Here is a 57,671-nt window from a genome sequence, read left to right as displayed (position 1 = left end):
CATCTGGTGATGAACGCCGTCGATGCCGGCACAGAGGGCGCATTGAAGGTCACCGCCAGCGGTGGCAACGGCGGCTTGTCCGCGCTGACCTGGGACGGCGCCGCCGGCGGCATGGCCCAGACCACCGCAGCCACCAACGCCAAGGTCAGCGTTGACGGCTTCGTGCGCGAATCCAGCAGCAACTCAATCACCGACATCATTCCTGGCGTCACCCTCAATCTATCCAAGGCCGAGGTTGGTACCACCCGTACCTTGACCGTGGCGCAGGACAATTCGCCGCTGAAGATCAACTTGCAGGCCTTCATCAGCGCCTACAACGCGACGACCAGCATGCTGAAGAGCGCGACCAGCTATGACGCCACCAATGACAAGGCATCCACCTTGACCGGCGACTCGATGATCCGCGGCCTGCAGCAGCAGATGCGCAGTCAGTTGAGCGCGAACGTCGTCGACCTGAAGGCGCTCGGCGTTGCCATCAACAAGGATGGCACCCTCAGCTTCAGCGCTACCACCTTCGACAAGACCGTTGCGGAGAACCCCGGCGCGGCCGAGGCATTGTTTGGCAGCAAGGGGGCCCTTTCCAGCGGCATGACCAGCATGCTGAAGAGCAACCTGGACAGCACCGGCACCCTGACCCAGCGCACCGACTCGCTGAACAAGCAGATCAAGAAGCTGGAGAAGGACCTGGACGCACTGGATGCGCGCATGGAAAAAGTCTCCGAGCGCTATACCAAGCAGTTCACCGCAATGGACACACTGGTCGCGGGCATGCAAAGCACCAGCAACTACCTCAGCCAGCAGCTGGCATCCAAGTCCTAGTAATCGCCGCACCGCAGCGTCCAGCGACCTAAACCCACCACCCACCGCAATGACGAACATCTCGCCACGCGGCTGATAACAAGGAGTCCCATCCACATGTACGGTGCCAACCGCCACTATGCCGAGCAGTACCGCAAGGTCGGCGTTTCCAGCCGTGTCGTCGATGCGGACCCCCATCGCCTTGTGGCCTTGCTGCTTGAAGGCGCCGGCGAGCGCATCCGCCGCGCAGAAGCCTGCCTGGCCAGTGGCGACCAAGCCCTGAAGGGCAAGGCCATCGGTGAAGCCTGTGCCATCATTGGCCATCTCAACGGTTCGCTGGACCATGAGGCCGGCGGCGACGTGGCGGCCAATCTGTCCTCGCTGTACGAGTACGTATTGCACCGCCTGACCGAGGGCAACCTCAACAATGACGTCAACGCTTTGCAGGAGTCCTTGTCGCTGATGACCGAGATCGAATCCGCCTGGAATGCCATCCCCTCCGAGCAGCGCGCCATGCCCGTTGCCAGCGGGGCACGCTGATGGCCGATACCGCCAACCAGGTGCTTGATGCCCTGCATGCAGATCTGGACGCGTTGAAGAACGCCATCGACGCTGATGACCATGACGGCGCCGAACAGATCGTCGCCACACATGATGCGCGCCTTCGCAGCTACATCGAGGCCAACGGCACCTCAGGCAGCGCAGACGCATTGCAGGCCTTGCTGGAACAGCAGCACGCACTGACCAGCCGCATGCGCGAACTGCGTGACGAAGCCGCCCTGTATCTGCGTGCCGAACGCCAGACCAGCCGCGCCGTCAACGCATACCAGCAGGCCGGAACCCTGGCATGAACCACACCGGCATCGACCATCCCGCTGAAACCGAGCTGTTCAACGACACGCTCAGTTGCGAGTTGTCGTTGCCGGCGGCGTTTGAAGCCAATGCCAAGGTGCGCCGGCCCGGCAGCGCCGAAATGCTTCTGCGCAGCATTGCGCTGGTCGAAGACGCCCGCAATGTGGATGACAGCAACGACGATCGCAACGACAACAGTCTGCAATTGCAGCGGCTGGAGGCACGGCTCGACCTGACCCTGGTGCTGCTTGGGCGCCTGCTGCAGCGTGAGTCCCCCGTTGCGGAACCAGTAACCCTGCGCTGGTCACGGCACGGCCTGCGCCTGCAGCGCGACCAATTTGCCGGCATTGCCCCTGGAACCCCCGGCATTGTCAGCCTGCAGCCGGCCGAATGGCTCCCGGACGCGATCGAGTTACCAGTAGTCGTGCTTGCCGAGGACGACACCGGCCAGGGGCCGCAGCTTTGGGTACGGCTGGAGACCCAGAATGAAGCGCTGCTGGCCGCGCTGGAGCGGCATTTGTTCCGCCTGCACCGCAAGCAGATCGCCGACAGTCGCCGCAACCGGTGAGCCTATTCCCAACTGCTGTGCTGGCGCCTACGCCCCTGCTCCGCTAAGGTGCAGCATTCCGATATGACCCGGTCCACTGTGCGCGTTCTTATTGTCGACGACCATACTCTGGTGCGCGCCGGGCTCACCCGGCTGCTACAGACATTCGACGGGATCCAGGTGGTGGCCGAAGCCAGCAATGCCGATCAGGCATTGGAGATGGCCCTGTTCCATGTGCCAGACCTGATCCTGCTGGATCTTTCCCTGCCGGGCCGTTCCGGGCTGGAGGCCTTGACCGATATCCGCCAGCGGCTGCCACATGCCCGCGCGGTAATGATGTCCATGCACGATGACGTCGCGCACGTCCGCAATGCACTTGATCGCGGCGCAGTGGGCTTCCTGGTCAAGGACGCAGCGCCCGCCGAGTTGGAACTGGCACTGCGTGCAGCCCACGCAGGTCAGGTTTTCCTGAGTCCACATATCTCGGCAAAGATGCTTGCGCCGCTGATGGGCAAGGAGCGGACAACCGGTATTGGTGCCCTCTCGCCCAGACAGAAGCAGATCCTGCGGCGTCTGGGCAGCGGCCAGACCACCAAGGAGATCGCCGCCGATCTGGGCATCAGCATCAAAACGGTGGAGACCCACCGGGCGAGGATGATGGAGTCGCTAGGTTGCCGGCGCGCCAATGACCTGCTTCTGCTGGCCCTGCGTCATGAAAATGACCTTAGCTGACGCCGACGCCTCGGCAAAAGACGTTCTACGTCACGAAAACGGAAATCCGGCACCAAAGCGGGTCTACTGTATTAAATCAATAACTTGCAATAAAACCCCAAGTTTTTCGCGCCAATTAATCGACGCAACGTAGGGGTTTCACCTACAAGACGTAAGGTTGTTTTTGACGGGTATCAGGTCAACACCTATTACCGCCCCGACATGAACCACGCAAGATGCGTTCCACAACGCAGCCATCGACTGGCCGCACGGGGAAACGCATGAAAGCCGCACTGTCCGCCCAGCTGGGCCAGCAACTCCATCTCACGCCCGCCTTGCTGCAATCGATCCGCTTGCTGCAGCTCAATGGCATGCAGCTGGAGCTGGAAGTCCGCCAGGCGCTTGAGAGCAACCCGCTGCTGGAACTGCAGGAGCAGGCCGAGGACGCCCCGGTTTCGACTGCTGCCGACAGCGCCCAGACCGACACCGCCGCCTTTGACGAACTCCCCGAGAGCAACCTTTGGGATGTACCGGGCGCCAGTTGGAATGCCGATGACGAGGACCGCATGGCGCGCATCGCGGCCGGCGAGTCCACCGATCCCCAGCTGCGCATTCTCAATGCGTTCGCCTACGAGCTGAGCGATGCCGATCTGGCTGTCATCAGCTTCTGGCTGGACCACTGCGACGAGGCCGGCTACCTGCAGGCGCCGCTGGCCCAGTTGACCCAGCTGGCCAGTGCCCGCCTGGACCGCACCAGCACCGATATCGAAGCCCTGCGCCAGCGCCTGCTGCATGGCGAGCCGGCCGGCATGGCCGCCGTCGACCTGCGCGAATGCCTGCTGGCCCAGCTCACTGCCCTGCCCGGTCTGGTGCCGGCCCGAAACCTCGCGCGTAGTCTGCTCGACGCTGACATGCAGCTGCTGGCCAATCACGACTACCCGGCCCTGGCTCGCGCCCTGGATGCCGAGGTGGAGGACGTGCAGGAAGCCTTCCGCCTGCTCCTGTCGCTGCAGCCACGCCCGGGCGAAAGCCTGCTGCCGCAGCAGGAAATGAGTGTGATCCCGGACGTGGTGGCCTGGCACGCCGACGGCCAATGGCGGGTTGCGCTGAATCCGGCCACCACGCCACGCCTGGCCATCAACAGCAGCTACGAGCGCGTCGTCGCCGACAGCAGCGGTGAATCAACGCAGCCGTTGCGTGAGATGCTGCAGGAAGCACGCTGGCTGACCCGTGGCCTGTCAATGCGCTACGACACCCTGCTGCGCACCGCACGCGTCATCATCGAACGCCAGGCCGCCTTCCTGGTCAATGGCGACGAATCGATGGCGCCGCTGACCCTGAAGGAAGTGGCCGACCTGATCGGCATGCACGAATCCACCGTCTCGCGCATTACCTCCGGCAAGTACCTGCAGACACCGCGCGGCACCTTTGAACTGAAGCACTTCTTCGCCGTCCGTCTGGAAGGTGCAAGCGTCTCCGGGCAGGCGGTCAAGGCCATGGTCAAGCGCCTGATCGATGCCGAACCGGTCGCCCGCCCGCTGGCCGACGAGGCCATTGCCGGCCTGCTGTCGCGGCAAGGAGTGAACATTGCACGCCGGACAGTCGCAAAATACCGCGAACAGCTTGATATCGCCCCGGCCCGCGAGCGTCGCCGCCAGAGCAGCAAGCCCCAGCTGGCCCGTGTGGGCTGAGACCAAGGATTCCCATGAACAAGCTCACCGTAGTACTGGTTGACGACCACGAAGGCTTCATCAACGCCGCCATGCGTCACTTCCGCAAGATCGAGTGGCTGGAAGTGGTCGGCAGCGCCGCCAATGGGCTCGAAGCGATTGAACGCTCGGAGACATTGCGCCCGCAGGTGGTATTGATGGACCTGGCCATGCCGGAAATGGGCGGGCTGCAGGCCACGCGCCTGATCAAGACCCAGGACCAACCGCCCTACATCGTGATCGCCAGTCATTTCGATGATGCCGAACACCGCGAACATGCACTGCGCGCCGGTGCCGATAATTTCGTCAGCAAGCTGTCCTATATCCAGGAAGTGATGCCGATCCTGGAAGGGCTCAAGGTACAAGAAGATGAGTGAGTCCCGCATTCTGGTGATCGACGCCGACGGCATGCGCGCCGAGCGCACGCTGGCCCTGTTGGAGTTCATGGACTTCAACCCGCGCTGGGTCAGCGAAGCACAGGACATCGACGTCAGCCGTCACCGCAGCAACGACTGGATGGCCGTGGTGGTCGGCACGCTTGAAGACGCCGACCGTGCTGCAGGCTTCTTTACCTGGCTGGCCGGCACCTCGTTGCCGCCGCCGATTCTGCTGGCCGAAGGCGATCCGCTGGCGTTCTCGCGCCATTACGGCCTGCACGAGGCCAATGTCTGGCCGCTGGAACAGCCGATGCGCCATGCGCAGATGGAAGCGCTGCTGCGCCGTGCCAGCCTGAAGCGGCTGGATGCCGAGCACCAGGCCGACAACGCTGGCGACAACGGTCCGACCGGGCACAGCCCGGCAGTCACCGAGCTGCGCCAGCTGATCGAGCAGGTCTCCAATTTCGATACCACCGTGTTGGTGTTGGGCGAATCCGGCACCGGCAAGGAAGTAGTCTCGCGCGCCATTCACCAGCGTTCGCCGCGCCGCGATGGACCGTTCATCGCCATCAACTGCGGCGCGATTCCGCCGGATTTGCTGGAAAGCGAACTGTTCGGCCACGAAAAAGGCGCCTTCACCGGTGCGCTGAGCGCACGCAAGGGCCGCTTTGAAATGGCCGAAGGCGGCACCCTGCTGCTGGACGAGATCGGCGACATGAGCCTGCCGATGCAGGTCAAGCTGCTGCGCGTGCTGCAGGAGCGCAGCTTCGAGCGCGTTGGCGGCAACCAGACGATTCGTTGCAATGTGCGGGTGATCGCCGCAACCCACCGCGACCTGGAATCGCGCATCACCGATGGCAAGTTCCGCGAGGATCTGTTTTACCGCCTCAACGTGTTCCCGATCGAGGTGCCGGCGCTGCGCGAGCGTGCCAGCGATCTCCCAGTATTGGTGGAAACCATCGCCACCCAGCTTGCACGCACCGGCCGCGGCGAAGTCCGCTTCGCACCGGAGGCCCTACAGGCACTGGGCAGCTATGCATGGCCGGGCAATGTGCGCGAGTTGACCAACCTGGTCGAACGCCTGGCCGTGCTGCATCCAGGTGGCACCGTGCGCGTGCAGGACCTGCCCAGCCGCTACCGAGGTGACCAGGCAAGCGGTGCCGCCGCCGCGAACAGCAACGACGAACGCCCGATGCTGGTGGGCAGACTGGCCGCAGCACCGGCACAGCCCAGCAGCCCGCCTGCTGGCCTGATCAACAAGATCAGCGCGCCGGACAATGGCGCCCAGCTGCCGAGCGAAGGCATGGACCTGCGTGACCACATGGCCGGCATCGAGCTGACCCTGATCAACGAAGCATTGGAGCGTACCCAGGGCGTGGTCGCCCACGCTGCACAGCTGCTCGGCCTGCGCCGTACCACCCTGGTGGAAAAGCTGCGCAAGTACGGCATTGAGCGCGATCCTGTTACGGAATAAACGCAGTGGATAGCAACGAAGCAACAGCAACACCGGTCACCGAGCGCAGCGAGCTGCGCGACGAGCGCGGCAACAGAGTGATCGCACCTGTTGCCTTGAGCAATCTCACTACCTTGTTCAAAGGCAGCAACTGCACACTTGAGATCCACCCGCAAGCGCGGCTGGGGCCATTGGCCATCGAGTTCCACGGCTCCAACGCGCAGTGCCGGATAGGCCCCGCCGGTCCGGCGGGCAGCTTCTCAGCGACCATCCGTCTGGGTGAGGACTGCGTGGTCGAGATCGGTGCCGGCGTAACCACGACCGCACGAGCCTTCATCGCCACCAGCGAAGGAGCGCGACTGATAGTAGGCGATGACTGCATGTTCGCCTCGGACGTGCAGTTGCGCGGTGATGACGCACATCCCATCTTCGACATTCATACCGGCATTCGCATCAATCCGGCCGAAGACATCGTGATCGGCGCCCATGTCTGGCTTGCCTATGCTGTGCGCTGCCTCGGCGGTGCGCACATTGGCGATGGCAGCGTGATTGGCATGGACAGCGTTGTAACCGGCCCGATACCGAACAACTGCGTGGCCGTTGGCACCCCAGCTCGCGTGATCCGCCGCGATGTCGCCTGGGAGCGCCCGCATCTGTCGATAGCGCAGCCGCCGTACAAGCCCAACGGCGACTGTATCGCTCGCTCCAGTTACTGGAATCCCACCCGCGAGTGAATCGCCCGTGATCCGTGGCATGGAACTTGCCTGAGGCAGTTGGACCATGCCTGCACGAACTCCCCACTCATGACGATCGTTCTTACCTACGGGACCTTTGACCTTCTGCATGTCGGTCACGTCAACCTGCTGCGCCGTGCCCGAGCGCTGGGCGACCGCTTGATCGTGGGCCTGTCCTCGGACAGGTTCAACGCGATAAAAAGCAAAACGTCCACCCAGTGCTACGCAGACCGCGAAGCCGTTGTGCGCGCGATCCGCTACGTGGACGACGTCTTCCCTGAAGACAACTGGGAACAGAAGGCCGAGGACATCCGCCACCACGGTGCCGACATCCTGGTGATGGGCTCGGACTGGGCGGGGCAGTTCGACTCCCTCAGCTCCCAATGCCAGGTGCGTTACCTACCCCGGACAGAGGACATCTCCAGCTCCTCGATCAAGGCGCGCATCCGCCTGGATGGAATCGAACTGACACCCGCCGGCGCTGCTTCGCTGTCCATTGCTTTCCCTGGCAGAGGTCGCTGATGCTGCCTGTCTTCCAGATCCACACCCCTACCGGAAAAAATGCCCCTAGTGCCCCGTGGCTGCAGCTGCAGCCTGCACCTCGTGGCATCAGCGGCCTGCGTCTGCGTAGCCGTGACGGCAAGCGCTTCCTGGCCCTGACATTCCATGTGGATGGCGACGCCGTACGCGCCCAGTTGCCTGCCCCGGCGCTGCTGGAAGACACTCCGCAACGCTGGGATGTACAGATCGAGTTGGGCAGCACTGGCGTCTTCGAGCAACTGGTAGGAACGACCACCGATGGCAGCGACCGCCACTTCTTTCGCGAGACCGTGCATGGTCACGGATTGTCGGCGTACCTGAGCGACAGCGCCAGTTCACTGGCGCTGTTCACTGCGCCACTGGAGCAGCACGCGATGACGGTGGAGTCCGAGAATCTGCGCGCGGCATTCCCGTCGTTGCTCGAGGAGCTGCCGTTGCAGGAGGACCTCGTAATATTCGAGAGCTTCTTCGGCAAAGCTTACGGCGGCAACCCCCGCTACGTGTACGCGGCGTTGCGCAGGAAGCGCCCCGACCTGCACTGCGTATGGGCCTACAGCGGTGACGAGCAGATTCCAGGCAATCCACAACAGGTAATCCGCGGCTCCTGCGAGTATCTCCGCCTGTTGGCGCAGGCAAAGTACCGAGTCAACAACATCCTGTTCGCTGCGCACGGCCGCAAGGCGGAGACGCGTTACCTGCAAACCTGGCATGGCACACCGCTCAAACGGCTGGGTTATGACATCACCGTGACCGGCCCGGAAGTCGACGCGCGAGACAATCTTTACCGTGAGTCTCGTGCATGGACACTGCTGCTGAGTGAGAACGGCTATTCCAGCGAGGTGCTGCCGCGCGCATTCCGCTATGAAGGCCCTGTGCTCGAAGCCGGCTACCCATTGACTGACCCACTGGCAAGGCAAAGCGCGGCGCGCGAGGCTACCCTTGCCCGCCTGGCGCTTCCGTCAGGTCATCGTTTCGTGCTGTATGCCCCCACCTGGCGCGACAGCCATCAAGTCGGCCACTGGCGGTTCGACTTCGACCTGCAGCTGGACCTGGTGAAGATCGCAGCGGCGCTGGCCCCGGATCAGATCCTTTTGTTGCGGGGCCACCACCTGATCAGCGTGGGTTTGCAGGATCTGGAGCTTCCCTCAAACGTCCGCGATGTCTCGCATGTGGATGATGCCAGTGAGCTGTGCGCGGTTGCCGATATCCTCATCACCGACTACTCCTCGATCTTCTTTGACTACGCCACCACCGGCCAACCGATCCTGTTCTTTTGTTACGACCTAGAGCACTACGCCAAGCAAGTGCGCGGCTTCTACCTGGACGTTGAGCAGGAGTTACCCGGTCCGATCGCGCGTACCACCGATGAACTGATAGCCCTTCTCGGCGACCTGCCTGCGGTGCAGGCGGCCCATGCCGATCAATATGCGACCTTCAGGGAGCGCTTCTGCCCACTCAACGACGGCAAGGCAGCCGAACGTGTTGTCGATGCATTTTTCGGTCCGTTTCCCGCCCAGAATCAATTCATGACCGATCTGGTAGCAGTGGCTGCCGGCGGCGCTGACGAAGACGACGCGCGCCTGCGCAGCCTCATCAAGCGCTACCTGCCCAGCTCCGACGAAATTTCCACCTTGCTGTATGAGCGTCTCAGCCGCGTAGAACAGCAGCGTTTCCTGGTGTGGTTCCTCAAGCGCTGGGCCGGCATCGACCGCATCCCTCCTGAGGACCTTGCCCACTACCTTGCCGAGGTTGCCCGTATTCGCGGTGAGCCGCGAGTACCGATCATGGTCGGTGGTGGCCAGTACGTGCTTCAGGATCTTCGCTCGCAAGGCCATGACTTCCGGCTGGCAAGCTATGCGTGGGCACTGAGTATTGATGACATCCTGTTCGACCAGTACCAGAGTGATGGATTCCGTGTCCGCCCTGGCGAGGTGATCATCGATGCTGGCGGATTCATCGGCGACACTACTGTCCTGTTCTGCGCAAAGACCGGCAACGATTGCCAGGTGCATGCTTTCGAGCTTCTGGACGAGAACATCGCATTGTTCGAGTACAACCTGCAGCTCAACGGCGTGGCTGACCGTGTCGTGCTCAACAAGCTGGCACTGTCGGACCACAGCAATGGTTCACTGCTGATCAAACCGGCCGAGCTGCAGGGTGCAACGTCGGTCAGTGCCGGGGATGGCCCCGGCGAGCGCATCGCCACCATCACCCTCGACGACTATGTCGCGCAGCACGGGCTGCAACGCGTCGACCTGATCAAAATGGACATCGAGGGATCGGAGATTCCAGCATTGCAGGGCGCCCTGCAGACCATCCGTCGCTTCCGTCCCAAACTGGCGCTATGCCTTTACCACAAGTGGGACGACGTGCTTACCATCCCCCGTTTCATCTCCGAACTTGGCATCCCCTACCGCTTCACCTTCAAGTGGGTGCAGCTGCCTCAGGGATGGGAAGCGGTGCTGCTGGCACAGCCCTGCGAGGACGCACAGCCATGACCGTGAACGTGCTCGTGTTCCCCTGCGGTTCGGAGATCGGCCTGGAGATCCATGCTGCCCTGCGCTATGCCAAGGATATACGCCTGCATGGCGCGTCTTCCGTATCGGACCATGGTGAGTTCGTCTACGCGCGCTACCGCCAGATCCCGGCGCAGGCTGGCTCTGCCGAACTGATCTCCCAGCTCAATGCGCTGATCGATGCATGGGACATCGATCTGGTGGTGCCAGCGCATGACAGCGTGATCCCCGTCCTCGCCGACAACGAAGACCGTTTGCATGCCCCGGCGATGGTGCCTGATCAGCATCTTGCCGCCATCTGCCGCAACAAGAACCTGACCTATGAACGCCTGCAGCGATTGGGCATCGTGCCAGGCAGCGTCGAACTGGGTACCACCGGGTACCCGGTCTTCGCCAAGCCCGCAATCGGCCAGGGCAGCCAGGGCGCCGAACGCGTCGATGACGATGCGCGGCACCGGCAATTGGCCAGCAGCGGCATCGAGTATGTTTTCAGTGAGTATCTGCCCGGCACTGAGTACACCGTGGACTGCATTTCCAACGGCAGCGGCGTCCTGCTGCACGCTGCGCCGCGCGTGCGTGGGCGCGTCAAGTCCGGAATCAGCGTGCGTACCGAGCCCGTGGAAACGGCTCCGGAACTGGAGGCGATGGCGCAGGCCATAGCTACCGAGCTACGCCTGAAGGGTGCCTGGTTCTTCCAGGCACGCCGCGACCGGGACGGTGTCCCCAAGCTGCTGGAGGTAGCACCGCGCATCGCCGGCTCCATGGCACTGAACCGTATGCGCGGCATCAACTACCCGTTGCTCAGCATCTACGCGTACATGGGCCACACCTTCAATGTCATGCCCCAGCACTACCCTCTGGTCATGGACCGTGCACTGGGTAACCGTTGGCGTGCGGAACTGCTCTACAAGCGCGTATATCTGGATCTGGATGACACGCTGCTGGTACGTGGCAGCCCGGAGCCGCAGCTGATGGCATTGCTGTACCAATGGAATGCGCGGAACGTGCCAGTCGTGCTGGTCACCCGCCATGCCTGCGCACCTGAGCAGACACTTGCCCAGCACCGCATCTGTGTGGATCTGTTCGAACGGATCGTACACCTGCGCGATGGCTCACCCAAGAGTGCAGCCATTCCGCCCGGAGAGGCGGCAATTTTCATCGATGACGCCTTCAGCGAACGCGCCGAGGTAGCTGCCGCTCGTGCCATCCCGGTATTCGACGTCGACGCATTGCAGCAGTTGATGGAGGTTCGCGCATGACCCCGGATGATTTCGCCAGCGATAGTGAAGCCACTCTGCTTTCCATCGTTGTGCTGGTCTACAACACCGCGCAATACCTGCCGGAGTGTTTTGATTCACTGCTTCAGCAGGACTATCGCAACATCGAGATAATCGCCATTGATGACGCCAGCACCGACGAAAGTCTGGCGATCTGCCGCGATTACGAGCGGCGCCATCCCAATTTCCGCTGTGTCAGCAAGCACAACGAGGGCGGCGCTGTCTCAGGCAACCTCGGCATATCACTGGCCCGTGGGCGCTATGTGGCCCTGGTCGACTCTGATGACAAAGTGCCCCCCGACGGCTACCGCCTGTTGATGGAGCAGGCAATGCAGGCTGATGCCGATATCGTCATCGGTCGCGCCGCGCGATTGCAGGATGACAAGGTTTCATCGGTGGCGTTTCTGTATGAGCCCTATGTATGGGCACGGCGGCGAAGCTTCGGTTCCGTGGACGAATTTCCTGATGTGATCCACGACTGCTTCTATTGGAACAAGGTCTTCCGCACCGAGTTTCTCAGGGAGAATGGACTGGGGATGGTTCCGGGCCTGTTGTATGCGGATCGCCCCTTCATCCATCGCGCCTATTGGTACAGCCGACGTACCGTGATCATTCCCAAGCTGGTCTACTACTGGCGTCGTCGCCCAGAAGGGGCCACTGCCTCCATTTCGCAGAACATCCGCCAGGCCGACAACTTCCTCGACCGCATCCGCTCGATGAAGCTTGAATGGCATGACTTCGACGACGTCGCGGGCGCCGCCGGCTATCGGCGTGCAATCGCCGTTGCCAACCTGCAGCGCGCCCTGCACGCTGCGTCCGGGATTGTCGCGTCCCCGGCCTTCCGTCGAGTATTCATCGAAGCAATGCAGGAACTGCTCGCGCTGTACGGAGATCTGGATTGCCGCGCGCTCGGCGCCAGACGCTGCCTGTACTTGGAGCTGATCAAGCGTGGCGAGGTGGGAGGTCTGTGCTTCCTGCTGGGTGTCACCAGCGAGCGCGGCTGGATCGCAGAGATCGACGGCGCCTGCTATTGGAAGCAGCCATTCCTGGATAACCAGGAGATCGTTCTGCCACGGGCCGCAATGCGCCTGGAATTCCCGAACATCGGCTTCTTCCGCCTCAGCGATATTTCCCTGGACGAGAACAGCCTGCGCCTCACCCTGGAACTGCACGACAGCATCATGGCCGGATGTGAAGTCTGGTTCGAACTGCATTCGATCTATGGCGAAGGCAGCTGGCAATTCCAGTCCGATGGCAGGACCGGCGCTCACCGCTGGCGCTACCGCCTGGATACCCAGGCAGCGGACTGGGAGGCCGGTGCCCTATACGGACTCGTGTTGCACTATCGCACCATGGACGGCATCCATGGCCGTTACCGCATCGGTCCGGGGATGGTTCCGCCGGGCTGGGCGACCTCACTTCCGCTGCGCGCATCGCTGGGCAGCCTGATGTTCTCGCCGGAGGCAGGCGGCATGGGCCTGGCCGTCAACTAAGCGACGACGCACTCGGGCACGGGAATTGCATGGCCCTGTAAGCCGGCGCCCCGCCGAAACCTTTCCTATTGGTCCGCTTGCGATGACTACCAAGAAGCCGATCCCGGTCACCAGCCCCTTGCTGCCTCCTCTGGAAGACTTCGTTCCCTACCTGGAACGGATCTGGGAGAGCCGCATCCTGACCAACGGCGGCAGCATGCACCAGGCGCTCGAGAAGGCGCTGTGCGCCTACCTCGGGGTCGAACATATCGCATTGTTCGCCAATGGCACGCTGGCGTTGCTGACCGCACTTCAATCATTGCGCATCACCGGTGAAGTGATTACTACACCGTATTCATTCGTGGCCACCGGCCATTCACTTCTGTGGAACGGCATCAAACCGGTGTTCGTCGATGTCGACCCGGTTACCTTCAACCTGGATCCTGCACGGATCGAAGCTGCCATCACCCCACAGACCACAGCCATCATGCCGGTGCATTGTTATGGCACGCCATGTGACGTGGATGCCATCGACCGTATCGCAGAAAACTACAATCTGCGCGTGATCTACGACGCGGCCCATGCCTTCGCTGTCAGTGACACCCGCGGCAGCATACTTCGGCACGGTGACCTGTCTGTCCTCAGCTTTCATGCAACCAAGGTGTTCAACACCTTTGAAGGCGGCGCCATCATCTGCCCGGATGCGCGTACCAAGCAACGTATTGACCATCTGAAGAACTTCGGGTTCGTCAACGAAACCACCGTGGTGGCGCCCGGCATCAATGGCAAGATGAACGAGGTCAGCGCAGCATTCGGCCTGCTCCAACTCAAGCACATCGACAACGCGCTGGCCCGCAGAGCATCCATTGATGCCCTCTACCGGCGACGCCTGACCGGTATCGCTGGCATCAAATGCCTGTCCCGCCCGCCGGAGGTACGCCACAACCACGCCTATTTCCCAATACTCGTCGGCGACGACTACCGATTGCAGCGCGACGAGTTGTACCACCTGCTGCGCGCCGAGAACATCCTGGTGCGGCGCTACTTCTACCCGCTGATCAGCGAGTTCCCGATGTACCGGGGCTTCCCGTCTGCGGCACCGGACAACCTGCCGGTAGCCCACGCCGCCGCCCGACAGGTATTGTGCCTGCCAATCCACCCGGACCTGCAGGATGCTGAGGTCGACCATATCTGCGATCTGCTGACCGCGCATGCGCAGGTCCGCGCTGCCTGATGGACGCATGGCCGTGATACCCGCGTGGTTTGGAACCCCGCTGCTACTCGTCTGGCGGCTTCTGGATCTGTTGATACCCAAACGGAGCGACCACTGGGCATTCTTCGACCACCCGCTCAAGCGCGGGCAGTTCATCGAAAATGCACGCGCGGTCTATGAACAGGTGAAGGACGACCCGCGTGTTCGTTGCCAGGTGTTCGTGCGTACCGATCAATGGCCTACTGGTGTCGAGGAAAACGAGCGAGTGCGCGTGGTCCGCCTCGATTCAGTGGCTGGCCTCTGGGCACTGGCCCGTTGCCGTGTATTGCTGCTGACAAACTCCACGTCGTTGGACATGTCACTGGCCTGGCGCAACAGTCGTTATGGTGCGCCGCGGCCATGGCTGCACCGGCGCATCACGATCAACCTGTGGCACGGCATCCCCCTCAAGCGGTTGTTTGCGCTGGCCAATCCCGAGCAACGTCAGCATGGTGACCGCGATCGCCATCGTCGCCGCGAGCGCCGCTTCTACACTGGATTGGTCGCCTCGTCGGAAACCGATGCCTACGCCATGGCAGCGATTTTTCATCCCTTGCCACCGCGCAATGTGTGGGTCACCGGCCTGCCTCGCAACGACTTCCTTCGCATCGCTGAAGACTCCCTGCCCGTGGGCCTGCGCGACGAGGTTGCCAGCGTGCGAGCGCTGTGCGGCGGCCGTCGACTGGTGCTCTACGCGCCGACTTACCGCGACGCCAGCGTCACCATGGAGCGCTCCTATTGCTTCAGCGATGGTGAAGTAGCCCAACTCAAGAACCTGCTACGCCGCCATGACGCAGTACTCGGCATCCGCGGCCACTACCTGGTCAACGGGCCGGCGCCGCTGGATCCGGTGCGCCATCTGGATGGCGATGTGCTGCTGGACCTTGGCCATGAGCACTTCCAGGAAATTGCACCATTGCTGCGCGAGAGCGCGCTGGTCATCACCGATTACTCGTCGGTCTACATCGACGCACTCTATCTTGACCTGCCAGTACTTTGCTTCGCCTACGACCTTGAGCACTACCGCACCCGTCAGAACGGGCTGCTGTACGACCTGGAACTGGCATTCCCTGGACCAATTACCAACACCTTCGATGCCCTGCTGACCGCTCTGGATGCCTTGCTGGCACAGCCAAAGCACCTCCCCGATGAGCGCTATCTCGTTGCCCGTCGCCTGTTCTTCCAGTACCTGGACACCAATAATTCGCAACGCGTGGTGCAACGCATCCACGCAGCGATCGCGGACCATAACACTGCCTGATGCCAATGAGCCTTACTCCTACATCTTCTCCACTGGTCAGCGTGGTTATTCCGGCATACAAGGCCCGCTGGCTGCTGCAGGCACTGGAAAGCGTAGGCCGACAGACGCATCGCCCACTGGAAATCGTCGTCTGCGACGATTCGGCTGCGGGATACGTACAGACGGCCGTGGATGCCTTTGCTGCACGGGTGGACTTCCCGGTGCGCTATTCGCGCAACCCCGGTCGGTTGTGGGAGGTACGCAGCACCGCGCGAGCGATAAGCCTGGCCGAAGGCGAGTACATCAAGTTTCTGCACGATGACGACGTACTGCATGAGGACTGCATCGCAACCCTACTGGAGTCGTTCGAACGCGTCCCAGGCCTGGCTTTGGCAACCGCCCGCCGCCAGCTCATCGACGAGGCAGGCATGCCCCTGCCCGATGAGCTGCCCACCGCATTCCCCGCCAATCATGACGTACTGGTGGACGGCAGGGACCTGATCGACTTCTTCGGCGACCACACCCTGAACTTTCTTGGCGAACCAAGCGTCGCACTGTGCCGGCGTGCCCCGTTGCTGGAAATGGGCGAACAACTGGCCGCACTCAACGGCACCCACATGTCCTGGCTGGCCGACGTGACAATGTACGTCAAACTGCTGCATCAAGGCCCGGTCGCCATTACTGCTCGCCCGCTGGTCGACTTCCGTATATCGCGCTTCCAGTTCAGTCAACGCGGGCGGGACCAGCCCGGCATTGCAGAGAGCTGGCACCAGGCATTCCGCGAGGCCCTGCGTACGCTTGGCTGGTATCGAGGCGGCAACACTCGCGAAGTGTCCATCGCGCCACTTGACGGACAACAACCCGCAGAGAAAGTGGACTTGATCGAAGCATTGGATCAAGCGCTGCTCATATCAACAGCCCGCTGGCCTCTGCGCGATTGGCAAGCACGACGCCAGCTCAATCAGGCACAGCGGCTGGCATTGCAGACCGCGTTGCGGCAGCTACCAGATAGCTGTGTGGAGATCGTGATTCGCGCCGGAGGCCATCCAGCCAGTGCGTTGCGCAGGACACTGGGCAGTTTGCCCTTGCAGGCACGATTTGCCGAGATCATCGGCATCTGCATTCAGGGTACCGCCAACGTGCCCGAACATCTCAACGGGTTCCATCGCCGACTCGCAACGGACACGACGCTGGATGATGCTCTGCGTACCAGTCCTGCTGACTGGGTACTGTTCGTGGATGCAGGTACCGAGTTTCACGCCTCCGGGCTGCGAAGGTTGCTTGCTGAGCTTGCCCACAATGACAGCCCCAGATGCGCCATGTACGCCGACGAGTGGCACGTGGATGCACAGCGCAACTTGGCGCCCGCACTGCGACCAGATATCAATCTCAGCCTGCTGCTGGAGAACCCGACGCTGCTAGCTGGGCACTGGCTGTTCCACCGGCCCACTGCGCTGGCGATCGGCGGCATGGATGATGATGCAGGAACAGCAGCCGAACTCGACCTGATCCTGCGCCTGATCCAGCACGGCGGATTGGAGGGCATCGCGCACATTCCGGAGCCCCTACTCAGCTGTGCCCCACCACATGCCGATCACCCAGCCCACCAGCGCGCAATCACGGCCCACCTGCACGCGCGCGGTTATCCCGATGCAACCGTTACGCTGCGTGACGAAGGTCTGTATCGGATCGCTCATGGCCATACCGGGCGGCCGCTGGTCTCGATGATCCTGGTGGTCTCGCAGGACGCCGTACTTGCATCCATCGAACGCTGCGTGATCTCCCTGCTGGAGAAAACCACCTACCCGCATTACGAACTACTGTTGATCGACAATGGTGCCAAGCCCGACGCCAGTAACTGGATGCGGAAAGTCGAACCATTGGCGGCGGGGAGAATCCGCGCCTTTGCTTTTGACCCGCCATTGCCGCATGCAGCCGCCTGCAATGTTGCTGCCGGGCAGGCAGCAGGTCAGTTCCTGCTTTTTCTCCGCGCGGACGTGGCCATATTGCAGTCGCACTGGCTGGACGCGCTCATGAACCATGCGCTTCGCAGCGAAGTCGGCATCGTCGGCGGCAAGACCATAGCCGCCGACGGCACGATCACCCATGCAGGCCTGGTACCTGGCCTGCTCGGCAGTGGTGGGCGAGCGTTCGCGGGCATGGCCATGAATGCATCCGGCTACATGAATCGCCTGCAGGTGGCGCAGGATTACTCAGCGGTGGCAGACAGCTGTCTGCTGATCGGTAGCGAACTATTCACCGCACTGGATGGCTTCGACCACGCCACCTTCGCTGACCTCGGCGCCGACGTGGACCTGTGCCTGCGCGCGCGCCAACGCGGCTACCTCACAGTGTGGACGCCAGATGCACTGCTCCTGCACTCCGTTCAGTTCGCGCCATTACCCGAGCCTGCAGAGTCGGTGTTGCTGGACCGCTGGCTGCCCGTCCTCGCCCATGATCCCGCCTACAACCCCAGCCTGCGCCTGGACGTTGCCGGCGGCTTTCGGCTGGGTGAATCCGAGTTCTCGTGGAAACCATTGCCATGGCGGCCGGTCCCGCGCGTATTGGCGCAGCCTGCTGATCCCTGGGGCAGCGGCCAATACCGGGTGATCCAGCCGTTCGAGGCCTTGAAGTCGGAAGGCCATGTCGAAGGTGTGGTCTATGCAACGCTGCTCGATCCGGTGGAGCAGGCACGCATCGATCCGGATGTGGTGATCCTTCAGCGTCGTGTCAGCGAGGACGACCTGCACAATATCCAGCGCATGGGCCGCTATTCGTCCGCACTGAAGATCTACGAGCTGGACGACTACCTGCCCAACCTGCCAGCAAAAAGCGCACACCGGGAACACATGCCGCGCGATGTGCTGCGCAGCCTGCGCAAGGCACTCGGGCTGGTCGACCGCTTTGTGGTGTCCACGCCAGCAATGGCCGAGGCATTTGCCGGCCTGCATCCGGATATCCGCATCGCCGCCAACCGGTTACCGGTGAACTGGTGGAAGCAGCTGCCGCTGGTCCGCCATGAAGACAGCCCGCGACCGCGGGTTGGTTGGGCTGGTGGGCTTGGCCATACCGGTGACCTGGAGATGATCGCCGACGTCGTCAGCGAATTGGCGAAGGAGGTGGATTGGGTGTTCTTCGGTATGTGCCCGGATCGCCTGCGCCCCCATGTCGCCGAGTTCCATCCGGGCGTGGAGATTGCGCTCTATCCACGCGCCTTGGCTGGTCTGCAACTTGATCTGGCAATCGCACCACTGGAAGACAACCGCTTCAACGCCTGCAAGAGCAACCTGCGCCTGCTCGAATACGGTGCCTGTGCGGTACCGGTGGTATGCAGCGATGTCGGCCCCTACCAGGACCCTGCCCTGCCCGTCACCCGCGTGCGCAACCGGCACCGCGAATGGGTGGGCGCCATCCGCGAGCACCTGGCTGACACAGCTGCCCGCCGCCAGGCCGGCGACGCATTGAAGCACGTCGTCCACCGCGACTGGATGCTGGAAGGTGCTGGTCTGGATGAATGGCGCGCAGCCTGGCTGCCCTGACCCACAAATCAATGTCCCGCCCGCTCGACGGCCGTCGGTTCTCCGGCGGCCGTTTCCATTTGGGCGTCAAAACCGGCGCCTGCCTTGATAGCCCGACCGGCAGCGTCGGAATTCCGACACGCACCGCACCTCCGTACGACGCATTCACGAACATCAAGGCCTTCGCGGTTCCGGCACGCAACTTGCAGCTGTCCCAGCAGCTCCCCCACACGTTGCCCGGAACCCCGCACGATGTCCCACTCCATCACCTCTGTTCTCTCCCAGATCCGCACGCTGCAGAACCAGGTCGGGCAAGCCGCGCCCATCGGAGATATGCCGCGCAGCAACGCGATCCAGGGGCTGGCCGAAGGCAATGCCGTTGCCGCGCCTTCGTTCAGCCAGGCCTTGCAGGGCGCCATCCAGGGCGTCAACGAAGCCCAGCAGAAGTCCGGGCAGCTGGCTGCCGCATTCGAGCGTGGCGATGCCAACGCCGATCTGGCCAAGGTCATGGTCGCCTCCCAACAGTCCTCGCTGGCGTTCCGCGCCACCGTGGAAGTCCGTAACCGTCTCGTCCAGGCTTACCAGGACGTGATGAACATGCCGCTGTAAGGATCCGCACGCATGGCACTCGCGCTGTCCAGAGAATCACTGAATCCGGAACGGGCTGGCGCCTGGTTCGACCGTCTGCAGAGCATGCAGATCACCCGTCGCCTGGGCTTGATGGCAATGATCGCGGTTGCGGTCGCGGCCGGCTTGTTCGTGTTCTTCTGGGCGCAGAAGCCACAGATGATGCCGCTGTACACCGGGCTGGACCAGAAGGCGACAGCCGAGGCCACCGATCTGCTGCGCTCGGCGCAGATTCCGTTTGAACTTGATGCCACCACCGGCGCGATCAGCGTGCCGGAAAAGAACGTGCACGACGCACGCTTGAAGCTGGCCGGTTCCGGCCTGACCGAAAGCGGCCGCCTCGGTTTTGAAATGATGGAGCGCGATCCCGGCTTCGGCGTCAGCCAGTTCGTCGAAACCGCGCGCTACCAGCACGCGCTGGAAACCGAGCTGGTCCGCACCATCAGCAGCCTGCGTCCGGTTCGCGACGCACGCGTGCACCTGGCTATTCCCAAGCCGAGCGCCTTCACCCGCCAGCGCGACGTCGCCAGCGCCTCGGTGGTACTGGAACTGCGTGGTGGCCAGCAGCTGGAACGCAACCAGGTCGATGCCATCGTGCACATGGTGGCTTCCAGCATTCCCGATCTGGCACCAGAGCGCGTCACCGTGGTCGACCAGAGCGGGCGCATGCTCACCATCGCCGATCCCAACAGCGACGCCGCGCTCAACGCCGCCCAGTTTGATCAGGTCCGGCGCTTGGAAGGCTCCTACAACCAGCGCATCCGCGAACTGCTGGAACCGATGACCGGTGCCGGGCGGGTGAACCCGGAAGTCAGCGTCGACATGGATTTCTCGGTCACCGAAGAAGCACGCGAGCTGTTCAACGGTGAGCCGCAGAAGGTGCGCAGCGAGCAGATCAGCGAGAACAGCAGCGCCACCGCGGGCCCGCAGGGCATTCCCGGCGCAACCAGCAACACGCCGCCGGGCGCTGCGGCTGCACCGCCGCCCACTGCCGCCGCCACGCCGACCGAAACCTCCAAGAATTCCACCCGCAACTACGAGCTGGACCGCACCCTGCAGCACACCCGTCAGCCGCCGGGCCGGGTCAATCGTGTCTCGGTTGCCGTGTTGGTTGACCACGTGCCGCGTGCCGGTGCCAACGGCAAGCAGACCGACCAGCCGCTCAGCGCCGCCGAACTGACCCGCGTCGAAGCACTGGTCAAGCAGGCCGTCGGCTTCAACGCCGAACGCGGCGATACCGTGTCGGTGATGAATGCGCCGTTCGTGCGAGAGTCCGTGCCAGTGGAAGCGCCGAAGTGGTGGGAAAACCCGCAGGTACGCGATGCACTGCGTCTGGTCCTTGGCGCGGTCGTGGTGCTGGCCCTGCTGTTCGGCGTGCTGCGCCCCGCCCTGCGTCAGATCACCGGCACGCCCAAGGCCTTGCCGGGCGCGGAAGATCCGCTGCGCGCCGACGTGCAGGTGCTGGACGATGGCACCGAAATGCCAGCCCTGGCCGCCGATCGCCTGCATCTGGATGGAACCCCTACCCTGGCCTTGCCGGTGGACGCATACGAAGAACGCCTGCGCATGGCCCGCGAAGCAGTGAAGACCGACTCCAAGCGGGTTGCCCAGGTAGTGAAGGGATGGGTGTCAAATGACTGATGCAATGCCGATGACCGGCGTGCAACGTGCCGCCGTACTGCTGCTGTCGCTCGGCGAAACCGACGCGGCCGAAGTGCTGCGTCACATGGAACCGAAGGAAGTGCAGAAGATCGGCATCGCCATGGCCACCCTCACCGACGTCACCCGCGAGCAGGTGCAGAAGGTGATGGACGACTTTGGTGCTGAGCTGGGCAACAAGACCTCGCTGAGCGTCGGCTCCGACGACTACATCCGCAACATGCTGGTACAGGCGCTGGGCAATGAGAAAGCCAGCAACCTGATCGACCGCATCCTGCTCGGCCGCAATACGACTGGCCTGGATGCCCTGAAGTGGATGGACCCGCGTGCAGTCGCCGATCTGGTCCGCAACGAGCACCCGCAGATCATCGCCATCGTCATGGCCCACCTGGAAACCGACCAGGCCGCCGAAGCGCTGAAGCTGCTGCCCGAGCGCACCCGCGTCGACGTGCTGCTGCGCATCGCCACCCTCGACGGCATTCCGCCGAATGCGCTGAATGAACTGAACGAGATCATGGAACGCCAGTTTGCCGGCAACCAGAACCTGAAGTCGTCGAACATCGGTGGCGTGCAGTGTGCCGCCAACATCCTCAACTTCATGGACGGTGGCCAGGACCAGGTCATCCTCACCGAGATCGCCCGCATCGATTCGCCGCTGGGCAGCCGCATCCAGGACCTGATGTTCGTGTTCGACGACCTGGTGGACCTGGACGACCGCGAAATGCAGCTGGTGCTGCGCGAAGTCAGCGGCGAACGCCTTGGCTTGGCCCTGCGCGGCGCCGACATCAAGGTGCGCGACAAGATCACCCGCAACATGTCCCAGCGTGCCGCCGAGATCCTGCTCGAAGACATGGAGGCACGCGGCCCGGTACGCCTGTCCGACGTGGAAGGCGCGCAGCGCGAGATTCTCGCCATCGTCAAGCGCATGGGCGATGAAGGCACCATCACCCTCGGTGGCGCTGCGGAGGCGATGCTGTGATCAACGCCGTGCGCTGGCACGCCCCGGACCTCAACGCACCGGCCGGCCAGTCGGTGACGGAGGATTTCGATCTTGCGTCGCTGGAAACCATCGTTGCCGAGCCGGCAGTTCCCGCCTTGCAGCCGCCGACCCTGGACGAGATCCAGGCGATCCGCGATGCCGCCCAGGAAGAAGGCTTCCAGCAAGGCCATGCCGAAGGCTATGCGCAGGGCCAGGCCGAAGTACGCCGTCTGACCGCGCAGATCGAAGGCATCCTCGACAACTTCAGCCGCCCGCTGGTGCGACTGGAGAACGAAGTGGTTGGCGCACTCGGCGAACTGTCGGTACGTATCGCCGGCGCCCTGATCAGCCGCGCCTATGAGGCCGATCCGTCGCTGCTGAAGGATCTGATCGATGAGGCGCTGGACACCGTCAGCGGCACCAACCGCGACGTTGAAGTCCGCCTGCATCCGGATGACATTGCTGCGATCAGCAATCTGCTGACCCTGCCCGCCGGCCAGCGTCTGGTGCCTGACCACAGCCTCAGCCGTGGCGACCTGCGCGTGCATGCCGAGGCCGTGCGCGTCGACGGCACCCTTGATGCGCGCCTGCGCGCGGCGCTGGCGACCGTGCTGCGGCGCGCCGGAGCCACGCAATGAACACATCACCCTCCCCAGCTCCCGCTGACTGGGCTGCCGCACGCAACCTGCGGCTGGCCGCGCGTCTGGATGGAATATCGCTCGATGCCGGTGGCGGCCACGGCTTGGTTCGCGAAGGCATTCTCCGTCGCGCCGTTGGCCTCACCCTTGAAGCCGTTGGCTGCGAAGCGCCGATGGGCGCCAGCTGCAAGGTCGAGATCATCGATGGCGGCTGGGTCGATGCCGAGGTTGTCGGTTTCTCCGGTGACCGCACGTATCTGATGCCAAGCGCCGAACTGCATGGCCTACTGCCCAACGCACGCGTTGTGCCCTCCTACCGCCGCGGCGGTGTCGAGGTCGGCGAAGGCCTGCTCGGCCGCGTCATCGACTCCGATGGCATTCCCCTCGACGGCAAGGGCCCGATCCGCGCCGAGGGCGTGGTCGGCATGGCCGGCGTCTCGATCAACCCGCTGGCACGCGAGCCCATCACCCAGCCATTGGATGTCGGCGTGCGCGCGATCAATTCGCTGTTGCCGATTGGCCGCGGTCAGCGTGTCGGCTTGTTCGCAGGCTCCGGTGTCGGCAAGTCGACGCTGCTCGGCATGATGACCCGCTTCACCGCCGCTGACGTGATCGTGGTCGGCCTGATCGGCGAACGCGGCCGCGAAGTACGTGACTTCGTCGAGTCCACGCTGGGCGAGGAAGGCCTGCGCCGCGCAGTGGTTGTCGCCAGCCCGGCCGACCGGCCCCCGCTCGCCCGTCTGCACGGCGCTTATCGCGCCACCGCCATCGCCGAGTGGTTCCGCGACCAGGGCCTGAACGTGCTGCTGCTGATGGATTCGCTGACCCGCTTCGCGCAGGCCCAGCGCGAGATCGGCTTGTCGGTTGGCGAGCCGCCAACCACCCGCGGCTACCCGCCGTCGGTGTTCGCCAAACTGCCGGCGCTGGTCGAGCGCGCAGGCAACGGTGCCAAAGGCCGCGGCTCGATCACCGCCTTCTACACCGTGCTCACCGAAGGCGACGATCCGCAGGACCCGATTGCCGACGCCGCCCGCGCCATCCTCGACGGTCACATCCTGTTGTCGCGCCGCGTTGCCGACAGCGGCCTGTACCCGGCCATCGATGTCGAATCCTCGGTCAGCCGCGTGGTCCAGGACATCGCCGACGACGTCTGGCGCGCGCGTATCCGCAAGCTCAAGCAGCTGGTATCGGCCTACACCGCCAACCGCGACCTGATTGCCATTGGCGCTTATCAGCGCGGCAACGACCCGCTCACCGACGAAGCACTGGACCGGTGGCCGGAGATCATGGAATTCCTTGGCCAGGACGTGCATAACGCCGCCGACCTGAGCCACAGCCTCAGTGCATTGCACCAACTGGTAGATAGTGAGACGCCCGCATGAGCCCTAGCCGTCGCCTGGACCCGCTGCTGCGCCACGCGCAGGACCGCGAAGATGAAGTCGCCAAAGCCCTGGCCGAACGCCAGCAAGCCCTGGACATGCATCAATCGCGGCTGTCCGAGTTACGCCAGTACGCCGAGGAGTACGCCAACGCGCAACTGGCCACCACCAGCGCCGCGCAGCTGCTCAACCGCCGCGCCTTTCTCGATCGGCTCGACAACGCGGTGGAAGCACAGAGCAAGACCGTGGACAGCAACCAGGAACGGGTGGACGCCGAACGCGCCCGCCTGCTGCTGGCCAGCCGCGACAAGGCCGTGCTGGAACAGCTGGCCGCCAGCTATCGCGCGCAGGAAAAGCAGGTCGCTGACCGTCGCGACCAGCGCGAAATGGACGATATCGGTGCCCGCCGTGCGCGCTTGAAGAAGACCGAAGGCGACGCCGAGGGAGAGAGCCAGTGAATGTTCTTTCCTCCGCACTCGGCGGTGCCAGCAGCATCGACAGCAGTAGCGGCGCGCGCAGCAACAGCACCGACAAGCCCAGCGACAACGGCTTCGACGCAATGCTCAACAGCAAGCCAGCCACGCAGAAACCTGCGGCCAGCAAGCCAGGCAGCACTGACGCCAAGCCCGCCAACGAAGCGCACGGCGAAGACAGCACCAGCGAAACCACCACGGAACAGAGCACCGCGACGGACAGCAGTAGCAGCAACGACGACAAGCCCGACACGCAGAGCACCGCGGAAGATGCGCCCTGGCCGCCGTTTGGGCTGTCTGCGATCGTTGCCCAGCCAACGGAACCTGCAGCGCAGGCGCCAGCGGCCCTGGCAGCCACCAACCAGGATGAGACCGCGCCAGCCAATCCGACGGCGGCGGCGCTCCCTGCCCTGCCAGCTGTTCCGGCTGCTGCCGCAGCCAAGCCAGCGACCATCAGCGCTGACGAGGCCAGCGCAGAGTTGAGCCTGCCCTTGGCCGCTGTGGCAGCGAACGACGATGCGAGCACCCTCAATCTCGATGTCGATACCTCGGCGCCGACCACGTTTGCGTCCTTGCTGCATAACCAGGCACTGCAGGAAGTCCGCGCAAGCGCCCCGGCCAGCAGCATCACCGCACCCACGCCAACCCCGGACCTGAATGCCGGCGACTTTGACGAAGCCATCGGCGCCCGCGTCGGTTGGCTGGCGGAGCAGAAGATCGGTCACGCCCACATCCGCATCAACCCGGAAAACATGGGCGAGATCGACGTCAAGCTGCAGCTGGACGGTGACCGCGTCCACGCCAGTTTCAGCAGCGCCCACGCCGATGTCCGCCACGCCCTGGAAAGCAGTCTGCCGCGCCTGCGCGACATGCTCGGCGAGCAGGGCCTGCAGCTGAGCCACGCCGATGTGGGCCAGCAATCCACGCCACAGCAGCAAGGCGACAAGGGCGAGGCTGGCGGCGGCCTGGCAACCGGCAAGCAACTGGAAGGCACCGACCTCCCCGCAGCTTCCAGCCACAACCTGCGCATGCGCGGCCTGCTGGATGCGTATGCCTGAGAGAAGTGACTTGTGGGAGCTGTGTAAACCGCGAAGCTGATGACCTGAAACACCTCCTGCTTCGCGGCTGACGCCGCTTCCACAAGGCTGACTACTTTTGTGGGAGCGGTGTAAACCGCGAAGCTGATGATCCATCCACCCATCTACAAACGATCACGGTGCTGACAGCACTTGGGAAGCCGCAGCGCCATCCTGCGTAGATGGCGCTTCCAGCAATCAACCCAAAGCCAGGATCCAAAACCCTCCGCACAGGCCGGATATCCCTACCCGGCCACGCATACCTGCTCACCTTCACTACGCTAGCTCGTCAGCCACTGTTTCTGGACTTCCAACTGGCCTCTCGCATCGCCCAAGCCCTGTACCACCCCCAGCTTTGGCGTGATGCACGACTACTGGCCTGGATACTGATGCCAGATCACTGGCATGGCCTGGTCCAGCTGGGCGATTGCACAAATCTCAGCTCATTGGTGCGGAGTATCAAATCCAATACGGCACGCAGCTTGCCAGAATCAATCAACCGCCCCATCTGGGCGCCTGGCTTTCATGATCGTGCCTTGCGCAAAGATCAGGACATAAGAGCAACAGCCCGCTACATCATCATGAACCCGGTCAGAGCCGGGCTGGTGAGTTCGCCGCGCTTCTATCCATATTGGAATGCGATATGGATATGACCCCTCAGCTTTTGTGGGAGCGGTGTAAACCGCGAAGCTGGTGATCTGTTAGATGGTCAGCTTCGCGGTTTACACCGCTCCCACAAAGCCGCACGACCGCGTCAAATTCCCGCCGCCAGCCCATTCACCTCCTCCGGCACAGCCCTTGCATCTGACTGGGCAGCAATCCTGAGGAGCTCCACGTGGCCGTTGCCGCTGATAAAAACCGCAAAGCTGAACCCACCAAGGAAGCGGCAAGCAAACCGAAGCGCTCGTTGTTGGTTCCCGCCCTGATCGCCGTGTTCGCTGCTGCCGCAGCCGGCGGCGGCGTCTGGTACTTCACCCAGGGCAAGGACCACGCCGAAGCTGGCAAGGAAGCCAAGCCCAAGACACCGGCCCCGGCCCAGTACTTCGCGCTGGACCCGGCCTTCGTGGTCAATCTCAGCGGCCCGATCGATGGCCCGCGCTACCTGCAGGTCGAGGTGCAGCTGATGACCCGTGATCCGTTGGCACTGGCTGCGCTGCAGACCCACGCCCCGGCCATCCGCGCCAAATTGTTGATGCTGTTCTCGCAGGTCGAGCCCACCCAGATCGCCGACCGCGCGGGCAAGGAAAAGCTGCAGGCTTCGGCGCTGTCCGAAGTGCAGAAGCTGATGAAGGCCGAGACCGGCCAGAACAGCGCCGACGAGCTGTTGTTCACCAGCTTTGTGACCCAGTAAGGCGCCACGATGAGCATCAACGACCTGCTGTCCCAAGACGAGATCGACGCCCTGCTGCACGGCGTCGATTCCGGCTCGGTCAATACCGCCGAGCCGGAGGCGGCACCTGGCGAAGCCCGTTCCTACGACTTCGCCAGCCAGGACCGCATCATCCGCGGACGCATGCCGACCCTGGAAATGGTCAATGAGCGGTTCGCGCGCCTGTGGCGCATCGGCCTGTTCAACCTGATCCGGCGTTCGGCCGAGTTGTCGGTGCGTGGCATCGAGCTGATCAAGTTCGGCGACTACCTGCATTCGCTGTACGTGCCGACCAACCTCAACCTGATCCGCTTCAAGCCGCTGCGCGGCACCGGCCTGATCGTGTTCGAGCCGACCCTGGTGTTCGCCATCGTCGACAACTTCTTCGGCGGTGATGGACGCTACCCGACCCGCATCGAAGGCCGCGAGTTCACCGCTACCGAAATGCGCGTGATCCAGCTGATGCTCAAGCAGACCTTCACCGATCTGCGCGAAGCCTGGGGCCCGGTGATGAACGTCGATTTCGACTACATCAACTCCGAGATCAACCCGCACTTCGCCAACATCGTCAGCCCGCGCGAATACGTAGTGGTCAGCCGCTTCCACGTCGAACTGGACAGTGGCGGTGGCGACATCCATATCACTTTGCCGTACTCGATGCTGGAACCGATCCGCGAGCTGCTCGATGCCGGCATCCAGAGCGATCGCAATGACCGCGACGAGAGCTGGGCCATCATGCTGCGCGAGCAGCTCGATACCGCCGAAGTCGAGCTGTCCAGCGTATTGGCCAAGCGCCGCATGAGCCTGCGCGAGCTGACCAGGTTGAAGATCGGCGATGTACTGCCGATCGAAATGCCCAAGCAGGTGCCGCTGTGCGTGGAAGGCATCCCGGTATTCACCGGCGAATTTGGTGTGTCCAACGAACGCAACGCCATCAAGATCACTGCTACCCATCCGCCGGGAAAGCGCCCCAACGTTCCCGCGATTCAGGAAAACACCGATGAATGACAACCAGTCCCCCGAAACTGAAAACGGCGTATCGCCGGCACAGTTCACCAATCTGCAGGCCGACAACAACATCAATACCGACCTGGACCTGGACGTCATCCTCGACGTACCGGTGACCTTGTCGCTGGAAGTCGGCCGCGCGCGCCTGCCGATCCGCAACCTGCTGCAGCTCAACCAGGGCTCGGTGGTGGAACTGGAGCGTGGTGCTGGCGAATCGCTGGACGTGTTCGTCAACGGCACCTTGATCGCGCACGGCGAAGTCGTGGTCATCAATGATCGCTTCGGCGTGCGTCTGACCGACGTGGTCAGCCCCAGCGAGCGCATCCGGAGACTGCGTTGATCGCATTGCTCGCCTATGCCGCGCCGGCCGCCAAGGCGGCAACGCCGGTCGGCCAGCACGCGGCCAGCGCACCCGGCCTGTTCGGCGCGTTCGTTACCTTGCTGCTGGTGCTGGGCCTGATCATTGGCCTGGGCTGGCTGCTCAAGCGCATGCCCGGCGGCGCGTTTCGCCCGGCCGAAGGCCTGAAGGTCGTCGCCAGCATCAATGTCGGCGCCAAGGAACGCGTGGTGGTAGTCGACGTCAATGGCCAGCAGCTGCTGCTGGGCATCACCGCCGGCGGCATCAGCACCTTGCACCAGCTACCTGAGCCGCTGCCGCAGACGCCCGCTCCGGCCCTGCCCAATCTCAAACAACTACCGAATTTCGCCCAGCTGCTGGCACAGAAGCTGCGCAAGGACTCCTGAACATGTCGGGCCAAGGTTTCAACTCTCGCGGTTTCAACTCACGTGCGCTCTGGCAAGTACTGATCGTGCTGGCGATGCTGGCATTGCCGCTGTTCGCCTGGGCCGCACCCGGCCCGCAGGTACCAGCGCTGCCGGACGTAAACGTCGGCAAGATCGGCGGTGCGCCGGTCAGCCTGCCGCTGCAGACCTTGTTGTTGATGACGGCAATCACCTTGTTGCCGTCGATGCTGCTGGTGCTTACCGCCTTCACCCGCATCATCATCGTACTCGGCCTGCTGCGTCAGGCCCTGGGCACCGGGCAGACCCCGTCCAACCAGATCCTGCTTGGCCTGGCCCTGTTCCTGACCGCGATGATCATGATGCCGGTCTGGGACAAGTCGTGGTCGACCGGCATGGCGCCGTATCTGGATGGTCAGATCGACTTCCAGACCGCCTGGCAGCTGACCACTGCGCCACTGCGCGCCTTCATGCTGGCGCAGGTCCGCGAGACCGACCTGATGACCTTCGCCGGTCTGGCCGGACAAGGTCCGTATGCCAGCCCGGATGCGATTCCGTTCCCGGTACTGGTTGCCTCCTTCGTCACCAGCGAGCTGAAGACCGCCTTCGAAATCGGCTTCCTGATCTTCATCCCGTTCGTCATCATCGACCTGGTCGTCTCCAGCGTGCTGATGTCGATGGGCATGATGATGCTGTCGCCCATGTTGGTCTCGGCACCGTTCAAGATACTGCTGTTCGTGCTGGTGGACGGTTGGGTGCTGGTGGTTGGCACCTTGGCTGCCAGCTTCAACGCGGTGTAGTTGCGCGCCAGTATCCCGGCACACCTCCGCAGCGTGGCAGCGTAGCCGGATACTGGCCATCAATGGAAGTCTCGGCTACGCACGTCCAGGCTGCCCAATAACGGCGACAGATCATCCAGGCGGCGTGCGATCAGATGACGCACGCCGTTCTCGGCTTCCAGCCGGCCGCTGACCTGCAGCAGCCGTGATTCCAGGAACACTTGCCGCTGGCGTTCGGCCAGCTGCCGCCAGACCACGACGTTGATCTGGCCGAACTCGTCTTCCAGCGTGATGAAGGTGACACCGCTGGCGGTTGCTGGCCGCTGGCGCCCGCGCACCAACCCGGCCACCGACACATTGCCGGTGCTGCGCATGCTCTCCAGATCCTTTGAACTGCGACAACGACGCGCACTCAGCTGCCGTCGCAGACGCGCCAGCGGGTGCAGTTCAAGCGTTGTTCCCAGCAAGGCGTAATCGGCGTTCAGATCCTCACCGGCGCTGGGCATAGGCAAGGCGACATCGGCTTCAGCGGTTGCCGGTTGATCATCAAACAAGGGCCGCTGGTCTTCGACACCGGCAATTGCCCAGCGTGCCCGATGGCGGTTGCCGGCCATGCCGCGCAAGGCACCTGCATCAGCGAGCAAGGCACGGGCGCGTGCATCAAGATCGGCACGCCGGCACAGGTCGGCGATATCGGAGAACGCGGCCTGCGCCCTAGCCTGCTCGATGCGCAATGCGTCCTCCGCGTTGAAGCCACGCACCAAGCAAAAGCCCAGGCGGATCGCCAGCCGCTCACCGTCGCGTTCCCATTCCAGGGAGCATTCCCAGCCGCTGTAACGCACATCCAACGGCCGCGTTGCCACCCCATGCCGGCGCACATCCTGCAGCAGCTGGTCCGGGCTGTAGAAACCCATCGGCTGGCTGTTGAGCAGTGCGCAGGTGAACTCGGCCGGATGGTGGCATTTCAACCAACTGCTGGCATAGGCGATCAGCGCGAAACTGGCCGCGTGGCTTTCCGGAAAACCATAGCTGCCGAAACCCTTGATCTGCTCGAAGATGCGCTCAGCGAACGCCAGCGGATAGCCGCGTTCCAGCATGCCTTCGGTGAGTTTCAACCGGTGTGGTTCCAGCCCACCGTGACGCTTCCATGCCGCCATCGAACGACGCAGACCATCGGCTTCGCTGGCGTTGTAGCCCGCTGCCACCATCGCGATCTGCATCACCTGTTCCTGGAAGAGCGGTACACCCAAGGTTCGTTCGAGCACTGCCTCCAGCGCCACTGATGGATAGCTGATCAGTTCCTCCTTCTTACGCCGACGCAGGTAAGGATGGACCATGTCACCTTGGATAGGCCCGGGGCGTACGATGGCGACCTCAATCACCAGATCGTAGAAGGTGCGAGGTTGCAACCTGGGCAACATCGCCATCTGCGCGCGCGATTCGATCTGGAACACGCCGATGGTGTCGGCGCGACTGATCATCGCGTAGGTTTTCTCGTCTTCCTGTGGGATCGTCGCCAGGGTGAAATGCAGGCCGCGATAGCGTTGGATCAGATCGAAGCAACGGCGCACCGCGGTGAGCATGCCCAAGGCCAATACATCGACCTTCATCAGGCCCAGCGTTTCAAGATCATCCTTGTCCCACTGGATCACCGTGCGCGCTTCCATCGCCGCGTTTTCCACCGGCACCATGCTGTGCAGGGCACGCTCGGAAATGACGAAGCCACCCGGATGCTGTGACAGATAGTGCGGGAAATCGATCAACTCGTTGGCCAATATCAGAATGCGGCGCAGCAACGGGCTATCCGGGTCGAAGCCATGTTCGCGCAGGCGCTCCTCGTCTGGAATGCTGTCCGACCAGTGGCCGACGCAGGAAGTCAGCTGGGTGATCACGTCGCCAGGCATGCCCAGCACCCGCGCCACATCACGCAGGGCGCCACGCCCGCCGTATTGCGTGGCGACGGCAGCCAAGGCGGCACGCTCACGGCCATAGCGTGAAAACACGTACTGGATGACTTCCTCGCGTCGTTCGTGCTCGAAGTCGACGTCGATATCCGGCGGCTCATCGCGGTCATCTGAAATGAAGCGTTCGAACAGCAGATGGCTATGCGAAGGATCAAGCTCGGTGATTCCAAGCACGAAGCACACCACCGAATTGGCCGCAGATCCGCGACCCTGGCAGAGGATGCCGATGCTGCGCGCATAGGCCACCAGATCATGCACGGTAAGGAAGTACGAAGCGTACATTTTCTTGGCGATCAGACCCAGTTCCTTTTCGATCAAGGCCTGCGCCTGCGCCGGCGTTCCATCCGGCCAACGCTTGCCTGCACCACGCGCCACCAGCTCGGCCAGCCAGCACTGCGCGGTGTAACCGGCGGGTACCACCTCGCTGGGATACAGATAGTCGACGGCTTCTTTCAGATCAAACCCGGCGCAGCGTTTGGCGATGCACAGCGTCTGCTGCAACAACTCGGCTGGATAGATCATCTGCAATGCCTGCAGAGGACGCAGGTGCCGCTCGCCATTGGCGAACAATCGCTGCCCGGCCTCGGCAACGGTGACGCGGTGGCGGATGGCCGTCATCACATCCTGCAATGCCCGGCGTCCGCGCGCATGCATATGCACGTCGCCGGCAGCCACCAAGGGCAGCTGCAGCTGTGCGCCAAGTGCCTGCAGCTGCTGCAGGCGCGCCTCATCATCGGCACCGTGGTGCAGTTCCACCGTGATCCAGCAACGCTGCGGGAACCATTCGCGCAACTGCATGCCCTCGGCAGATTCCGGTTGTGCCGCAGGCAGCCACAAGGCCAGCAGGCCGCTGCGATCAATCGACGCCAGGTCCTCGGCCAACAACCGGTATTCGCCCTTCTCCGCGCGCCGCCTTGCCTGGGTTATCAACCAGCACAGCGCTTGGTAGCCTGCGGAGTCTTCCACCAGCAGGACCAGCTTGGCACCGTTTTCCAGTTGAATTTCGCTGCCAACAATCAGCTGCAAGCCAGTTTCTTTGGACGCGCGCCAGGCACGCACAATGCCGGCCAGCGTGCATTCGTCGGTGATGGCCAGTGCCTGGTAGCCATGCGCCTTGGCCCGCGCGAACAATTCATCCGCAGTCGATGCGCCGCGCTGGAAACTGAAAGCGGACAGGCAATGCAGTTCGGCATAAGCGGTATTCATGCGAACCAGCCCTGCAACATGAAGCCACCCTCGCCGCCCGCCTCGCGCCAAGCCCAGGCCTGCTGGCCAAAGCGGGTGCTGACCCGGTAGTAATCCCGGCGTACATCATCGCCATCCCACCAGCCACTCTCGATCCGTTCCGGCGCCGACAGCAGTTCCGGGCTTGCCCCTGGCCAGGGCTGCGGCGTGCGCAGCAACCAACCGGGACGTACTGGCGATGGCAGGTTGTTGGCTGTTGGCGCTGAAGCAGCAGCTGGAGCCACCTCGCCACGCCAGGCATATTCAGGCCGATGGTCGGCATGCACGCGCAGGCCGTGCACGGATTGATCACCCAGGCGAGCGCGCAGGCGTTCGCGCAATTGCTCCCACGGCATGCTCTGCTGCGGACGGGTATCAAACAGCTCACGGTGTTCCGGCACAAACGCCGGCAACTGATCGGCGCGCAGGCCGAACTGACGCACCGGCGCCGGGATCTTGGCCTGCTCCAGTCGGCTGCGGGCAATCTCGAACAACAGGCTGGCATCGCGCTCGGCCGCAAGCAGGCCGATCTCCAAGGTGGTGGGCGGCCGATCCTCGTGCTCCAGCAACAGCGCAAAACGCTGCACGCTGCCATCGCGACCGGCCAGGAACGCGGCAAGGTCCGAGGTCAAGCGTCGCAACGGGAACAGCAAGGCCTGCGAGGATTCCACCTCGTAGCCGAGTTCGATGCGCAGCTCGAACACATCCGGCGGCTGATACGGCTGCAATACGAAGGCGCGCTCGCCAAGCAAGGCATCCAGCTGTCGCAGCACATCAGGAGCAAAACGCCGGTTGATGCTGGCCCGTGGCAGGCCCTGCAATTGTTTGACGCTACGGATGCCCATGCGCGCGAACGCCGCCGAGGCACTGGCACCAAAGCCAGCCCGCGCTACCGGCAACTGCCCGAGCAATGCGGCCAAGCCAGCCTCATCCACACTCAAACCATCACGCGCATTGGCCAAGGCGCGTGCAGCCACCGGGTTGGGCGCCAATGCGATGCGGTGACGGAAACCCAGGGCACCCAACTCCTGCCGCAGGCGCGCCTCGAACTTCGGCCACGGGCCGAACAGCGCCAGGCTGTGCTCGATTTCGATGATCAAGGCCTGCGCATACTGCAGGCTGACCTGCGAACTGAATTGATACGCCCAAGCCGCAAGAAAACGATGCCACTCCGACTGCGCATCCGGCTCATGCGGGTGTATTTCAAACCCGGTTGCCAATGCCTGTGCCGTCACCAGCGACTGCCCCGCCTTCAACCCCAACGCCGCCGCCGCGGGATTGACTGCATGCAGCACCCGCCGCTGGCTGGGCCCACTGATCAATACCCGCGCCGCGTCAGGTTCGGCACAGCCACGCAAGACGCCGTCCATGGCCAGGTGTGGCAACAGGATGCAGGCCCAGCGCATGGTTTACTGCTCCCGGGCAAACGGCAATGGCCGCGACGGCACCATGCCACCACGGCACTTCAACACCCGAAGCTGCGCCGGCTGCGCATCGATGGCGATACGCAAGGCGGCCGGCGAAGGGTTCTTTGCCGCCTGCAACGGCCGGCTGGCGAAACCCAGCGTCTGCCCGGATTCGGCCGCCACCTGCAGCCGTCGCAAGGCCTTGTCCTCGGCCAGCTGCGGCCAGCACAACACGGCTCCGCAACTGCCCGAACGCAGGCATTGTTCAGTAGCCCAGAGCGCATCGCGTTGATCCGCAGCCTGCACCACCTGCAGCTGGCGCAGGTCGACACCCGCCGCCTGCCAGGCTGGTGCATAGGGAATATGTGGCGGCGCAACCAGCACCACGCGCTCGCCGGCCTGGGTCAAGCGTGCCAGCGATGGCCACAGCAGCCGCAGCTCACCCACGCCTTCTGCGGGCAACAGGATTTCGCTCAACGCCGACTCCGGCCAACCGCCGGTAGGCAGCGCATCATCCAGTAGCGCATGACCCGTCGGCTGACGGCTGGCCGGCAGTGGCGCAGGCCGGCCACGCCATACCCGGCGTTCGTGCAGCAGGCTGTCGAGGGCAACAACCGCGCCCATCAGCCGCGCCGGACCAGACCACAGAACACGCCCTCAATGGCGAAGTCCTGATCGTGCTGCACTTCAATCGGCGCATAGGCCGGGTTGCGCGGCAGCAGCCGCAGCGTTGTGCCACTGCGCGCGAGACGCTTGATGGTCAACTCACCGTCCAGCCGCGCCACCACCGTCTGTCCATTGCGCGCATCACTGCTGCGCCGGACGCCAACCAGATCACCGTCGAAGATGCCGTCATCGATCATTGAATCGCCTTGCACGCGCAGCAGGTAATCCGGGCGCGCGGCAAACAGCCGCTCATCCAATGCCAAGGTGTCGGCCAACTCCGCGTCGGCACCGATCGGCGCGCCGGCAGCAACCCGTCCAAGCACGGGCACCTGCAGCAGCTCCGCCCGTGGAATCTGCCCCACCGGACGAATTCCGCGGGCCTGACCAGCAGCCACCTCGATCAGGCCCGCCTCGCTCAGGGCCAGCACATGCTTGCGCGCAGCGCCGCGCGAGGCCAGCCCGCAGGCAGCGGCAATTTCAGCCAACGAGGGCGCTTGCCCATGCCCAGTCACCTGGTCACGGATGTAGCGAAGGATGGCAGCACGGCGGGGGCTGAGATCGGTCATGGAGTACATTTGTACTCCTTCTGCACAAAGCCCGCCAGAGGCTGAGTGCCGCTATTCAGGTGAATACGGAAAACACATTGCCGCTGCTATCTTTCGCCGCATATGGACCCAAAAGCATCCATAAAGTCGTACCCATCGCTACCGCAGGCATTGCGCAGCGTACCGCTGCGCACCATCGCCCCGGTGACCACCTTGGCCTTGCTGTTTTTTGCGATCTGGCTGTGGTTTGACGGGCAAAGATTCGCCGCCATCACCAGCGTCCTGCTGTCGGCACTGGCCCTGCAGGCCAGCGTATGGATCCATCAACGCAAGCCGCGACTGGATTTGGGTGGCGTGCTGTTGTGCGTGGCGACGGTGGGCGGCTGCCTGCTCTCCGCCTGGCGTCTGGGCAGCGACGCTTTGCCGTGGACCTACCTGACGTTGATGTCCAATTTCTTCATCGTCCGCAACCAGATCGCCACCCCGCTCAACCTGATGCTGGTTGCCGGTCTGTTGCTGATGCCAGGCCTGCTGCTGGGGCATCCTGCACAGTTGCAGGCACTGATCGTCATCGTGCTGGTGTTCGGCTTTGGCTACCACTTCTCGCGGCGCCTGCAAGGCGACCGCACCCGACTGGAGATGCTGGCATCGCTGGATGCACTGACTGGCGTACCCAATCGGCGTGCGCTGGAAAAGTCCTTGCAAGCGCATATCAACAGCATCCGCGACGAGCGCTTCCGCCAAGGTCTGATCGTGATCGACATCGACAACTTCAAGGCGGTCAACGATCACTACGGTCATGCCGCTGGCGATACTGCCCTTTCCGATATCGCCGCGATCCTGCGCTTTGAATTGCGAGAGAACGACCAGGTATTTCGTTTTGGCGGCGAGGAATTCGTGATTCTTGCCAATACCGGCAGCCATGAAGCCTTGGCCAGTTTTACCGAACGCCTGCGCAAGGCAGTCTATGAATCGCTGCGCGGACCCGGCGGTCGCATCACCATCTCAGCTGGGGCAGCGTTGTATGCCGGCGAGCAACGCTGGCAGGACTGGTTCGCACGCGCCGATATCGCGCTGTATGAGGCCAAGGGCAAGGGACGCAACAACGTCGTAGTGGCGGAATAGCCTTGGCTTTGGCTTCAACTCCCTCCCCTGCGCCTACGGCGCAAGGGAGGGAGTAAAAAAGGGCCGCTTGCGCGGCCCTTCCTTTACAGCATCAAACAACTACTTCAATCACGAACGCAGCGGGATCACGCGGATCTCGACGCGGCGGTTCTGCGCGCGGCCCGCATCGGTGCTGTTGTCGGCGATCGGATAGGACTTGCCTGCACCCAGGGTTTCAATACGCTCGCGCTGTACGCCCTGTGCCGACAGATACGCCGCCACTGCATCAGCGCGCTCCTTGGAGATGCGATTGTTCACCGCATCGGTACCGATGCTGTCGGTGTGACCAACCACTTCGATCATGGTCTGGTTGTACTCGCTCAAGGTGCTGGCAACACCATTCAGCGCACCGTAGAACTGTGGCTTCAACGTGGTCTTGTTGAAATCGAAGGTGATGCCGTCAGGCAGGTTCAAGGTGATGTTGTCACCGTCGCGCTGCACGTCGATACCGGTGTTGGCAGTGCGCTCACGCAGTGCGCGTTCCTGGCGGTCCTGGTAATTGCCGATGGCGGCACCGCCAAGTGCGCCGATGCCGGCGCCGACCATTGCACGCTGGCGACGCTCGGTAGCATCACCGCCGCTGAGCAGACCTGCCGCCACACCGATGGCCGTACCAATCAGCGCGCCCTTGCCGGTCTTGTTCTGCTGCTGGGTCTGATTGCCGTACTGGTCCTGCTGCACATACGAGCCACCGGTAGCACAGGCCGAGAGGACGGCTGCCGCCACCAAGCCAATGGAAAGATTACGAACAACAGTAAGGGTGGTCATCTGAGTCTCCTGATAGGCCGGACTGGCCAGCGTGGATTTGCCGGGCAAGCATAAACATCGCGATGCACAACCTGCGTGAGTCGATACCTTCGTCACAGGTATCCATTCATCTAACTGTCTTGCACGTTAAGCCCGTGTCAGCGACAGCGCTGGTACGCGGCCAAGGCCTCATCCCGGCCCTTGGCAAGGTCCACCAGCGGCTGGGTCGGGTAGCCTGGCGCAAGCTCGGCCAGCAGCTGCGGGAACTGCCAGGGTGCAAACCGCGCCTTCACCGGCAGTGCCGCCAGCTCCGGGACCCAGCGGCTGATGTAGCGCGCGTTGGGATCGAACTTCTGCGCCTGCGTCACCGGGTTGAACACGCGGAAATACGGCGCGGCATCCGCGCCGGTGCCGGCGATCCACTGCCAGCCCATGCTGTTGTTCGCCAGATCGGCATCCACCAGCGTGTCCCAGAACCAGCGTGCGCCCTCTTTCCAGTGCATGCGCATGTGCTTGCACAGGAAGCTGCCCACCAGCATCCGCACCCGATTGTGCATGTAACCAGTTGCCCACAACTCGCGCATGCCGGCGTCGACGATGGGAATACCGGTACGGCCCTGCTGCCACGCCGCCAGCATCTCAGGCTGCGCCGGCTCCCAGGCAAAACGTTCGAAGCGTGGATTGAGATTGACGTCGCTGGTCTGCGGGAAGTGATGCAGCAGATGCCAGGAGAACTCACGCCACCCCAGCTGGCGGATGTAGCCATCGATGTCCGCATCGCGACCGGCGCTGCGCATGCCTTCCAGCGTATGGGCGATACGCCACGGTGCGATCTCACCGAAATGCAGGTGTGGCGACAGCAGCGACGTACCCGTGCGATCCGGCAGATCGCGCTGCTCGCGGTAGCCATTGAGCGCGCCCTCGGCGAACACTTCCAGCGCTTCCTGTGCGCCGGCTTCGCCGGGCTGCCAGTGCTCCCAGAAGCCGGCATCCCAACCAAGACGCGGTGCCAGGGCAAGCGCCTGCAAGGGTAGGCCCGACAGTTTTACCGGGCTCAGCGTGCGCGGCGCATCAGACAGCTCAGGCAACCGCCAGCGGGTCAGCGCGTTGCGCCAGAACGGGGTGAACACCTTGTACGGCCCACCCTGCAGCGTGGCCAGCTCCCAGGGCTCGAACAGGAGATAGCCGTTATGGCTTTCCACCTGCACACCCTGCTCGCGCAGGCCACGCTTGATCGCCGCATCACGCGGCTGCGTGGCCGGCTCATACTTGCGGTTCCAATAGACCGCCTCGGCTCCGCTTTCGGCAACCAATGCCTGCAGCTGCGCCATGCTGTCGCCACTGCGTAGCAGCAGCGCCGAGCCGGTCGCGCGCAGTTGTGCATCAAGCTGCTGCAGCGAATGGTGCAGCCAGGCGTCGGAGGCCGCACCCGGTGCCCATGCGCCCTCTTCCTGCGGCGCATGGATGTAGACCGGGATGACATCGTGGCCAGCTTCAATCGCAGCCTGCAGCGCCGGGTTGTCACGCAGTCGCAGATCGCGGCGGAACCAGACAATGGCGGTGGACATGCAGCAGCTCCCGCTTATTCGAACGAACCCACCGAATCGTGGCTCAGGTTGTCAAAGCGGGTGTACTCACCGAAGAACTTCAGCTTGCACGAACCGGTCGGGCCACCACGGTGCTTGCCGATGATGATCTCGGCCAAGCCCTTGTCCGGCGAATTTTCCTTGTTGTAGTAATCGTCGCGGTAGATGAAGACGATCATGTCCGCATCCTGCTCGATAGCGCCGGATTCGCGAAGGTCGGCCATCACCGGGCGCTTGTCGGTACGGGTTTCCAAGGAGCGGTTGAGCTGTGACAGCGCGATCACCGGCACGTGAAGCTCCTTGGCCAGGCCCTTGAGCGAACGCGAGATCTCCGAGATTTCGGTGGCGCGGTTTTCGCTGTTGCCCGGCACGCTCATCAGCTGCAGGTAGTCGATCACGATCAAGCCCAGATCGTGCTCGCGCTTGAGCCGGCGGCACTTGGAACGCAGGATCTCCGGCGACACGCCCGGGGTATCGTCGATGAAGATCTTGGTTTCCTTCAGCATGCGGATGGCGCCGGTCACGCGGCTCCAGTCCTCATCCTCCAACTGGCCGGTACGCAGGCGCTGGGCGTTGATGCGGCCGTTGGACGAAATCAGACGCATCGCCAACTGCGATGCGGACATTTCCATCGAGAACACCGCCACGCCCTTCTTCGACTTGATCGCCGCGTATTCGGCGATGTTCAAAGCGAAGGTGGTCTTGCCCATGGCCGGACGCGCGGCCAGGATGATCAGATCGGTCGGCTGCAGGCCGGCGGTCATCGCATCGAAATCGTTGTAACCGGTCGGCAGACCGGTGATGTTGCCGCCGTTCTCGAAGCGGTTGCGCAGCTCCTCGAAGGCATCCTTCAATGCGCCCGGCATGGCAACGAAGTCGGTTCGACCACGCGCGCCCTGCTCGGCAATGGCGAACACCGACTTTTCGGCGGTCTGCAACAGCTCCGAGCTGTCGCGCCCTTCCGGCTGGAAGCCGTCGTTGACGATGTCGGTGCCGACCTGGATCAACTGCCGCAGCACCGCCTTGTCGCGCACGATCTCGGCATAGGCGCTGATGTTGGCCGCCGACGGCGTGGTACTGGCCAGCTCGATCAGGTAGGCGCCGTCGCCGACCATGTCCAACTTGCCCTGTGATTCGAACCATTCGCCCAGAGTCACCGCATCGAACGGGCGGTCGCGTTCGGACAGCTCGCGGATCGCGCGGTAGATCAGCTGGTGGTCGCGCCGGTAGAAATCCTTGTCGGTCAGCGCCTCGTTGACCCGATCATAGGCCTCCGGCGCCAGCATCAGGCCGCCAAGCACGGCCTGCTCGGCTTCCACCGAATGAGGGGGCACGCGCAAGGCGTCGATGCGCTGATCGCTGCGATCGGAGCGGTCATTGCGGTCACCGCGATCGCGGTCGGAACGGAAACCAGTACGGGCGGACATGAAAAGCGTTATTCCTGCAATAAGGCCGTGCGGCCATGGTAGGTGGGCATCGCCCACCGGGATACGTACAAGTCTGTGGATAACCTGTCTACAACCCAAGCCTGCAAGGGCTGCGGGTTGGGCTGGCATACAGAAACAAGCACCCGGTGCCGTTGCAGCACCGGGTGCGGATTATCGCATGAGCAGCCTCAGCGCCGCCCTGCCGTCTGCGACCTCAGACGTGCTGCTGGCGTTCGATCCAGGCCAGGAACCTGTCGACGAAGCCCTGCAGGAACTTGCTGGTGCCCTCGTTGCTGATACTGCCATCGGCCTCGATCAGCCCGTCCTTGAAGTGCAGGAAGGCCTCCGGCTGCGGCATCACCGCCAGATCAACGAATACCAGCACGTTGCGCAGGTGCTGTTGGGCCAGCGCAGTGCCGATGGCGCCGATGGAGGTCCCGACCACCGCCGCCGGCTTGCCTGCAAAGGCATTGTCGCCGTAAGGACGCGAGGCGGTGTCGATCGCGTTCTTCAGCACACCGGGAATGGAACGGTTGTATTCGGGGGTGACGAACAGCACCGCATCGGCGGCCCGTACCTGGTTCTTCATGCGCGTACCCTGCGCCGGGAACTGGCTATCGTGATCCTGGTTGTACAGCGGAATATCGCCGATCTGGATGTACTCGAAACTGGCGCGGTCGCCGGCCAGCCTCTCCAGCGCCAGCGCCAAGCGCCGGTTGATCGACTCCTTGCGCAGACTGCCGACGAAAACCGCGATCTTGTACTGGCTCATGGCGACCTCGCTCCGAAAGAAGAACACAGGCTAGCCAGAATGGGCTTCGCAACAGGTGAAGGGCGCGTCCAGCACAATCAGTTGCGTGAGATACGCAACATCACAGGCGCAGACGGCCAGTCAGCCCGCCATAGGCCAGCCGCACCGTATCGAAACCGTACTTCAGCTCCAGCCGCTTGATGATGAAATGTCCGCGTGCCATGTCCTGGTAATAAGCGGTGAACATGGTGTTCAAGGTGGCGCCAGCCACCGCACCGATCACCGGTACCGCCTGCGCGACAAACTTCTCTGACACCACCACACCAAAACGGGCGGCGATCTTCTCGACGATCCTGGCCAGCCACTTGCCGGCTTCCTTCGGGCCCAACCCGAGCAGCACGCCGTGGCTGCCGCTGATCGCGCTACCGGCCAACTCCGCCGACAGATGCCGCATCACCTCAGTGGTGAAGCCCCGCGCCAGATAATAACCGGTCTCGCTGGCATCGTCCTGGCCGGAATTGCCGCCCAGCGCGAACACTTCCAGACAGGCCTGGCGGGTCGCCATCTCGTTCAGATCGAAACCTTCGCTACGGGCAACATCGGCCACCGCACGCATGATGATGGTGGTCGACAGTGGCAACTCGATCGCCAGCGCCGGCAGGCCACCTGCCCCACCCAGCGCACCGGACGCGGCCGCCGCCAGCTTGTGCAGGCGCGGTGATGCCGGCTTGCCGGGCTGCTTATTGTCCATCGTCCACAGCGCCGTCTGCGCAGCCTTGTACAGGGCTGCCTCAGTCACGCCCTGGATGCGCGAGGACACCGCTGCCGGCAGCTTGCGCACCGCAAACTCCAGCGGCCCGCCGATCAGATTCGCCATCTTGGCGGTAAGGGTGGGCGACTCCAGCAAGCCCACCGCCCGTTCCAGATCGGCCAGATCCTGCGCGTTGTCCTGCAGACGAGGAACCAGATCACTCATGCTGTTCAGCCGGCTTCCGGCAAACCCGCCAGCACGCCCATGAACTGCCGGTAGTGGCGCAGCTCGGCAATGGAATCGTGCACGTCACTCAGTGCGGTGTGGCTGGACGTCTTGGTAACCCCGGCAGCAACCGCAGGCGACCAGCGCTTGGACAGCTCCTTGATGGTGGACACATCGAGGTTGCGGTAATGGAAGTACTTCTCCAACCGCGGCATCTGCCGGTGCAGGAAACGCCGGTCCTGGCAGATCGAGTTGCCGCACATCGGCGAGGCACCGGCCTTGATCAAGTCCTGCAGGAAGGCGATGGTCCTGGCTTCGGCCTGGCCCGCGCTGGTCGTGCTGTCGAGCACTCGCTGCCACAAGCCCGAACGCTGGTGCTGGTTACGGTTCCATTCGTCCATCGCTTCCAGCGTAGCCAGCGAATGGTTGATGGCGAACTCGGGGCCCTCGGCCAATACATTGAGTTGGCCGTCGGTGACGACGGTTGCGATCTCGATGATGGAATCGTTGTCCGTATCAAGACCGGTCATTTCCAGGTCAATCCAGATCAGCCGATCATTGCCCGCGCTGTTGTCCGCCATGTGCTACCTCGTGCTTGGGGCTGGCGATCGCACATCGCACAACCGGAATATCGAAGTGCACATGATACCCCCGCCCAAGGTAGGGGCCGCGTCAAAGGTCGTCGGGGGTCAACAACGGGCGCCCACGCTTGGCCCTGAAGTAATTGGTCAAACGCAGGCTGGCCTCTTGTGCCAGCACCCCACCCTGCACCTGCACACGGTGGTTATGGCGCGGGTCGGTAAGCAGGTCGAACACGCTGCCGCAGGCACCGGTCTTGGGATCGGTGGCGGCAAACACCACCCGCGCGATGCGCGCATGCACCAGCGCCATTGCACACATCGCGCAGGGCTCCAGCGTCACGTACAAGGTGCTGCCAACCAGCCGGTGATTGCCCAAGGCCTTGCCGGCCTGGCGCATGGCTACAATCTCGGCATGCGCGCTGGGGTCATGGTTGGCGATATTGAGGTTCCAGCCCTCGCCCAGCAGCGCACCATCGGCAGCAACCAGAACCGCGCCCACCGGAATCTCATCGAACTCGCGCTGCGCGCGGTCGGCCAAGGCCAAGGCTTGGCGCATCCAATGTTCATCGGTGACAGCTGGATCGATCTGGGACATGCGGGGAATACAGGTGGGGAAGCGGCGCAAGGGTAACGCAGATGGCTACCGGCCGGTGTCCTTCAGTGGACACCACTAACCCAAGGCGAAGCAGCTGGTGCACGCACCAGCCATCTGTTTGTGGTAGCGGCGTACGCCGCGAAGCTGACGTTGCTCAGCCCCTTGGCTTCCATGTCATCTGAAGCTGACCGTGCTTCGCGGCTTACGCCGCTCCCACAAAGAATATTCGCTACCAGACTCTACAAAGTGGCTACGGGTTCGCGTTGATCCACCGAAACCCGGTTCCTGCCGCCGCGCTTGGAGGCATACAGCATTTCATCCGCCGCCTTGAGCACCGCCTCGACTTCGAAACTGCTCTGCGGCCAATTGGCCACGCCCAGCGAGATCGTGATCGCACCAACCTTGGCGATTTTCATTGCCTCCACCGCCATGCGCAGCCGTTCGGCCACCTGCGCCGCCGTTGCCAGGGTGGTCGACGGCAGCAGGATCAGGAACTCCTCGCCACCCACACGTAACGGCACGTCATAGGCGCGGCAGGCCTCGCGCATGCGTTGGGCAAGCTGCCGCAGGGCGGCGTCGCCGACATCGTGACCGTAGCTGTCGTTGATCTTTTTGAAATGGTCGATATCGATCGAGATCACCGAGAAAGCGCAGCCTTGGCTCTCGAAATTCGCCAGCGCCTCGTCCAGAAGACGACGGTTACCCAGTTTGGTCAGTGGATCGGTGGTGGTGTCCTCGCGCAGCTTGCTGAAGCTTTTGTGGATCGCATCAATCCCAATCAACAAGGCCTTCTTGAGCTCACGTGACTCGAAGTACCAGGATTTCACCTCTCGGATATCCTTGGCCGAGGACGGATCCTCCATCTTGCGTGCACCATCGGCCAGCAAGCGCAGCGGACGCGAGATCAGGCGCGCACTCCAGAGAATCAGGATCAAGGTCAGGATCGTGGCCGGCAGCGCCCGGTACAAGGTGCTCTGCATCAGCTGGGTCAGCGGCGCGAGCGTGGCTGCCTGCGGCCGTTGCGCGATGATGCCCCAGCCGGTCGACGCAACCGGTGCATAGCCTGCCAGCATAGCGACGCCGTGCGAGTTAACCGTGGGCCCCTTGCCCGCCTGACCGGCCGCAACGCGATCTACCACGATATTGTCTTCGACGAAGTCACCGACCCGGTCCGGATCAGGGTGATAGATGATGCGCCTCTGCCTGTCGACCACGAACAGATAGGAACCATCGACGTAGAAGTGCTGGCCTAGCAGCCGATCGAGGATGTTTTCCTTCTGCAGGTAGATCGCACCGCCGACCGCCCCCAGGTAACGGCCCGATTCGGAAACAATCGGATGAGTGATGAAGACGATGAAGTTGCCGGTCGCAGATTGATACGGCGCGCTGATCAAGGGCCGCTTCTCGCGCAAGGCATTCTTCACCGCTTCACTACCCAGCACCCGCCCCTGCAGACCCAGGGCTTCCGGCGAAGTCGCCAATACCTTGCCGCCGGCATCGAAGATGGTGATGGAGTTGAAGCTCTTGCTCATCATGCGCAGACGAGCAGCCTCCCCTTCCAGCCTGGACACATCGCCCATCTTCCCGCCCAACAGCTGCGCGGTGTAGCCGAGCTGCAGCTGCGACGCACCCAGGAAATCCTCGGTGCTCTTGGCCAGCTTGTTGGCGTAGGCGTAGTTGCCATCCAGCGTGGTGTCCATCAGCTGCTGACGCTGCACCGTGTAGCTGGCATAGAACGTATTGGCGAATGGAACCAGTGCTCCGATCAACGTGAGCACCAAAATCAGTTTTCGTAAATCCATGGATCCCAACGCGGACGCTTGAAGGTGTAGCCGCGACGAACCCATGCATGCCCGGGCGCGCAGCTCCCCCAAGCCGTGTCCATTTTACCAGCGGAACTGTCCTGACTGGACGATACCGGTGTCATTCCGGCGTCACCCGATACTGCCCGCCCCCATCCCTGCACAACAAAAAAGCCGCTGGTGACAGCGGCTTCTCTGAAATCTGGCGGGCAAAGTGGGATTCGAACCCACGGAAGGTTTGACCCTTCGCCGGTTTTCAAGACCGGTGCCTTAAACCGCTCGGCCATCTGCCCGTAACGTACAACTACCCCGGATAGCGTTCCGGGGCGGGCATTCTCGCATGCTTGCGGGCTTTTTTGTTCAACCCGCTTCGATTGCCAACGATCCAGCCATCGAGGCGCGGATCTTCTCCTTGGCCCGCTCGCAGGCACCGCCGCAATGCAGACGCGAGGCTTCCAGCTCGGTCGGCAGGTGTTCGGCCAGGAAGTCGATGAATACCCGCACCGCCGGCAGCAGCCCGCGTCGCGAAGCAAACACCGCGTGGCAGATACCCTGCGGCAGCGACCAGTCCGGCAGCACCACTTCCAGCTCGCCATTGCGCACGGCCTCGGCGCAGACGGTTTCCGGCAGCATGGTGATGCCGAAACCATCCTTGACCATTGCCTGCAGCAGCGGGAAATCAAAACCCGCCACGCGTGGCTGCAATTCGACCCGGCGCACTTCACCGCCCGGACCATGCAGTTCCCAGCGCTGGCGCGCCTCGTCTTCGCTGATGCTCAAGGTGACGTGGTTGCTGAGGTCTTCCGGCGAGGCTGGCCGCCCTGCCCGGTCCAGATAGGCCGGGCTGGCCACCAGCAGTTCCTGCACCTGGCCAAAGCTGCGCATCACCAGGCTGCCGTCATCATCCAGGCGCGAGCGCACGCGCAGGGCCACGTCGTAACCTTCGTTGATGATGTCGACGCGGCGGTTGCTGATGTTCAGCTGCAGCCGCACCTTGGGGTATTGCTCGAGGAATTTCGGCAGCAGCTTGGGCAACTGCATCTGCGCCAGCGACACCGGCACGCTGGCGCGCACCAGCCCGCGCGGCTCGGCGCTCAGCCGGTCCACCACTTCGCGCGCTGCCTGCGCTTCGGCAAGCATGGTCTGCGCATGGCGATGCACGCTCATGCCGACATCGGTAACCGCAAAGCGCCGCGTGGAACGCTGCAGCAAGCGCACACCGAGGTCGGTCTCAAGCTGGCTGATGCGCCGGCTGAGGCGTGATTTCGGGATGCCCAGCGCACGTTCGGCAGCGGCAAAGCCGCCGTGGTCGACCACCATGGCGAAGTAGTAGAGGTCGTTGAGGTCCTGCATGGATTGAGCCCATCATTGGAACGAACTCATTAATTTAATCAGCTTTGTCCTGTATTTACAAATCAGGCCTCAAACAGTCCTGATTGGAGGTTCAGGCTATTGATAGCCACACCATGCCGGCGGCCATTCATTTTTGAAGACCGCAGCATCCAGGGCCGGCGTGCTCTTGCAGGAGCGGCGTAGGCCGCGAAGCTGGCGATCCTTGTGGTCGACGGCTCTTGCGCAATTTCAGCGCTGCTGGCTTCGCGGCTCGCGCCGCTCCTACAAGGCGCTGCAGCTTTGCAGCGCTGGGGCGTGGCGCTTGACGCACTATCGGGCAGGCCGCTGCCGAGCATGGCTCGGCACTACCAAATGCCAGCCTGCCTGCTTTTGTGGGAGCGGCGTGCGCCGCGATACCCGGAATCCTTGCGATTGCGGGCTTTGCTGCAACTCCGGCTGATCGAGCTTCGCGGTTCATACCGCTCCCACAAGGGTCAAAGGCCTTGTGGGAACGGAGAGCCGTGGCTTTATCGGGCAGGCTTCTGCCGAGCGTGGCTCGGCACTACATGCCAGATCTGCAACGTGATCGTCTGATGGTCAGGCGATGCTTTCGGCGCCGCCCATGTAGGGGCGCAGCACATCCGGGATGGTGATCGAGCCGTCGGCGTTCTGGTAGTTCTCCATCACCGCGATCATTGCGCGGCCTACCGCGACGCCCGAGCCGTTGAGGGTGTGCACCAGCTCCGGCTTGCCGCTGGGGTTGCGCCAGCGGGCCTGCATGCGGCGCGCCTGGAAATCACCACAGTTCGAGCACGAGGAGATCTCGCGGTAGGTCTGCTGCGAGGGCAGCCAGACTTCCAGATCGTAGGTCTTGATCGCCGAGAAGCCCATGTCGCCGGTGCACAGCAGCACCTTGCGGTACGGCAGGCCCAGCTTCTGCAGTACCGCTTCGGCGCAAGCGGTCATGCGCTCGTGTTCGGCATCGCTGTCTTCGGCGGCGCAGACGCTGACCAGCTCCACCTTCTCGAACTGGTGCTGGCGGATCATGCCGCGCACGTCACGGCCACCGCTACCCGCTTCGGAACGGAAGCACATCGAGTGCGCGGTCATGCGCACAGGCAGACGTTCGGCATCGATGATCTCGTCACGGACAATGTTGGTCAGCGGCACTTCCGAGGTCGGGATCAGATAGCGGGTGGATTCACCCAGCGCGGTCTTGAACAGGTCTTCCTCGAACTTGGGCAGCTGACCGGTGCCGCGCAGCGAGTCGGCATTGACCAGCACCGGCACATTGGTTTCTTCGTAACCATGCTCGTTGCTGTGCAGATTGAGCATGAACTGGCCCAGGGCGCGGTGCAGGCGCGCGATCGAGCCGCGCAGCACGGTGAAGCGTGCGCCGGACAGCTTGGCCGCGGTTTCCGCGTCCAGGCCGTTGTTGCGGGCGCCCAGCTCAACATGATCGAGCACCGGGAAGTCGAACTCGCGCGGGGTGCCCCAGCGCAGCTGTTCGACGTTCTCGCTCTCGTCCTTGCCAGCCGGCACATCGGCGGCGGGCAGGTTCGGGATACCCATCGACAGGGTCTCGATCTGCTCGCGCAGCACATCGAGCTGGGCCTCGGAGCTCTTCAGCTCATCGGCGAACGCAGCCACTTCGGCCATGATCGCCGACACGTCCTCGCCCTTGGCCTTGGCATGGCCAATCGACTTGGAACGGCTGTTGCGCAGGCTCTGCAGCTCCTGGGTGCGCACCTGGATGCGCTTGCGATCAGCCTCCAGCGATTCGAAGGCGGCCACATCCAGCACGTAGCCGCGCGTACTGCGCAGGCGTTCGGCAAGTTCGGCGGGCTGCTGGCGAAGAAGGGCTGGATCAAGCATGGCTGGGCACTGTGTACGGGTGTGAGCTGTAGATTATCGCGCGAACTGCGGCTTTCTGCCGCGTGATTCACCTTTCCTGTGCAAGAATCGGCCTGATCCACACGGTCAAGACCATGTCCGCCCCAAGCTCCCGCTCCGACCAGAACTTCACTTTCCACCTGCCCCGCAGCAGTTTGAAGATCGCCGGCATCGCCTTTGGCGTAGGCATATTGCTGTTCCTGGTGGTCTGGCTCAATGCCCGCCGCCAGAACGAGTTCTACCGCGCAGATCCAGCCCAGCCGCAGGCCAACAGCGCCGTATTGGCGCCATTGCCAGCACCGCTGCCCGCCGGCGCAGGCGCCAGCGACATGCCCGATGCGCGCCCGGAAGCCGTGGAGGAAACCCCGGAGCTGGTGGAAGCCGCGCCTGCCCCGCCGCCGCAACCCATCGCCGAAGCCGCCCCGGTCGATACCGCGCCCGCAGCGCCAGCCGCGGCTCCCAGCGACCAGCCAGTGCCACTGCCCGGCCAGAGCCCTGCTCCGGACTACCCGCCAGCGGCACTGCGCCGTGGTGAAAGCGGCACGGTGATCGTTCACGTCGATGTTGATGCCAATGGCGTGCCATTGGACGTTCGCCTGATCCAGCGCAGTGGCTCGCGCGACTTGGACCGGGCCGCGCAGGAAGCAGTGCGCAACTGGCGTTTCCAGCCAGCACAGAGCAATGGCCAGCCGATGCAGGGCAGCCTGGAAATCCCCTTCGACTTCAAACCGGCGCTGTAAGCTGAACCCCGGCTCCCCAAGGGAGCCGGTTTCTGCTCAAAGTCATTCGCCGTTTGGGAGTGGCAGACCAGACTTGCTGCGTAGATGTCACGCAGAGCACCCAAGTCGATGTCCAGCATCCCCCACCAGCACAGCAGCGCCCAGCATCCAGTTCCAGCACGCCCGCATGGCGTCGCTGCGGCTTGGCTGTGGGGCCTGCTCGCGGTGGCAGTTGTGACGATCTTCAGTGTATTGGGCTACCGCACCCTGCAGGCGCCGGTCGCTACCGGTCCGGTTTCCATCACCACCGCTGACACCACGTCGGTGGTCAGTGTTGCCGGCAACCGCGATGCCGAGCCCCTGTCCAGCAACCCGACGCCGGACTACCCCGCCGCCGCGCTCAACGCGGGCCTGGAGGGCGATGTGATCGTGCGCCTGCAGATAGACGCCAACGGCCAGGTCAGCCATGCCAGCGTGATCGGGCACGAGGGCGGCGTTGATCCAGCGTTGGATCAGGCCGCCATTGAAGCACTGCGGCAATGGCGCTTCCAGCCCGCCATGCGGGACGGCCGCGCCATCAACAGCATCGTGCAGGTGCCGGTGGAGTTCAGGACCGGACGCTGAGTCCGAAACCGGCACCACTGGCCAGGCTGTCGAAGCCCGGGAACGAGGTCGCCACATTGGCCACGTCGTTGATGCGCACTTCACCGGAGCTGAGCTGGCCGGCAATGGCGAAAGCCATCGAGATACGGTGATCGCCATGGCTTTCGATGGTGCCGCTACCCAGCGGGCCACCAAAAATGGTCGCACCATCTTCGGTTTCATCCACGCGCAGACCGAGATCACGCAGACCGGTCGCCATCGCCGCCAAACGATCTGACTCCTTCACCCGCAGCTCGGCCGCACCGCGAACGACGGTCTGGCCTTCGGCAGCGGCGGCGGCGACGAACAGCGCCGGGAATTCGTCAATCATGTCCGGCACCAGCGCCTCCGGAATCTCCGCACCCTTGAGCTGGGCGTAGCGCACGACCAGATCAGCGACCTGCTCGCCACCATGCTCGGCGTGGTTCTCCTCGGTGATGTCCGCGCCCATCAAGCGCAGCGCAGCCAGCAGGCCGGTACGGCGCGGGTTCAAGCCAACCGAGCGCAGGCGTACTTCCGAGCCGGGAATGACGCTGGCGGCAACGATGAAGAACGCCGACGACGAGAAGTCCGCCGGCACCGAAATATCCGTCGCACGCAAGCGCTGGCCGCCACGCAGGCGCGCCTTGCCCGGCTCGAAGTCAATCTCCACGCCAAACGCGCGCAGCATGCGCTCGGTGTAGTCGCGGGTCGGGTGCGGCTCGATCACCGAGGTTTCGCCCTGCGCGTACAGACCAGCCAACAGCACCGCCGATTTCACCTGCGCGCTGGCCACCGGCAATTCGTAATGGATGCCCTGCAACGTTTGCCCGCCGTGGATATGCAGCGGCGGTGTGCCATCATCCTGGGTGTCGATGCGCGCGCCCATCTGCGCCAGCGGCCCGGTCACCCGGCGCATCGGCCGCTTGGACAGCGAGGCGTCGCCGATCAGGGTGGTATCGAACGGCTGCGCAGCGAGCAGGCCCGCCAACAGACGCATGCCGGTTCCTGCGTTGCCGCAGTCCAGCTCGCCTTGCGGCGCCTTCAAGCCATCCACGCCCACGCCATGAACAATCCGCTGCGAGGCAGACGGGGTTTCAAAGCGCACACCCATCTGCTCGAAGATGTGGGCGGTGGCGCGGGTGTCCTCGCCTTCCAGAAAACCATCGATCTGGGATACGCCATCGGCCAGCGCGGCGAACATCACCGAACGGTGCGACACCGATTTGTCGCCGGGAATGGCGAGCGTGCCCTGCAGGGCGGAACCTTTGCGTGCAATCCAGTAGGGCTGGGAACTCATGCGGTCTCTCTGATCTGCTGTGTTCCTTCCGCGATGACGGCGGAAAGAAAAATTTACAATGTACTGGGCAGCTGAATACACGCGCCCCCTTCCGCCCTTCGGGCACCTCCCCCCGTGCGCGGGGGAAGGAACTGCGTGCCTGTCAGGGCACGGCGACCGGATAGGAACCGAGCACCTTGATCTGCGCCGAATGCGACTTCAGCTCGGCCAACGCGGCCTGCATGGATTCGTCTTCGATGTGGCCGGCCAGGTCGATGAAGAAGCCGTATTCCCACTTGGCCTGGTGCGATGGCCGCGATTCAATGCGGTTCATGCTGATACCGTGGCGCGCGAACGGGCTGAGCACGTCGAACAAGGCACCGGGCTTATCGTGGATGAAGACCAGCACCGAAGTGCGGTCATGTCCCGACGACGGGAACAGCTGGCGGCCGATCACCAGGAAGCGCGTGGTGTTATCCGCGTCGTTCTGGATCGGCTTGGTCACCACTTTCTTCAAACCATAGACGTGCCCTGCACTCTCACCGCCGATGGCCGCAGCATCTTCGGCATTGCGGGCGCGGCGCGCGCCTTCGGAGTTGCTGGAGACCGGCACCTTCTCGGTTTTGGGCAGATTGGCACGCAGCCAGGCCGAGGTCTGCATGAAGGCCTGCGGATGCGCGTAGATGCGCTCGATGTCTTCAATCCGCCCAGTACGCGAGAGCAGGTACTGCTGCACGCGCAGCTCGACTTCGCCACAGATCTTGAGGTTGGAGGTCAGGAACATGTCCAGGGTGATCTGGATCGTGCCCTGCCCGGAATTCTCAACCGGCACAACGCCGAAATCGGCATTGCCATTTTCCACTTCCTGGAAGATCTCTTCGATGTTGGCCAGCGGCAGACCCAGCGCCGAGCGACCGAAGTGCTTGTGCGCCGCCTGCTGGGTGAACGAGCCTTCCGGTCCGAGGTAGCCGATCTTCAGCGGCTCCTGCTGGGCCAGGCAGGCCGACATGATCTCGCGGTAGACATGCACCAGCACTTCGTCACTGAGCGGGCCTTCGTTGCGGTCCACCACCATGCGCAGCACTTGTGCCTCACGCTCTGGACGGTAGTAATCAACGGCTGCCGCCAGCTTGCCCTTGGCCTTGCCGACCTGGTGGGCGAAGTTCGCCCGCTCGGCGATCAGTGCCTGGATGCTGCGGTCGATCTGGTCGATCTTGGCGCGCACATCCGACAGCACCGGCTTGGCGACGGTGAGGGTCTCAGCGGTCGCCTTCTTGCTGACGGCAGTTTTCTTGACCGCAGCCGGCTTGGCCGGCGCCTGCTTGGCGGCAGGTTTGGCTGCGGTGGCCGGCTTGGCCTTGCTGGCGGTCTTGCTTGGCTTGGTCGCCATGGAATCGTCTACCTGTTACAGGCCGGCGCACTGCGCACGGCGGGAGTGGTTCAACCGTTGCGCTGCTGGAAATCACGCATGAAGGCCGCCAACGCCTGCGCACCTTCCAGCGGCATGGCGTTGTACAGCGAGGCGCGGATACCGCCGACGGCCTTGTGGCCCTTCAGCGCCAGCAAGCCGGCTGCCTTGGACTCACTGACAAAGCGCGCATTGAGCTCATCGCTGGGCAGGAAGAACGGAATGTTCATGCGCGAACGCACTGCCGCAGCCACCTCATTGCGATAGAAGCCGCCGGAGCCGTCGATGGCGTCATAGACAGCCGAGGATTTGGCAAGGCTGAGCTTGGCAAAGGCCTCCACGCCACCCTGGACCAGCATCCACTTGAACATCAACCCGGCCAGATACCAGTTCCAGGTCGGTGGCGTGTTCAACATCGAGTCGCGCTCGACGTGCGAGCGGTAGTCGAAGATGTCGGCACGCGGCTGGCCAGCACGCTCCAGCAGGTCACGACGGATGATGACCACGGCAATGCCCACCGGACCAAGGTTCTTCTGCGCGCCGGCATAGATCACGCCATAGCGCGACACATCGATCGGCTCGGAAGCGATCGACGAGCTGAAATCGGCAATCAGCGGTACCTCGCCCACCTCCGGCACATCGCGGAACTCGATTCCGTGGATGGTTTCGTTGGCAGTGATATGCACGTAAGCCGCATCGTCCGACAGCTGCCATTGCGAGCGCGTCGGGATATCACGGTAGCCGCTGGCCTCACCGCTGGCGGCGATGTTGACATCGACATAGGGCTTGGCCTGCTTGACCGCGGTCTTGCCCCAATGGCCACTGACCACGTAATCCACGCGCTGGCCGGGCCTGGCGAAATTCAGCGGCAGCAAGGCCTGCTGGGTGGTGGCGCCGCCACCGAGGAACAACACCGCGTAGTCGTCGGGAATGCCGATCAGGCGACGCAGGTCAGCCTCGGCCTCGGCCGCCACGGCCATGAAATCGGCACTGCGGTGGCTGATCTCGACAATGGACGCGCCTACGCCATTCCATTCCAACATCTCCGCCTGCGCCTGACGCAGGACCGATTCCGGTAATGTCGCTGGGCCGGCACTGAAATTGAATGCGCGTGTCATGTCACACCTGTTGAGCAGAACGCCTAGTATGCCGCAGCGCAACAGCCTTGGGCCACCTGGGAAAAGTTGCATCTGCACCCATTTTGCGCCGCGGTTTCAAGCCAGAAGACAGCCGCGATGAAGATCGCTGCTGAAGCGGCTACTCAGCGTGCGCCGAACAGCAGCAAGGCGCTGATTGCTGCCCCAAGCAACAGGGCACTAAGCAGCAGCCAGGGCCAACGCCGCGGCAACCTGGGCTTGGCCGGAGCAGCCGCAGACGGCTTGATCACCGCGGGCTCATCATCGTCCTCGACTGGGAACGCCGCGCTCGCGGATACCGGGCTCAGCGGGATTTCCAGCACAAAACGGTGATTGCCCTCGAACACCACCTGATCGCCGGCCTGCAGCCAGCAATGACGGGTACTCACACCGTTGACCTGGCTGCCTTCGGCCGAACCCAGGTCGCGCAGCAGAACTTTCTCACCGTGCCGTTCGAATCGCGCATGACGCTCGGCGAACGCCGGGTCATCGATATGGATGTCGCTGGCCGGATCGCTGCCGATGACACGCGGCTTGTCCAGGGTGAAGCTGCGCCCGTGATGGCGGCCGCCCACCCCGCGCAGCAGCACCCGCAGGTCTTCGCTGCCATCACTCGGCGCTTCGGGCGGATGCGGCACCTGCTCGCATTCGCCGCGCAGCAGCATCTCCGCGCCGTCGGCATACACCGAGTCACCCGCCCGCAGCAGCGCCATGCGCCGAACCGGGCGGCCGTTGACATGAATGCCGCGGCTGCCACTGGCGACCTGCAGCCAGACGCCGCGCTGATCGGTGCAGAACTGCGCCAGCAGCAGCGGGCCAACGCTGCCATCGCCCAGCCGGACCTGGCCGGAGGCATGGCGCACAATGCGCTGGACACCCGGCATCAATGACTGATCCGGCTGCTGACGATTACTGAAATGGACTTGCAGAGTGCGCACCGGCAGCAGACTAGCAGGTCATCCGGTCATGCAGAAGGTGTACGTGAGACTTGGACTACGCCGCGCAGGTCCGCACAATGGCGCATCTTTCTTACATACAGCAGTACAGGCCACACGCCATGTCCACCATTGATATCCAGCACGCCCATTCCCTGTCCGATGACAACGCCCGCACCGCCATCGCCGAGGTCGCCGAGAAGCTGCAGGAACGCTTCGACGTGGTCACCCGCTGGGACGGCCCGGTACTGCACTTCAACCGCTCCGGCGTGGACGGCGCCATCGAACTGCTGCCGGGCGCGGTGCGGGTCAAAGCCGAGCTGGGCTTCCTGCTGTCGGCGATGAAGGGCATGGTGGAGTCCGAAATCCAACGCGTGCTGACTGACAAGCTGGGCTGAGCCGACACCGTCACACACATCAAGCCGCCAAGCCGTTACGGTGGCGCTGGACTCTTCAAACCCGCACAGGAGCATCGTCATGACCACGTACGAGCAACGCCCCGAAGATGAAGACGACAGCGCTGGCCCACAGGGTCAGGCCGAACGCTTGAGCAGGAAGGTGACCGAGTCGGCGCAGCAGGTCTGGTTGGCCGGCTTGGGCGCCCTGTCGCGGGCACAGGCCGAGGGCAGCAAGTTGTTCGACACCCTGGTCAAGGAAGGGCAGAACACCGAAGCCCGTTCCCGCGAGCAATCGCGCACTGGCGAGAGCCTGCGCGACACCGTCGAGAACACCCTGGGCCAGGCACGTGACCGCGCCGCCGACACCTGGGACAAGGTCGAGAAATCGTTCGAGGACCGGGTACATGGCGTGCTGCGGCGCATGGATATCCCGTCGCGCACCGATATCGAAGCGCTGAATGACCGCCTGGATGCGCTCAACCGCCGCCTCACCCGGGCCGAAAGCCGGGCCGCGCATGGCGAGCAGCAAGCTGAAGATCAATAATGTTGCAAAGCAACATTAGTTGAGCAAGAATCAATCACCCGCCAGCAGTACCGCGCCGTAAGTCTCCCTCCCCTCACGGCATCGGATGGCGGGTTTTTCATGCCTGTGATTTGCCCGCACAGCTGAAAGCCACCGGCTTCACATGCCAACCGGCGATAATCCAGCGTTCACTGCGCCGCCCTTGTGACACCTGGCGGCTGCTGCAATCGCTGGAGACATGCATGCAAACCTCTCGCCCGGACCTGGATTCCGGCACCCAGACCCGACACGCCATGCACGGCCAGTACCCGCGTGCCGAAACCGTGGACGATTTCCGCCACAACCTGGCACTGGTCAACGAGCGCATCGCCGCGGCCTGCCAGCGCGCCGGCCGCGCGCCCGGCAGCGTGCGCCTGCTGCCGGTCAGCAAGACCATCGACGAAGCCCACATCCGCCTGGCCTATGAGGCCGGCTGTCGCCTGTTGGGCGAGAACAAGGTGCAGGAAGCCCACCACAAATGGGAGGCCATGCAGGATCTGGGCGATCTGCACTGGTCGGTGATCGGCCATCTGCAGACCAACAAGGCCAAGCTGGTGGCGCGCTTTGCCCACGAGTTCCAGGCACTGGACAGCCTGCGCCTGGCCGAAACCCTGGAACGGCGGCTGCAGGTCGAAGGCCGCTCGCTGGACGTCTTTGTACAGGTGAACACCTCCAACGAGGACAGCAAGTACGGGCTTGCCCCCGAGGCCGTCGCCGGCTTCCTGCAGGCCCTGCCGCGTTCGGGCGCATTGCGCGTGCGCGGGCTGATGACCCTGGCCCTGTTCTCGGCCCAGCCTGAGCAGGTGCGGGCCTGCTTTGTGCGCTTGCGGGAACTGCGCGACGCGCTGCGACAGCAGGCCCCGGCCGGCATCGGTCTGGACGAACTGTCGATGGGCATGTCAGGGGATTTCGAGATCGCCATCGAGGAAGGCGCAACCGTGGTCCGGGTCGGCCAGGCCATTTTTGGCGCACGCGCAGTACCCGACAGCCACTACTGGCCAACCACCAAACCCACCGATTAATTCACCGGCTCAGCTCAAAAAGGCGAAGTCAGCCAGCTCTTACGGTCGTCAGGAAAGATAGACTGGGCCCCTACTCTAGGCTTCTCAGGTATGTCGATGTTTTCGTGGATTCTGGCCCTGTTGCTTGCATTGCTATTGTGGGGCCTGGCTTCGGCTTACTTATGGTTGGTTGCCCGCCGTCAAACCGAGCGCCAGCACGGCCTGGCGGCATTGGCCGGCATGCGCTGGCGCGAGTTTTCCCGCATCGTGCACCAGGCCATGGCCGAACAGCGCGACCTGCACCCGCTCACCGACGACGATGAGAACGACCGTGGCACCAGCAGCGATTTCCTGCTGCAGCGCGACGGTCAGCGCTGGCTGGTGTCGTGCAAACACGGCCGCGCCTACCGCTTCGACGCGAGCGCGATCCACGAACTCGCATCGGCCATCAGCCTGACCGGCGCCGTTGGCGGGCTGCTGATCACCGAGGGCCACGTTGAGCGCGACGGCTTGGCCGAAGCGGAAAAGAGCTCGGTCGAAGTCATCGATGCACGCCAGCTGTGGCAGCTGCTCAAGCCCTACATGCCAGCCGAAACGCATGAGACCGTGACCGGCATCGCCCGCCGCGAGGCGGTGCGCCACACCGGCATTGCCGGTTTGGCTGCAGTCACCCTCGGCCTGCTGGCCGGCATGGGCTACATGACCATGCAAGGAGACACCCCGGCCGCCGCAGCCGTCGCGGCGGCGCCACAGCTTGCCGCTGGAGCAACTGCCGAAGCAGCCGCAGAAGCCGCCGCTCACCCTGCCGCCGAGCCCGCCGCTGAACCGAACAAGGCCAAACCTGCAGCGGCGTCCGCACCGCATCCGGGCGACCTGGTGCAGGACCCGGACGCGGCCACACTGCTGCGCTACCAGCAATCCGTTTCAAAGGCCTTGGCCGGCACCTCCGGCGTGGTCAGCGGCATCTGGCTGACCCGCTCCACCTTGTCGGTGGAACGCAGTGGCGAAGACGCCCAGGTATGGCCACTGATCTGCCAACAGCTGCAGCGATACCCAGCCTTGCGCACCACCCGGGTGCAGCTCAACCCGCGTCCGGGCGTCGATGAGCCGGTGCGTTGGCGGCAGTGCAGCACGATCTGAGCAACAGCAGCGCCCCCCCCGGGCCCCCGCCCGGCGGGGCGGGCCAAAGGAAAGGAAGGCTACCATGGATTCATAAAAACGGGCCCCCG

54 protein-coding genes and 1 tRNA gene (1 of these 55 running past the window's edge) are annotated in these 57,671 nt (G+C 63.5%); 36 read left to right on the top strand and 19 right to left on the bottom strand.

Annotated features, from left to right (window positions below):
• The 29 genes from fliD to fliP all read left to right on the top strand — a co-directional run.
• Positions 1-819, top strand: the 3' portion of a protein-coding gene (fliD, locus tag ACVOLV_RS08025; RefSeq protein ID WP_481553908.1) for a flagellar filament capping protein FliD. 540 nt of this gene lie to the left of the window's left edge; only the last 819 of its 1,359 coding nucleotides appear in the window; its start codon lies off the left edge, out of view; it ends in the stop codon at positions 817-819.
• A 96-nt stretch (positions 820-915) separates the two neighbouring features.
• Positions 916-1,338 carry a flagellar export chaperone FliS gene (gene fliS, locus ACVOLV_RS08020; protein WP_481553907.1) on the top strand — a complete coding sequence of 141 codons (423 nt, stop codon included), beginning with the start codon at positions 916-918 and terminating at the stop codon, positions 1,336-1,338.
• Positions 1,338-1,649, top strand: coding sequence for a hypothetical protein (locus ACVOLV_RS08015; protein ID WP_481553906.1), 312 nt, complete (start codon positions 1,338-1,340; stop codon positions 1,647-1,649). The genes fliS and ACVOLV_RS08015 overlap by 1 nt, the downstream gene beginning before the upstream one ends.
• On the top strand, positions 1,646-2,218 hold the full coding sequence (locus tag ACVOLV_RS08010; RefSeq protein ID WP_481553905.1) for a PilZ domain-containing protein: 573 nt from the start codon (positions 1,646-1,648) through the stop codon (positions 2,216-2,218). Before ACVOLV_RS08015 ends, ACVOLV_RS08010 begins: the two co-directional genes overlap by 4 nt.
• Positions 2,219-2,296: 78 nt before the next feature.
• Positions 2,297-2,929, top strand: coding sequence for a response regulator (locus ACVOLV_RS08005; RefSeq protein WP_481553923.1), 633 nt, complete (start codon positions 2,297-2,299; stop codon positions 2,927-2,929).
• 260 nt (positions 2,930-3,189) lie between these two features.
• A complete protein-coding gene (gene rpoN / locus ACVOLV_RS08000; protein ID WP_481553904.1) occupies positions 3,190-4,599 on the top strand; it encodes an RNA polymerase factor sigma-54 in 1,410 nt (469 codons plus the stop codon).
• 14 nt (positions 4,600-4,613) lie between these two features.
• Positions 4,614-4,994, top strand: coding sequence for a response regulator (locus ACVOLV_RS07995; protein WP_481535027.1), 381 nt, complete (start codon positions 4,614-4,616; stop codon positions 4,992-4,994).
• Positions 4,987-6,468, top strand: a complete 1,482-nt coding sequence (locus ACVOLV_RS07990) for a sigma-54 dependent transcriptional regulator (RefSeq protein ID WP_481553903.1) — start codon at positions 4,987-4,989, stop codon at positions 6,466-6,468. The genes ACVOLV_RS07995 and ACVOLV_RS07990 overlap by 8 nt, the downstream gene beginning before the upstream one ends.
• A gap of 5 nt (positions 6,469-6,473) precedes the next feature.
• A complete protein-coding gene (locus tag ACVOLV_RS07985) occupies positions 6,474-7,181 on the top strand; it encodes an acyltransferase (protein WP_481553902.1) in 708 nt (235 codons plus the stop codon).
• A gap of 69 nt (positions 7,182-7,250) precedes the next feature.
• A complete protein-coding gene (locus ACVOLV_RS07980; protein ID WP_481553901.1) occupies positions 7,251-7,703 on the top strand; it encodes an FAD synthase family protein in 453 nt (150 codons plus the stop codon).
• A complete protein-coding gene (locus ACVOLV_RS07975; RefSeq protein ID WP_481553900.1) occupies positions 7,703-10,219 on the top strand; it encodes an FkbM family methyltransferase in 2,517 nt (838 codons plus the stop codon). Before ACVOLV_RS07980 ends, ACVOLV_RS07975 begins: the two co-directional genes overlap by 1 nt.
• A complete protein-coding gene (locus tag ACVOLV_RS07970; protein ID WP_481553899.1) occupies positions 10,216-11,496 on the top strand; it encodes an ATP-grasp domain-containing protein in 1,281 nt (426 codons plus the stop codon). The genes ACVOLV_RS07975 and ACVOLV_RS07970 overlap by 4 nt, the downstream gene beginning before the upstream one ends.
• Positions 11,493-13,007, top strand: coding sequence for a glycosyltransferase (locus tag ACVOLV_RS07965; protein WP_481553898.1), 1,515 nt, complete (start codon positions 11,493-11,495; stop codon positions 13,005-13,007). The genes ACVOLV_RS07970 and ACVOLV_RS07965 overlap by 4 nt, the downstream gene beginning before the upstream one ends.
• An 82-nt stretch (positions 13,008-13,089) precedes the next feature.
• Complete coding sequence (locus ACVOLV_RS07960; RefSeq protein ID WP_481553897.1) at positions 13,090-14,220, top strand: DegT/DnrJ/EryC1/StrS family aminotransferase; 1,131 nt, start codon at positions 13,090-13,092, stop codon at positions 14,218-14,220.
• 7 nt (positions 14,221-14,227) lie between these two features.
• Entirely contained in the window at positions 14,228-15,499 is a 1,272-nt protein-coding gene (locus ACVOLV_RS07955; RefSeq protein WP_481553896.1) for a CDP-glycerol glycerophosphotransferase family protein, read from the top strand.
• A gap of 5 nt (positions 15,500-15,504) precedes the next feature.
• Positions 15,505-19,017, top strand: coding sequence for a glycosyltransferase (locus ACVOLV_RS07950; RefSeq protein WP_481553895.1), 3,513 nt, complete (start codon positions 15,505-15,507; stop codon positions 19,015-19,017).
• Positions 19,018-19,248: 231 nt separating this feature from the next.
• The gene (gene fliE / locus ACVOLV_RS07945; protein WP_481553894.1) at positions 19,249-19,605 is read left to right on the top strand and encodes a flagellar hook-basal body complex protein FliE; all 357 of its coding nucleotides are present in this window, start codon (positions 19,249-19,251) and stop codon (positions 19,603-19,605) included.
• A gap of 12 nt (positions 19,606-19,617) precedes the next feature.
• Positions 19,618-21,264: a flagellar basal-body MS-ring/collar protein FliF gene (gene fliF, locus ACVOLV_RS07940; RefSeq protein WP_481553893.1), complete on the top strand. Its 1,647-nt coding sequence runs from the start codon at positions 19,618-19,620 to the stop codon at positions 21,262-21,264.
• 10 nt (positions 21,265-21,274) lie between these two features.
• Positions 21,275-22,261 carry a flagellar motor switch protein FliG gene (fliG, locus tag ACVOLV_RS07935; RefSeq protein ID WP_481510412.1) on the top strand — a complete coding sequence of 329 codons (987 nt, stop codon included), beginning with the start codon at positions 21,275-21,277 and terminating at the stop codon, positions 22,259-22,261.
• A gap of 53 nt (positions 22,262-22,314) precedes the next feature.
• Positions 22,315-22,899: a FliH/SctL family protein gene (locus tag ACVOLV_RS07930; RefSeq protein ID WP_481553922.1), complete on the top strand. Its 585-nt coding sequence runs from the start codon at positions 22,315-22,317 to the stop codon at positions 22,897-22,899.
• Entirely contained in the window at positions 22,896-24,281 is a 1,386-nt protein-coding gene (gene fliI / locus ACVOLV_RS07925; protein ID WP_481553892.1) for a flagellar protein export ATPase FliI, read from the top strand. The genes ACVOLV_RS07930 and fliI overlap by 4 nt, the downstream gene beginning before the upstream one ends.
• Positions 24,278-24,736 (top strand): flagellar export protein FliJ, encoded by a 459-nt coding sequence (gene fliJ, locus ACVOLV_RS07920; RefSeq protein ID WP_481553891.1) that lies wholly within the window; start codon positions 24,278-24,280, stop codon positions 24,734-24,736. The genes fliI and fliJ overlap by 4 nt, the downstream gene beginning before the upstream one ends.
• Positions 24,733-25,809: a flagellar hook-length control protein FliK gene (locus ACVOLV_RS07915; RefSeq protein ID WP_481553890.1), complete on the top strand. Its 1,077-nt coding sequence runs from the start codon at positions 24,733-24,735 to the stop codon at positions 25,807-25,809. The genes fliJ and ACVOLV_RS07915 overlap by 4 nt, the downstream gene beginning before the upstream one ends.
• A 200-nt stretch (positions 25,810-26,009) precedes the next feature.
• Positions 26,010-26,480, top strand: coding sequence for an REP-associated tyrosine transposase (locus ACVOLV_RS07910; RefSeq protein ID WP_481553889.1), 471 nt, complete (start codon positions 26,010-26,012; stop codon positions 26,478-26,480).
• A gap of 182 nt (positions 26,481-26,662) precedes the next feature.
• Entirely contained in the window at positions 26,663-27,178 is a 516-nt protein-coding gene (locus tag ACVOLV_RS07905) for a flagellar basal body-associated FliL family protein (protein WP_481553888.1), read from the top strand.
• 9 nt (positions 27,179-27,187) lie between these two features.
• A complete protein-coding gene (fliM, locus tag ACVOLV_RS07900) occupies positions 27,188-28,204 on the top strand; it encodes a flagellar motor switch protein FliM (protein ID WP_303749909.1) in 1,017 nt (338 codons plus the stop codon).
• Positions 28,197-28,544, top strand: a complete 348-nt coding sequence (fliN, locus tag ACVOLV_RS07895; protein WP_481553887.1) for a flagellar motor switch protein FliN — start codon at positions 28,197-28,199, stop codon at positions 28,542-28,544. The genes fliM and fliN overlap by 8 nt, the downstream gene beginning before the upstream one ends.
• A complete protein-coding gene (gene fliO / locus ACVOLV_RS07890) occupies positions 28,541-28,948 on the top strand; it encodes a flagellar biosynthetic protein FliO (RefSeq protein ID WP_481553886.1) in 408 nt (135 codons plus the stop codon). The genes fliN and fliO overlap by 4 nt, the downstream gene beginning before the upstream one ends.
• Before the next feature lie 74 nt (positions 28,949-29,022).
• Positions 29,023-29,745 carry a flagellar type III secretion system pore protein FliP gene (gene fliP, locus ACVOLV_RS07885; RefSeq protein WP_481553921.1) on the top strand — a complete coding sequence of 241 codons (723 nt, stop codon included), beginning with the start codon at positions 29,023-29,025 and terminating at the stop codon, positions 29,743-29,745.
• A 59-nt stretch (positions 29,746-29,804) separates the two neighbouring features.
• Here the strand turns inward: fliP and ACVOLV_RS07880 are convergent, their stop codons facing one another.
• Genes ACVOLV_RS07880 through lexA form a run of 4 tightly spaced genes read right to left on the bottom strand, consistent with a single transcriptional unit; the run spans position 29,805 to position 35,550 of the window.
• Positions 29,805-32,894, bottom strand: a complete 3,090-nt coding sequence (locus tag ACVOLV_RS07880) for an error-prone DNA polymerase (RefSeq protein WP_481553885.1) — start codon at positions 32,892-32,894, stop codon at positions 29,805-29,807.
• Positions 32,891-34,318 carry a Y-family DNA polymerase gene (locus ACVOLV_RS07875; RefSeq protein ID WP_481553884.1) on the bottom strand — a complete coding sequence of 476 codons (1,428 nt, stop codon included), beginning with the start codon at positions 34,316-34,318 and terminating at the stop codon, positions 32,891-32,893. The genes ACVOLV_RS07880 and ACVOLV_RS07875 overlap by 4 nt, the downstream gene beginning before the upstream one ends.
• Before the next feature lie 3 nt (positions 34,319-34,321).
• A complete protein-coding gene (gene imuA / locus ACVOLV_RS07870; RefSeq protein ID WP_481553883.1) occupies positions 34,322-34,942 on the bottom strand; it encodes a translesion DNA synthesis-associated protein ImuA in 621 nt (206 codons plus the stop codon).
• Positions 34,942-35,550: a transcriptional repressor LexA gene (gene lexA / locus ACVOLV_RS07865; protein ID WP_481553920.1), complete on the bottom strand. Its 609-nt coding sequence runs from the start codon at positions 35,548-35,550 to the stop codon at positions 34,942-34,944. The genes imuA and lexA overlap by 1 nt, the downstream gene beginning before the upstream one ends.
• Positions 35,551-35,700: 150 nt before the next feature.
• Between lexA and ACVOLV_RS07860 the strand changes: the two genes are divergently transcribed.
• Positions 35,701-36,654: a GGDEF domain-containing protein gene (locus ACVOLV_RS07860; protein ID WP_481553882.1), complete on the top strand. Its 954-nt coding sequence runs from the start codon at positions 35,701-35,703 to the stop codon at positions 36,652-36,654.
• Positions 36,655-36,762: 108 nt separating this feature from the next.
• On the opposite strand, the gene ACVOLV_RS07855 is transcribed toward ACVOLV_RS07860, so the two are convergent.
• From ACVOLV_RS07855 to serS, 11 genes are all read right to left on the bottom strand, one after another.
• On the bottom strand, positions 36,763-37,461 hold the full coding sequence (locus tag ACVOLV_RS07855) for a YiaD family glycine zipper/OmpA-like lipoprotein (RefSeq protein WP_481553881.1): 699 nt from the start codon (positions 37,459-37,461) through the stop codon (positions 36,763-36,765).
• A gap of 137 nt (positions 37,462-37,598) precedes the next feature.
• Positions 37,599-39,008 carry a cryptochrome/photolyase family protein gene (locus tag ACVOLV_RS07850; protein ID WP_481553880.1) on the bottom strand — a complete coding sequence of 470 codons (1,410 nt, stop codon included), beginning with the start codon at positions 39,006-39,008 and terminating at the stop codon, positions 37,599-37,601.
• Positions 39,009-39,022: 14 nt separating this feature from the next.
• Entirely contained in the window at positions 39,023-40,453 is a 1,431-nt protein-coding gene (locus ACVOLV_RS07845) for a replicative DNA helicase (RefSeq protein ID WP_481511325.1), read from the bottom strand.
• Positions 40,454-40,667: 214 nt separating this feature from the next.
• Entirely contained in the window at positions 40,668-41,225 is a 558-nt protein-coding gene (locus tag ACVOLV_RS07840; RefSeq protein ID WP_481553879.1) for an NADPH-dependent FMN reductase, read from the bottom strand.
• Positions 41,226-41,325: 100 nt separating this feature from the next.
• Positions 41,326-42,180 (bottom strand): EcsC family protein, encoded by an 855-nt coding sequence (locus ACVOLV_RS07835; protein ID WP_481553878.1) that lies wholly within the window; start codon positions 42,178-42,180, stop codon positions 41,326-41,328.
• Positions 42,181-42,185: 5 nt separating this feature from the next.
• Positions 42,186-42,761: an oligoribonuclease gene (orn, locus tag ACVOLV_RS07830; RefSeq protein WP_481553877.1), complete on the bottom strand. Its 576-nt coding sequence runs from the start codon at positions 42,759-42,761 to the stop codon at positions 42,186-42,188.
• A 91-nt stretch (positions 42,762-42,852) separates the two neighbouring features.
• Positions 42,853-43,356: a tRNA adenosine(34) deaminase TadA gene (tadA, locus tag ACVOLV_RS07825; protein ID WP_481553876.1), complete on the bottom strand. Its 504-nt coding sequence runs from the start codon at positions 43,354-43,356 to the stop codon at positions 42,853-42,855.
• A 239-nt stretch (positions 43,357-43,595) separates the two neighbouring features.
• Positions 43,596-45,134, bottom strand: a complete 1,539-nt coding sequence (locus ACVOLV_RS07820; protein WP_481553875.1) for a sensor domain-containing diguanylate cyclase — start codon at positions 45,132-45,134, stop codon at positions 43,596-43,598.
• A gap of 227 nt (positions 45,135-45,361) precedes the next feature.
• Positions 45,362-45,451: transfer RNA gene (locus tag ACVOLV_RS07815), tRNA-Ser, on the bottom strand.
• A gap of 67 nt (positions 45,452-45,518) precedes the next feature.
• The gene (locus ACVOLV_RS07810) at positions 45,519-46,511 is read right to left on the bottom strand and encodes a LysR family transcriptional regulator (protein ID WP_303749893.1); all 993 of its coding nucleotides are present in this window, start codon (positions 46,509-46,511) and stop codon (positions 45,519-45,521) included.
• A 576-nt stretch (positions 46,512-47,087) separates the two neighbouring features.
• Positions 47,088-48,365 (bottom strand): serine--tRNA ligase, encoded by a 1,278-nt coding sequence (gene serS / locus ACVOLV_RS07805; protein WP_481553874.1) that lies wholly within the window; start codon positions 48,363-48,365, stop codon positions 47,088-47,090.
• Positions 48,366-48,478: 113 nt separating this feature from the next.
• Between serS and ACVOLV_RS07800 the strand changes: the two genes are divergently transcribed.
• A complete protein-coding gene (locus ACVOLV_RS07800; protein ID WP_481553873.1) occupies positions 48,479-49,123 on the top strand; it encodes an energy transducer TonB in 645 nt (214 codons plus the stop codon).
• 108 nt (positions 49,124-49,231) lie between these two features.
• Positions 49,232-49,726 (top strand): energy transducer TonB, encoded by a 495-nt coding sequence (locus ACVOLV_RS07795; RefSeq protein ID WP_481553872.1) that lies wholly within the window; start codon positions 49,232-49,234, stop codon positions 49,724-49,726.
• Here ACVOLV_RS07795 and aroA read toward each other — a convergent pair.
• The 4 genes from aroA to ACVOLV_RS07775 all read right to left on the bottom strand — a co-directional run bounded on the left by aroA (position 49,710) and on the right by ACVOLV_RS07775 (position 54,484).
• On the bottom strand, positions 49,710-51,023 hold the full coding sequence (aroA, locus tag ACVOLV_RS07790) for a 3-phosphoshikimate 1-carboxyvinyltransferase (RefSeq protein ID WP_481553871.1): 1,314 nt from the start codon (positions 51,021-51,023) through the stop codon (positions 49,710-49,712). The genes ACVOLV_RS07795 and aroA overlap by 17 nt on opposite strands.
• Before the next feature lie 142 nt (positions 51,024-51,165).
• Positions 51,166-52,392 carry a prephenate dehydratase gene (pheA, locus tag ACVOLV_RS07785; protein WP_481553870.1) on the bottom strand — a complete coding sequence of 409 codons (1,227 nt, stop codon included), beginning with the start codon at positions 52,390-52,392 and terminating at the stop codon, positions 51,166-51,168.
• Between the two features lie 50 nt (positions 52,393-52,442).
• Entirely contained in the window at positions 52,443-53,528 is a 1,086-nt protein-coding gene (gene serC / locus ACVOLV_RS07780) for a 3-phosphoserine/phosphohydroxythreonine transaminase (protein ID WP_481553869.1), read from the bottom strand.
• 143 nt (positions 53,529-53,671) lie between these two features.
• On the bottom strand, positions 53,672-54,484 hold the full coding sequence (locus tag ACVOLV_RS07775) for an FHA domain-containing protein (RefSeq protein ID WP_481553868.1): 813 nt from the start codon (positions 54,482-54,484) through the stop codon (positions 53,672-53,674).
• 119 nt (positions 54,485-54,603) lie between these two features.
• Here ACVOLV_RS07775 and ACVOLV_RS07770 point away from each other — a divergent pair, with 119 nt between their 5' ends.
• The 4 genes from ACVOLV_RS07770 to ACVOLV_RS07755 all read left to right on the top strand — a co-directional run bounded on the left by ACVOLV_RS07770 (position 54,604) and on the right by ACVOLV_RS07755 (position 57,582).
• On the top strand, positions 54,604-54,879 hold the full coding sequence (locus ACVOLV_RS07770) for a polyhydroxyalkanoic acid system family protein (protein WP_481553867.1): 276 nt from the start codon (positions 54,604-54,606) through the stop codon (positions 54,877-54,879).
• A 79-nt stretch (positions 54,880-54,958) separates the two neighbouring features.
• Entirely contained in the window at positions 54,959-55,423 is a 465-nt protein-coding gene (locus ACVOLV_RS07765) for a phasin family protein (RefSeq protein ID WP_481553866.1), read from the top strand.
• Between the two features lie 272 nt (positions 55,424-55,695).
• Positions 55,696-56,463: a YggS family pyridoxal phosphate-dependent enzyme gene (locus ACVOLV_RS07760; protein WP_481553919.1), complete on the top strand. Its 768-nt coding sequence runs from the start codon at positions 55,696-55,698 to the stop codon at positions 56,461-56,463.
• A gap of 96 nt (positions 56,464-56,559) precedes the next feature.
• Positions 56,560-57,582 (top strand): restriction endonuclease, encoded by a 1,023-nt coding sequence (locus ACVOLV_RS07755; RefSeq protein ID WP_481553865.1) that lies wholly within the window; start codon positions 56,560-56,562, stop codon positions 57,580-57,582.
• Positions 57,583-57,671 lie beyond the last annotated feature (89 nt).

Source organism: Stenotrophomonas sp. STEN023 (assembly GCF_056760135.1).
The sequence above is the reverse complement of the archived record's forward strand: the minus strand, read 5'-3'. Positions and strand labels throughout refer to the sequence as shown.

What these genes read in the sequence shown, in the direction of transcription:
- fliS (WP_481553907.1), top strand. Translation starts at nt 916, where the DNA reads ATGTACGGTGCCAACCGCCACTATGCCGAGCAGTACCGCAAGGTCGGC.
- ACVOLV_RS08015 (WP_481553906.1), top strand. Translation starts at nt 1,338, where the DNA reads ATGGCCGATACCGCCAACCAGGTGCTTGATGCCCTGCATGCAGATCTG.
- ACVOLV_RS08010 (WP_481553905.1), top strand. Translation starts at nt 1,646, where the DNA reads ATGAACCACACCGGCATCGACCATCCCGCTGAAACCGAGCTGTTCAAC.
- rpoN (WP_481553904.1), top strand. Translation starts at nt 3,190, where the DNA reads ATGAAAGCCGCACTGTCCGCCCAGCTGGGCCAGCAACTCCATCTCACG.
- ACVOLV_RS07995 (WP_481535027.1), top strand. Translation starts at nt 4,614, where the DNA reads ATGAACAAGCTCACCGTAGTACTGGTTGACGACCACGAAGGCTTCATC.
- ACVOLV_RS07990 (WP_481553903.1), top strand. Translation starts at nt 4,987, where the DNA reads ATGAGTGAGTCCCGCATTCTGGTGATCGACGCCGACGGCATGCGCGCC.
- ACVOLV_RS07980 (WP_481553901.1), top strand. Translation starts at nt 7,251, where the DNA reads ATGACGATCGTTCTTACCTACGGGACCTTTGACCTTCTGCATGTCGGT.
- ACVOLV_RS07975 (WP_481553900.1), top strand. Translation starts at nt 7,703, where the DNA reads ATGCTGCCTGTCTTCCAGATCCACACCCCTACCGGAAAAAATGCCCCT.
- ACVOLV_RS07970 (WP_481553899.1), top strand. Translation starts at nt 10,216, where the DNA reads ATGACCGTGAACGTGCTCGTGTTCCCCTGCGGTTCGGAGATCGGCCTG.
- ACVOLV_RS07965 (WP_481553898.1), top strand. Translation starts at nt 11,493, where the DNA reads ATGACCCCGGATGATTTCGCCAGCGATAGTGAAGCCACTCTGCTTTCC.
- ACVOLV_RS07960 (WP_481553897.1), top strand. Translation starts at nt 13,090, where the DNA reads ATGACTACCAAGAAGCCGATCCCGGTCACCAGCCCCTTGCTGCCTCCT.
- ACVOLV_RS07955 (WP_481553896.1), top strand. Translation starts at nt 14,228, where the DNA reads ATGGCCGTGATACCCGCGTGGTTTGGAACCCCGCTGCTACTCGTCTGG.
- ACVOLV_RS07950 (WP_481553895.1), top strand. Translation starts at nt 15,505, where the DNA reads ATGAGCCTTACTCCTACATCTTCTCCACTGGTCAGCGTGGTTATTCCG.
- fliE (WP_481553894.1), top strand. Translation starts at nt 19,249, where the DNA reads ATGTCCCACTCCATCACCTCTGTTCTCTCCCAGATCCGCACGCTGCAG.
- fliF (WP_481553893.1), top strand. Translation starts at nt 19,618, where the DNA reads ATGGCACTCGCGCTGTCCAGAGAATCACTGAATCCGGAACGGGCTGGC.
- fliG (WP_481510412.1), top strand. Translation starts at nt 21,275, where the DNA reads ATGACCGGCGTGCAACGTGCCGCCGTACTGCTGCTGTCGCTCGGCGAA.
- fliI (WP_481553892.1), top strand. Translation starts at nt 22,896, where the DNA reads ATGAACACATCACCCTCCCCAGCTCCCGCTGACTGGGCTGCCGCACGC.
- fliJ (WP_481553891.1), top strand. Translation starts at nt 24,278, where the DNA reads ATGAGCCCTAGCCGTCGCCTGGACCCGCTGCTGCGCCACGCGCAGGAC.
- ACVOLV_RS07910 (WP_481553889.1), top strand. Translation starts at nt 26,010, where the DNA reads ATGGCGCTTCCAGCAATCAACCCAAAGCCAGGATCCAAAACCCTCCGC.
- fliM (WP_303749909.1), top strand. Translation starts at nt 27,188, where the DNA reads ATGAGCATCAACGACCTGCTGTCCCAAGACGAGATCGACGCCCTGCTG.
- fliN (WP_481553887.1), top strand. Translation starts at nt 28,197, where the DNA reads ATGAATGACAACCAGTCCCCCGAAACTGAAAACGGCGTATCGCCGGCA.
- fliP (WP_481553921.1), top strand. Translation starts at nt 29,023, where the DNA reads ATGCTGGCATTGCCGCTGTTCGCCTGGGCCGCACCCGGCCCGCAGGTA.
- ACVOLV_RS07880 (WP_481553885.1), bottom strand. Translation starts at nt 32,894, where the DNA reads ATGAATACCGCTTATGCCGAACTGCATTGCCTGTCCGCTTTCAGTTTC.
- ACVOLV_RS07875 (WP_481553884.1), bottom strand. Translation starts at nt 34,318, where the DNA reads ATGCGCTGGGCCTGCATCCTGTTGCCACACCTGGCCATGGACGGCGTC.
- imuA (WP_481553883.1), bottom strand. Translation starts at nt 34,942, where the DNA reads ATGGGCGCGGTTGTTGCCCTCGACAGCCTGCTGCACGAACGCCGGGTA.
- lexA (WP_481553920.1), bottom strand. Translation starts at nt 35,550, where the DNA reads ATGACCGATCTCAGCCCCCGCCGTGCTGCCATCCTTCGCTACATCCGT.
- ACVOLV_RS07855 (WP_481553881.1), bottom strand. Translation starts at nt 37,461, where the DNA reads ATGACCACCCTTACTGTTGTTCGTAATCTTTCCATTGGCTTGGTGGCG.
- ACVOLV_RS07850 (WP_481553880.1), bottom strand. Translation starts at nt 39,008, where the DNA reads ATGTCCACCGCCATTGTCTGGTTCCGCCGCGATCTGCGACTGCGTGAC.
- ACVOLV_RS07845 (WP_481511325.1), bottom strand. Translation starts at nt 40,453, where the DNA reads ATGTCCGCCCGTACTGGTTTCCGTTCCGACCGCGATCGCGGTGACCGC.
- ACVOLV_RS07840 (WP_481553879.1), bottom strand. Translation starts at nt 41,225, where the DNA reads ATGAGCCAGTACAAGATCGCGGTTTTCGTCGGCAGTCTGCGCAAGGAG.
- ACVOLV_RS07835 (WP_481553878.1), bottom strand. Translation starts at nt 42,180, where the DNA reads ATGAGTGATCTGGTTCCTCGTCTGCAGGACAACGCGCAGGATCTGGCC.
- orn (WP_481553877.1), bottom strand. Translation starts at nt 42,761, where the DNA reads ATGGCGGACAACAGCGCGGGCAATGATCGGCTGATCTGGATTGACCTG.
- tadA (WP_481553876.1), bottom strand. Translation starts at nt 43,356, where the DNA reads ATGTCCCAGATCGATCCAGCTGTCACCGATGAACATTGGATGCGCCAA.
- ACVOLV_RS07810 (WP_303749893.1), bottom strand. Translation starts at nt 46,511, where the DNA reads ATGCAGGACCTCAACGACCTCTACTACTTCGCCATGGTGGTCGACCAC.
- serS (WP_481553874.1), bottom strand. Translation starts at nt 48,365, where the DNA reads ATGCTTGATCCAGCCCTTCTTCGCCAGCAGCCCGCCGAACTTGCCGAA.
- ACVOLV_RS07800 (WP_481553873.1), top strand. Translation starts at nt 48,479, where the DNA reads ATGTCCGCCCCAAGCTCCCGCTCCGACCAGAACTTCACTTTCCACCTG.
- ACVOLV_RS07795 (WP_481553872.1), top strand. Translation starts at nt 49,232, where the DNA reads ATGTCCAGCATCCCCCACCAGCACAGCAGCGCCCAGCATCCAGTTCCA.
- aroA (WP_481553871.1), bottom strand. Translation starts at nt 51,023, where the DNA reads ATGAGTTCCCAGCCCTACTGGATTGCACGCAAAGGTTCCGCCCTGCAG.
- pheA (WP_481553870.1), bottom strand. Translation starts at nt 52,392, where the DNA reads ATGGCGACCAAGCCAAGCAAGACCGCCAGCAAGGCCAAGCCGGCCACC.
- serC (WP_481553869.1), bottom strand. Translation starts at nt 53,528, where the DNA reads ATGACACGCGCATTCAATTTCAGTGCCGGCCCAGCGACATTACCGGAA.
- ACVOLV_RS07770 (WP_481553867.1), top strand. Translation starts at nt 54,604, where the DNA reads ATGTCCACCATTGATATCCAGCACGCCCATTCCCTGTCCGATGACAAC.
- ACVOLV_RS07765 (WP_481553866.1), top strand. Translation starts at nt 54,959, where the DNA reads ATGACCACGTACGAGCAACGCCCCGAAGATGAAGACGACAGCGCTGGC.
- ACVOLV_RS07760 (WP_481553919.1), top strand. Translation starts at nt 55,696, where the DNA reads ATGCACGGCCAGTACCCGCGTGCCGAAACCGTGGACGATTTCCGCCAC.
- ACVOLV_RS07755 (WP_481553865.1), top strand. Translation starts at nt 56,560, where the DNA reads ATGTTTTCGTGGATTCTGGCCCTGTTGCTTGCATTGCTATTGTGGGGC.